Annotated in this window: 56 protein-coding genes and 1 pseudogene (1 of these 57 cut by a window edge); 24 read left to right on the top strand and 33 right to left on the bottom strand. The window is 70.3% G+C overall.

From position 1 onward, the window contains the following. Together IG63_RS0115390 and IG63_RS0115385 are read left to right on the top strand one after the other, a co-directional pair. Window positions 1-1,975, top strand: partial view of an SCO7613 C-terminal domain-containing membrane protein gene (locus IG63_RS0115390; protein WP_030485243.1) — the 3' portion only. It extends 641 nt beyond the left edge of the window; 1,975 of the gene's 2,616 nt are visible here — the last part of the coding sequence; the start codon falls outside the window, past its left edge; it ends in the stop codon at window positions 1,973-1,975. A gap of 47 nt (window positions 1,976-2,022) precedes the next feature. Next, the gene (locus tag IG63_RS0115385; RefSeq protein ID WP_030485242.1) at window positions 2,023-2,421 is read left to right on the top strand and encodes a globin; all 399 of its coding nucleotides are present in this window, start codon (window positions 2,023-2,025) and stop codon (window positions 2,419-2,421) included. Here the strand turns inward: IG63_RS0115385 and IG63_RS21680 are convergent. Continuing rightward, window positions 2,418-3,266 carry an acyl-CoA thioesterase gene (locus IG63_RS21680; RefSeq protein ID WP_051706955.1) on the bottom strand — a complete coding sequence of 283 codons (849 nt, stop codon included), beginning with the start codon at window positions 3,264-3,266 and terminating at the stop codon, window positions 2,418-2,420. The genes IG63_RS0115385 and IG63_RS21680 overlap by 4 nt on opposite strands. Window positions 3,267-3,341: 75 nt before the next feature. On the opposite strand from IG63_RS21680, the gene IG63_RS0115375 reads away from it, so the two are divergent. Continuing rightward, entirely contained in the window at window positions 3,342-4,559 is a 1,218-nt protein-coding gene (locus IG63_RS0115375) for an acetyl-CoA C-acetyltransferase (RefSeq protein WP_030485240.1), read from the top strand. 44 nt (window positions 4,560-4,603) lie between these two features. On the opposite strand, the gene IG63_RS0115370 is transcribed toward IG63_RS0115375, so the two are convergent. Continuing rightward, on the bottom strand, window positions 4,604-5,137 hold the full coding sequence (locus IG63_RS0115370) for a YceI family protein (RefSeq protein ID WP_030485239.1): 534 nt from the start codon (window positions 5,135-5,137) through the stop codon (window positions 4,604-4,606). Between the two features lie 117 nt (window positions 5,138-5,254). Between IG63_RS0115370 and IG63_RS0115365 the strand changes: the two genes are divergently transcribed. Continuing rightward, window positions 5,255-5,746, top strand: coding sequence for a MarR family winged helix-turn-helix transcriptional regulator (locus tag IG63_RS0115365; protein WP_030485238.1), 492 nt, complete (start codon window positions 5,255-5,257; stop codon window positions 5,744-5,746). A gap of 22 nt (window positions 5,747-5,768) precedes the next feature. On the opposite strand, the gene ettA is transcribed toward IG63_RS0115365, so the two are convergent. The 5 genes from ettA to IG63_RS0115340 all read right to left on the bottom strand — a co-directional run bounded on the left by ettA (window position 5,769) and on the right by IG63_RS0115340 (window position 12,516). Further along, window positions 5,769-7,451, bottom strand: a complete 1,683-nt coding sequence (gene ettA, locus IG63_RS0115360) for an energy-dependent translational throttle protein EttA (RefSeq protein ID WP_030485237.1) — start codon at window positions 7,449-7,451, stop codon at window positions 5,769-5,771. A gap of 34 nt (window positions 7,452-7,485) precedes the next feature. Continuing rightward, entirely contained in the window at window positions 7,486-7,866 is a 381-nt protein-coding gene (locus tag IG63_RS0115355) for a single-stranded DNA-binding protein (protein WP_051706953.1), read from the bottom strand. Between the two features lie 123 nt (window positions 7,867-7,989). After that, window positions 7,990-9,654: a GTPase gene (locus IG63_RS0115350; RefSeq protein ID WP_211249348.1), complete on the bottom strand. Its 1,665-nt coding sequence runs from the start codon at window positions 9,652-9,654 to the stop codon at window positions 7,990-7,992. Then, on the bottom strand, window positions 9,651-11,363 hold the full coding sequence (locus IG63_RS0115345; RefSeq protein WP_245604457.1) for a dynamin family protein: 1,713 nt from the start codon (window positions 11,361-11,363) through the stop codon (window positions 9,651-9,653). Before IG63_RS0115345 ends, IG63_RS0115350 begins: the two co-directional genes overlap by 4 nt. Then, window positions 11,356-12,516, bottom strand: a complete 1,161-nt coding sequence (locus IG63_RS0115340) for a PrsW family intramembrane metalloprotease (protein WP_051706950.1) — start codon at window positions 12,514-12,516, stop codon at window positions 11,356-11,358. Before IG63_RS0115340 ends, IG63_RS0115345 begins: the two co-directional genes overlap by 8 nt. A gap of 81 nt (window positions 12,517-12,597) precedes the next feature. Here IG63_RS0115340 and IG63_RS0115335 point away from each other — a divergent pair, with 81 nt between their 5' ends. Further along, entirely contained in the window at window positions 12,598-14,049 is a 1,452-nt protein-coding gene (locus IG63_RS0115335; RefSeq protein ID WP_245604456.1) for an aminopeptidase P family protein, read from the top strand. 334 nt (window positions 14,050-14,383) lie between these two features. Here the strand turns inward: IG63_RS0115335 and IG63_RS0115330 are convergent, their stop codons facing one another. Next, the gene (locus tag IG63_RS0115330) at window positions 14,384-14,602 is read right to left on the bottom strand and encodes a DUF2510 domain-containing protein (protein WP_030485231.1); all 219 of its coding nucleotides are present in this window, start codon (window positions 14,600-14,602) and stop codon (window positions 14,384-14,386) included. Between the two features lie 141 nt (window positions 14,603-14,743). On the opposite strand from IG63_RS0115330, the gene IG63_RS0115325 reads away from it, so the two are divergent. From IG63_RS0115325 to IG63_RS22240, 7 genes are all read left to right on the top strand, one after another. Next, window positions 14,744-15,298, top strand: a complete 555-nt coding sequence (locus IG63_RS0115325) for a hypothetical protein (RefSeq protein ID WP_030485230.1) — start codon at window positions 14,744-14,746, stop codon at window positions 15,296-15,298. Between the two features lie 82 nt (window positions 15,299-15,380). Beyond that, entirely contained in the window at window positions 15,381-16,181 is an 801-nt protein-coding gene (locus IG63_RS0115320; protein WP_030485229.1) for an MBL fold metallo-hydrolase, read from the top strand. A gap of 50 nt (window positions 16,182-16,231) precedes the next feature. Beyond that, on the top strand, window positions 16,232-16,882 hold the full coding sequence (locus IG63_RS23920; protein WP_157210232.1) for an ATP-binding protein: 651 nt from the start codon (window positions 16,232-16,234) through the stop codon (window positions 16,880-16,882). Next, on the top strand, window positions 16,807-16,983 hold the full coding sequence (locus IG63_RS23985; protein ID WP_281174303.1) for a helix-turn-helix domain-containing protein: 177 nt from the start codon (window positions 16,807-16,809) through the stop codon (window positions 16,981-16,983). Before IG63_RS23920 ends, IG63_RS23985 begins: the two co-directional genes overlap by 76 nt. A gap of 108 nt (window positions 16,984-17,091) precedes the next feature. Beyond that, on the top strand, window positions 17,092-17,916 hold the full coding sequence (locus IG63_RS0115310; protein ID WP_030485228.1) for an alpha/beta fold hydrolase: 825 nt from the start codon (window positions 17,092-17,094) through the stop codon (window positions 17,914-17,916). 52 nt (window positions 17,917-17,968) lie between these two features. Then, on the top strand, window positions 17,969-18,655 hold the full coding sequence (locus tag IG63_RS20890) for an alpha/beta hydrolase (RefSeq protein WP_084597233.1): 687 nt from the start codon (window positions 17,969-17,971) through the stop codon (window positions 18,653-18,655). After that, window positions 18,640-18,831 (top strand): hypothetical protein, encoded by a 192-nt coding sequence (locus IG63_RS22240; protein WP_084597232.1) that lies wholly within the window; start codon window positions 18,640-18,642, stop codon window positions 18,829-18,831. Before IG63_RS20890 ends, IG63_RS22240 begins: the two co-directional genes overlap by 16 nt. 41 nt (window positions 18,832-18,872) lie before the next feature. Here the strand turns inward: IG63_RS22240 and IG63_RS0115300 are convergent, their stop codons facing one another. Next, complete coding sequence (locus IG63_RS0115300) at window positions 18,873-19,307, bottom strand: hypothetical protein (RefSeq protein WP_157210222.1); 435 nt, start codon at window positions 19,305-19,307, stop codon at window positions 18,873-18,875. Between the two features lie 365 nt (window positions 19,308-19,672). Here IG63_RS0115300 and IG63_RS0115295 point away from each other — a divergent pair, with 365 nt between their 5' ends. Beyond that, entirely contained in the window at window positions 19,673-19,888 is a 216-nt protein-coding gene (locus IG63_RS0115295; protein WP_157210221.1) for a hypothetical protein, read from the top strand. A gap of 593 nt (window positions 19,889-20,481) precedes the next feature. Here the strand turns inward: IG63_RS0115295 and IG63_RS0115290 are convergent. Together IG63_RS0115290 and IG63_RS0115285 are read right to left on the bottom strand one after the other, a co-directional pair. Then, a complete protein-coding gene (locus IG63_RS0115290; protein ID WP_157210220.1) occupies window positions 20,482-21,198 on the bottom strand; it encodes a hypothetical protein in 717 nt (238 codons plus the stop codon). A gap of 20 nt (window positions 21,199-21,218) precedes the next feature. Continuing rightward, window positions 21,219-21,557: a hypothetical protein gene (locus IG63_RS0115285; RefSeq protein WP_030485224.1), complete on the bottom strand. Its 339-nt coding sequence runs from the start codon at window positions 21,555-21,557 to the stop codon at window positions 21,219-21,221. 188 nt (window positions 21,558-21,745) lie between these two features. On the opposite strand from IG63_RS0115285, the gene IG63_RS0115280 reads away from it, so the two are divergent. After that, window positions 21,746-22,357 carry a hypothetical protein gene (locus tag IG63_RS0115280; protein WP_030485223.1) on the top strand — a complete coding sequence of 204 codons (612 nt, stop codon included), beginning with the start codon at window positions 21,746-21,748 and terminating at the stop codon, window positions 22,355-22,357. 136 nt (window positions 22,358-22,493) lie between these two features. Here IG63_RS0115280 and IG63_RS0115275 read toward each other — a convergent pair whose 3' ends face one another. The 5 genes from IG63_RS0115275 to IG63_RS0115240 all read right to left on the bottom strand — a co-directional run bounded on the left by IG63_RS0115275 (window position 22,494) and on the right by IG63_RS0115240 (window position 26,691). Next, complete coding sequence (locus IG63_RS0115275; RefSeq protein ID WP_157210219.1) at window positions 22,494-23,303, bottom strand: hypothetical protein; 810 nt, start codon at window positions 23,301-23,303, stop codon at window positions 22,494-22,496. A gap of 525 nt (window positions 23,304-23,828) precedes the next feature. Next, window positions 23,829-24,122 (bottom strand): hypothetical protein, encoded by a 294-nt coding sequence (locus IG63_RS0115265; protein WP_157210218.1) that lies wholly within the window; start codon window positions 24,120-24,122, stop codon window positions 23,829-23,831. Between the two features lie 667 nt (window positions 24,123-24,789). After that, entirely contained in the window at window positions 24,790-25,419 is a 630-nt protein-coding gene (locus tag IG63_RS0115255) for a hypothetical protein (RefSeq protein WP_157210217.1), read from the bottom strand. A gap of 514 nt (window positions 25,420-25,933) precedes the next feature. After that, window positions 25,934-26,314: a hypothetical protein gene (locus IG63_RS0115245; RefSeq protein ID WP_030485219.1), complete on the bottom strand. Its 381-nt coding sequence runs from the start codon at window positions 26,312-26,314 to the stop codon at window positions 25,934-25,936. A gap of 17 nt (window positions 26,315-26,331) precedes the next feature. Further along, window positions 26,332-26,691: a hypothetical protein gene (locus IG63_RS0115240; protein WP_030485218.1), complete on the bottom strand. Its 360-nt coding sequence runs from the start codon at window positions 26,689-26,691 to the stop codon at window positions 26,332-26,334. A 289-nt stretch (window positions 26,692-26,980) separates the two neighbouring features. Between IG63_RS0115240 and IG63_RS0115235 the strand changes: the two genes are divergently transcribed. Then, complete coding sequence (locus tag IG63_RS0115235) at window positions 26,981-27,181, top strand: hypothetical protein (protein WP_157210216.1); 201 nt, start codon at window positions 26,981-26,983, stop codon at window positions 27,179-27,181. A 180-nt stretch (window positions 27,182-27,361) separates the two neighbouring features. Here the strand turns inward: IG63_RS0115235 and IG63_RS0115230 are convergent, their stop codons facing one another. Then, window positions 27,362-27,913 carry a hypothetical protein gene (locus IG63_RS0115230; protein ID WP_030485216.1) on the bottom strand — a complete coding sequence of 184 codons (552 nt, stop codon included), beginning with the start codon at window positions 27,911-27,913 and terminating at the stop codon, window positions 27,362-27,364. Between the two features lie 461 nt (window positions 27,914-28,374). Between IG63_RS0115230 and IG63_RS0115225 the strand changes: the two genes are divergently transcribed. After that, window positions 28,375-28,980, top strand: coding sequence for a hypothetical protein (locus tag IG63_RS0115225; protein WP_157210214.1), 606 nt, complete (start codon window positions 28,375-28,377; stop codon window positions 28,978-28,980). 164 nt (window positions 28,981-29,144) lie between these two features. Further along, window positions 29,145-30,008 (top strand): annotated as a pseudogene (locus IG63_RS21670) (DNA/RNA non-specific endonuclease). 144 nt (window positions 30,009-30,152) lie between these two features. On the opposite strand, the gene IG63_RS0115215 reads toward IG63_RS21670, so the two are convergent. From IG63_RS0115215 to IG63_RS0115200, 4 genes are all read right to left on the bottom strand, one after another. Further along, window positions 30,153-30,701, bottom strand: coding sequence for a hypothetical protein (locus tag IG63_RS0115215; protein ID WP_157210213.1), 549 nt, complete (start codon window positions 30,699-30,701; stop codon window positions 30,153-30,155). Window positions 30,702-30,787: 86 nt separating this feature from the next. After that, entirely contained in the window at window positions 30,788-32,047 is a 1,260-nt protein-coding gene (locus tag IG63_RS0115210) for a hypothetical protein (RefSeq protein ID WP_030485213.1), read from the bottom strand. Between the two features lie 3 nt (window positions 32,048-32,050). Beyond that, complete coding sequence (locus IG63_RS0115205; RefSeq protein WP_051706944.1) at window positions 32,051-32,821, bottom strand: ABC transporter ATP-binding protein; 771 nt, start codon at window positions 32,819-32,821, stop codon at window positions 32,051-32,053. Window positions 32,822-32,834: 13 nt separating this feature from the next. After that, window positions 32,835-33,194 (bottom strand): hypothetical protein, encoded by a 360-nt coding sequence (locus tag IG63_RS0115200; RefSeq protein WP_157210212.1) that lies wholly within the window; start codon window positions 33,192-33,194, stop codon window positions 32,835-32,837. Window positions 33,195-33,557: 363 nt separating this feature from the next. On the opposite strand from IG63_RS0115200, the gene IG63_RS0115195 reads away from it, so the two are divergent. Then, window positions 33,558-33,848 carry a hypothetical protein gene (locus tag IG63_RS0115195; RefSeq protein WP_030485210.1) on the top strand — a complete coding sequence of 97 codons (291 nt, stop codon included), beginning with the start codon at window positions 33,558-33,560 and terminating at the stop codon, window positions 33,846-33,848. Window positions 33,849-34,322: 474 nt separating this feature from the next. On the opposite strand, the gene IG63_RS0115190 is transcribed toward IG63_RS0115195, so the two are convergent. Beyond that, the gene (locus IG63_RS0115190; RefSeq protein ID WP_030485209.1) at window positions 34,323-34,805 is read right to left on the bottom strand and encodes a hypothetical protein; all 483 of its coding nucleotides are present in this window, start codon (window positions 34,803-34,805) and stop codon (window positions 34,323-34,325) included. Window positions 34,806-35,206: 401 nt separating this feature from the next. Further along, window positions 35,207-35,698, bottom strand: coding sequence for a hypothetical protein (locus IG63_RS0115185; RefSeq protein ID WP_157210211.1), 492 nt, complete (start codon window positions 35,696-35,698; stop codon window positions 35,207-35,209). Between the two features lie 256 nt (window positions 35,699-35,954). On the opposite strand from IG63_RS0115185, the gene IG63_RS22745 reads away from it, so the two are divergent. Together IG63_RS22745 and IG63_RS0115175 are read left to right on the top strand one after the other, a co-directional pair. After that, entirely contained in the window at window positions 35,955-36,407 is a 453-nt protein-coding gene (locus tag IG63_RS22745; RefSeq protein ID WP_157210210.1) for a hypothetical protein, read from the top strand. A 402-nt stretch (window positions 36,408-36,809) separates the two neighbouring features. Continuing rightward, entirely contained in the window at window positions 36,810-37,922 is a 1,113-nt protein-coding gene (locus IG63_RS0115175) for an SRPBCC family protein (protein WP_157210209.1), read from the top strand. Between the two features lie 740 nt (window positions 37,923-38,662). Here IG63_RS0115175 and IG63_RS0115170 read toward each other — a convergent pair. Then, a complete protein-coding gene (locus tag IG63_RS0115170; protein ID WP_030485205.1) occupies window positions 38,663-39,373 on the bottom strand; it encodes a hypothetical protein in 711 nt (236 codons plus the stop codon). Between the two features lie 332 nt (window positions 39,374-39,705). Here IG63_RS0115170 and IG63_RS0115165 point away from each other — a divergent pair, with 332 nt between their 5' ends. Next, window positions 39,706-40,311, top strand: a complete 606-nt coding sequence (locus IG63_RS0115165; RefSeq protein WP_030485204.1) for a hypothetical protein — start codon at window positions 39,706-39,708, stop codon at window positions 40,309-40,311. A gap of 531 nt (window positions 40,312-40,842) precedes the next feature. Here IG63_RS0115165 and IG63_RS0115160 read toward each other — a convergent pair. The 5 genes from IG63_RS0115160 to IG63_RS0115135 form a co-directional block, all read right to left on the bottom strand. Continuing rightward, window positions 40,843-42,285 carry an SNIPE associated domain-containing protein gene (locus tag IG63_RS0115160; protein ID WP_211249346.1) on the bottom strand — a complete coding sequence of 481 codons (1,443 nt, stop codon included), beginning with the start codon at window positions 42,283-42,285 and terminating at the stop codon, window positions 40,843-40,845. A gap of 419 nt (window positions 42,286-42,704) precedes the next feature. Next, window positions 42,705-43,967 (bottom strand): hypothetical protein, encoded by a 1,263-nt coding sequence (locus IG63_RS0115155; RefSeq protein WP_030485202.1) that lies wholly within the window; start codon window positions 43,965-43,967, stop codon window positions 42,705-42,707. 584 nt (window positions 43,968-44,551) lie between these two features. Beyond that, the gene (locus IG63_RS0115145) at window positions 44,552-45,343 is read right to left on the bottom strand and encodes a hypothetical protein (RefSeq protein WP_157210208.1); all 792 of its coding nucleotides are present in this window, start codon (window positions 45,341-45,343) and stop codon (window positions 44,552-44,554) included. Window positions 45,344-45,835: 492 nt separating this feature from the next. Further along, complete coding sequence (locus IG63_RS0115140) at window positions 45,836-47,350, bottom strand: hypothetical protein (protein WP_157210207.1); 1,515 nt, start codon at window positions 47,348-47,350, stop codon at window positions 45,836-45,838. Then, window positions 47,347-48,222, bottom strand: coding sequence for a tyrosine-type recombinase/integrase (locus tag IG63_RS0115135; protein ID WP_030485199.1), 876 nt, complete (start codon window positions 48,220-48,222; stop codon window positions 47,347-47,349). The genes IG63_RS0115140 and IG63_RS0115135 overlap by 4 nt, the downstream gene beginning before the upstream one ends. A gap of 383 nt (window positions 48,223-48,605) precedes the next feature. Here IG63_RS0115135 and IG63_RS0115130 point away from each other — a divergent pair, with 383 nt between their 5' ends. Next, window positions 48,606-49,085, top strand: a complete 480-nt coding sequence (locus IG63_RS0115130) for a DUF6188 family protein (protein WP_030485198.1) — start codon at window positions 48,606-48,608, stop codon at window positions 49,083-49,085. Window positions 49,086-49,240: 155 nt separating this feature from the next. On the opposite strand, the gene IG63_RS0115125 is transcribed toward IG63_RS0115130, so the two are convergent. Next, window positions 49,241-49,663: a hypothetical protein gene (locus IG63_RS0115125; RefSeq protein WP_030485197.1), complete on the bottom strand. Its 423-nt coding sequence runs from the start codon at window positions 49,661-49,663 to the stop codon at window positions 49,241-49,243. Between the two features lie 266 nt (window positions 49,664-49,929). Beyond that, a complete protein-coding gene (locus IG63_RS0115120) occupies window positions 49,930-50,196 on the bottom strand; it encodes a hypothetical protein (RefSeq protein WP_030485196.1) in 267 nt (88 codons plus the stop codon). Between the two features lie 1,127 nt (window positions 50,197-51,323). Here IG63_RS0115120 and IG63_RS0115110 point away from each other — a divergent pair. Further along, window positions 51,324-51,509: a hypothetical protein gene (locus IG63_RS0115110; RefSeq protein WP_030485194.1), complete on the top strand. Its 186-nt coding sequence runs from the start codon at window positions 51,324-51,326 to the stop codon at window positions 51,507-51,509. An 837-nt stretch (window positions 51,510-52,346) separates the two neighbouring features. Here IG63_RS0115110 and IG63_RS0115105 read toward each other — a convergent pair. Together IG63_RS0115105 and IG63_RS22740 are read right to left on the bottom strand one after the other, a co-directional pair. After that, window positions 52,347-52,628, bottom strand: a complete 282-nt coding sequence (locus tag IG63_RS0115105) for a hypothetical protein (RefSeq protein ID WP_030485193.1) — start codon at window positions 52,626-52,628, stop codon at window positions 52,347-52,349. Window positions 52,629-53,315: 687 nt separating this feature from the next. Beyond that, the gene (locus tag IG63_RS22740; protein WP_157210205.1) at window positions 53,316-53,942 is read right to left on the bottom strand and encodes a hypothetical protein; all 627 of its coding nucleotides are present in this window, start codon (window positions 53,940-53,942) and stop codon (window positions 53,316-53,318) included. Window positions 53,943-54,381: 439 nt separating this feature from the next. Between IG63_RS22740 and IG63_RS0115095 the strand changes: the two genes are divergently transcribed. Beyond that, window positions 54,382-56,142 (top strand): hypothetical protein, encoded by a 1,761-nt coding sequence (locus tag IG63_RS0115095; RefSeq protein ID WP_030485191.1) that lies wholly within the window; start codon window positions 54,382-54,384, stop codon window positions 56,140-56,142. Window positions 56,143-56,326 lie beyond the last annotated feature (184 nt).

Below are 56,326 nucleotides of genomic sequence, written 5' to 3'. Positions count from 1 at the left end.
CGTCGTGGGAGCGGCGCTGCTGGTGCTCGGGGCGGCCGCGGCGGCCTGGGCGCGGCGCACCCCGTGCCGCACGCTGGTCACCCCCCAGGTGGTGGCCGTGCTCGGGGTGGCCGCCCTGAGCGTGGCGCAGCTCCTCGGCCGTGACGACCCGGCGCCAGCGGCGGCGGTGCTCGTGGGCGTGCTCCTGGCCGTCGCCTGGGTGCTGGAGCGGCTGCGGCTGCCGTGGTCGGCCGCCGGGTCGCTGCTGCTGGCCGTGGGCGCCTGGCTGCTGCTCGTGGTCGTCGAGTCCGTCAGTGCCGGCGTCGACGACGACCCAGGCTGGCTGTGGTGGTGGGGCCTGGTCGTGGCAGCGGCGTACGCCGCGGCGGTCGCGCAGGCGCCGCGCCGCCTGCTGGCCGGTCGGTTCGCCGACGGCACCGTGGCCGTCGCGCGCAGCGTGGCCGCCACCGGCGCGCTCGTCGCCCTGCTGCTGCTCGTCACCTCGCCGGCGGTCACCGACTCCCCCGACCTGCGCGCCCTGCTCGCCGCGGCGGGCCAGCTGCTGCTGCTCGCCCTGCTCGTCCTCGCTGCCACCGTGTGGGCCCGGGCCGCGGCGCCGCTGGCCGTCCTCGGCTCCCTGGGGCTGGTCGGCGCGCTGCTGGGACAGGCCGGCGGGGTGGTCAGGGGCGCGCTGCTGGACGGGGCCGTGGAGCTGACGCCCGGGGCCCGGCTGGCTCCCGCGGGCGACGTGCACCCCCTCGTGTGGCTGGTCCACGGCGTCGTGGCCGCTCTCTCCGTGGCTGCCCTGGTCGGGGTGCGCGGGCCCGGCCTGCTCGGCGTCCACGCCGACGGCCGCGCACGCGGCGACGCCGGCCTGCGCCAGGACGTCGCGGTGTCCGCCGGCGTGGCCGCGCTCGCCCTCGGCGGCTGGGACGCCGTGCTCGCCACCGGGGTGCCGCTGTGGGCCGCGGTCCTCGCCGGGCTCCTCGCTGCCGGGGCGACCGGCTGGTCGGCCTGGTGGTTCCGCCAGCGTCCCGCCGCGGCCGTGCTCGCCTCCGGCGCGACCCTGTGGGTCGGCGGCTTGGTCACCTGGCTCGCCCTGGCCAGCGGCTCGGAGCTGCTGATCGCGATGGTGCTCACCGCGCTGGCGGTCCCGGTGGCCGCCGCCGGGGTGGCGCGCGACCGTGCCGGCGCCACGGTGTCGGGGGCCCTGCTGCTCGGCCTCGCCGTGCTCGTCGGCGCCGGGGCGCTGCACCAGTGGGGCACCTGGCTCGGGGCCGACAGCGGCGCCCGGGCGCTGGTGCTGGCGGCGTACGCCGCCGCGCTGCTGCTCGCCGCGCGCGTCGCCACCCGCCAGCCGGCCTCGCGGCTGACCCTCGAGCTCGCCGCCGTGCCGCTCACCCTGGCCGCCCTCGCCACGGTCGGCGACGCCGACGGCGCCCTCGTGCTCACGGTCGTCGGCACCGCGGTCGCCGTGTCGTCGGTGTGGCAGCGCGACCGGGCGACCCTCGGCTGGCTCGCCCTGGCGGTGGGCCTGCTCGCGCTGCTGTGGCGTGGCCTCGCGGGTCTCGAGGCACCCGAGCTCGCCTCGCTGCCGATCGGTGCCGTGCTCCTGGTCGGCGGTGCGCTCCGGCTCCGCCGCGACCCGGAGCTGGGCAGCGCCACGGCACTGGGGCCCGGTCTCGCCCTGTCCCTCGCCCCGAGCCTGCTGCTCTGCCTGCCCGACCCGGTGTCGGTCCGCGGCGCCCTGGTGGCCGCCGGCTCGCTGGCGGCGCTCGCCGTCGGCGTCCTGGGTCGGCTCTCCGCCCCCTTCGTCGTCGGTGCGCTGGCCACCGGGCTGCTGGTCCTGCGCCACCTCGGGCCGGTGGCCGACGCCGTGCCCCGCTGGATGGCCATCGGGCTGGTCGGCGCCGTGCTGCTCGTCGCCGGCATCACCTGGGAGGCGGGGCTCCGCAACCTCTCCCGGGCGCGGCGCTACGTCGTCTCGCTGCGCTGAGCAGGCTGCCCCACCCGCGCCCCCGCGCTCACGGGCCGCCCCCCACAATGGGACCCGTGAGCACGTTCTACGACGAGATCGGCGGCAGCGCCACCATCCGCGCGATCGTGCACCGCTTCTACGAGGGGGTCGCCGGCGACGAGGTGCTGCGACCGATGTACCCCGAGGAGGACCTCGGCCCGGCCGAGGACCGCTTCGCCTCGTTCCTCGAGCAGTACTGGGGCGGCCCCACGACGTACTCCGAGCGCCGTGGTCACCCGCGGCTGCGGATGCGCCACGCTCCCTTCGCGGTGACGCCGACGGCCGCCGAGCACTGGCTGCGCCACTTCCGCGCCGCCCTCGACGCGAGCGACCTGACGCCGGAGCAGGACCAGCAGTTCTGGGACTACGTCACCCACGCCGCCCAGTTCATGGTCAACACGATGGACGACCTCTCGGCCCGCTAGGAGTCCGCGAGCTCCTGCTCCAGGCGGGCCCGGTGGGCCGCGGCCAGCGGCGCCGGACGCTGGGTCGCGGGGTCGAAGCTGACCGCCACCGCCGTGGCGCGTGCCCGCACCTCGCCGGTGTCGTCGACCAGGTCGGCGTTCACGGTGAACGACGTGCGTCCGAGGTGGGCGACCCAGGTGCGCACGGCGACAGCGTCGTCACGGCGTACGTCGCGCAGCAGGTCGAGGTCGAGCCGGGCGACCACGACGGCACCCCACTCCTCGCCCAGGGTGTGCAGGTCCATGAAGTAGCGCACCCGCGCCTCCTGGAACCACTCCATGACCGCGTCGTCACGCGCGACGCCCGTGACGCCGAGGTCGCGGGAGCGCACGGTCACCGGCTGCTCGGCGCGGGGCGGACCGCCGGTGGTGACCACCTCGCGCCACTCGTGGGCGCGGGCGGGGTCGGCGTACGCCCGGAGCTCGCGCAGGGAGGCGGCGTCCGCCACCTCGAGCGTGCTCTCGGACCGCACGTGCACCAGCGGCGCGTCGCCGACGTGGCGCCGGGTGATCAGCACCTGCGCCAGCCGCACCTCGTCGCCGTCGACGGCGACGACGCTGGTCCGGACCTCCGCGTCGGCCCTGGCGAAGACCATGGGCGCCGCGAAGGCGATCCGGTGGGCACGACAACGCACCTGGTCCTCGGGCACGTCGTAGTCGCCCAGCCAGCTCTCACGTCCCTCGGTCAGGTAGTCGAGGTAGCGCACGTTGTTGACGTGGCCCAGGGCGTCCATGTCGCCGAAGCGTCGCTCGACGTCGACCGATCGGTCGTGGGGGTCGAAGGGAGCCGGCTGGGCGAAGCTCATGCGCCGATGGTCGCAGGTCTAGGCTGGCCGGCGACTACCGACCGGTAGTACGCCGCCGACCCGAGGAGTCCCCCCATGCCCGAGGCCGTCATCGTCTCCACCGCCCGCACCCCCATCGGTCGCGCCGGCAAGGGATCGCTGAAGGACTTCCGGCCCGACGACCTCACGGCGCTCGCGGTGCGCGCGGCGCTCGACAAGATCCCCGCGCTCGACCCCACGACCATCGACGACCTGCTGCTCGGGTGCGGCCTGCCCGGCGGCGAGTCGGGCTTCAACATGGCGCGGGTCGTGACGACGCTGCTCGGGCTCGACACCGTGCCGGGAGCCACCATCACCCGCTACTGCTCCTCCTCGGTGCAGACCACGCGCATGGCCTTCCACGCCATCAAGGCCGGCGAGGCCGACGTGGTCGTCTCCGCGGGCGTCGAGACGGTGTCGCGCTTCGCCAAGGGCACCTCCGACCACATCCCCGACACGGTTAACCACGCCTTCGACGACGCCCAGTCGCGCACCGCCGAGCAGGCGCAGGGCGGCTCGGTGTGGCACGACCCGCGCGAGGACGGCCTGCTGCCCGACGTCTACATCGCGATGGGCCAGACGGCCGAGAACCTCGCCTCGCTGCGCGGCCTGTCACGCCAGGAGCTCGACGAGTTCGGCGTGCGCAGCCAGAACCTCGCCGAGCAGGCGATCGCCTCCGGCTTCTGGGAGCGCGAGATCACGCCGGTCACCACGCCCGACGGCACCCTGGTGACCGCCGACGACGGCCCCCGAGCGGGCGTCACCTACGAGTCCGTCGCCGGGCTGAAGCCGGTCTTCCGCCCCGACGGCGTGGTCACCGCGGGCAACTGCTGCGCGCTCAACGACGGCGCCGCGGCCGTGGTGGTCATGAGCGACACCAAGGCGGCCGAGCTCGGCCTGACGCCGCTGGCGCGGGTGGTCTCGACCGGGGTGAGCGCGCTCTCGCCCGAGATCATGGGGCTGGGGCCGGTCGAGGCGAGCAAGCGCGCGCTGGCACTCGCGGGCATGAGCATCGGCGACATCGACCTCGTCGAGATCAACGAGGCCTTCGCGGCCCAGGTCGTGCCGTCCTACCAGGACCTCGGCGTCGACCTCGACCGGCTCAACGTCAACGGCGGCGCGATCGCCGTCGGTCACCCCTTCGGCATGACCGGCGCCCGGCTGCAGAACACGATGCTCAACTCGCTGGACTGGCACGACAAGTCCACCGGTCTGATCACGATGTGCGTCGGCGGCGGCCAGGGCATGGCGCTCGTGCTGGAGCGCCTCGCCTGACCGCCGCCGGACGACAGGTCTCGCGGGAGGTGGAGCGGGGCGGGTCAGCCCTGCTGCTGCACGGCCTCCACGGCGAGGTGGATGGTGACCTTGTCACCGATGAGGACCTTGCCACCGTCGAGCGGGATGTTGAAGTCCACGCCCCAGTCCTTGCGGTTGATGGTGGCGGTCGCCTCGAAGCCGACGCGCTGGTTGCCCCAGGGGTCGGTGTCCTGGCCGAGGAACTCGACGTCGAGCTCGACGGGCTTGGTGACGCCCTTGAGGGTGAGCTCGCCCGCGGCGGTCTCGCCGTCGAAGGACGTGGTCACGAAGGTCATCTGACCGTGGGTCTCGGTGTCGAAGAAGTCCGCCGAGCGCAGGTGGCCGTCGCGGGTCTCGTCACGGGTGTCGATGCTGTTGAGGTCGATGACGGCCTCGGCGCGGGTGTCGGCCACGCTCTCGCCGGTGGTGATGGTGCCCTCGAACTTGGTGAACTGGCCGCGCACCTTGCTCATCAGGTGGCGGACGGTGAAGCCCACCTCGGAGTGGCTGGCGTCGATGGTCCAGGTGCCGGCGGTCAGGGCGGTGTCGGTGGTCATGGGTGCTCCTCGTGGTGCGGTGGCGGGTTGTTGACGGCTCAACTACTGATGCCGGCACTCTATTCCCTCCGCGCGCCAGGAACTTCGCGACCCACAGGCTTCTCCTAGACTCCGCCCATGAACTCCCCTCGGGACGGCATGTGGCTGGACTCCTCCCAGCAACAGGCGTGGCGCGCCTACATCATGGGCACCGAGCTGCTGCTCTCCCGGCTCGACCGCGAGCTGCGCGAGGAGCACGGCATCTCGCTGAGCGAGTACGAGATCCTGGTCCGGCTCTCGGAGTCCGCCGACCACCGGATGCGCATGGCGCTGCTGGCCGACTCGCTCTCGCACTCGCGCAGCCGGGTCACCCACACGATCGCCCGGATGGAGCGCGACGGGCTGGTACGCCGCCAGGCGGCCGCCGCCGACGGGCGCGGCGTCGAGGCCGTGATGACCGAGGCGGGCTACCGGCGCCTGGTCGACGCCGCCCCGAGCCACGTGCGGGGCGTGCGCCAGCACCTGGTCGACCTCGCCACGCGCGAGGACTTCGCCGCGCTCGGCCGTGTCTTCGACGAGGTCAGCGACCGGCTGCTCGAGGGACTCCCGGCCGGCACCGACATCCGCTGACCGGCGCCACCCGGTCGGAGCCTCACTCGCGGGTGAGCCGCCGGTGGGTCACCCGGTGCGGACGCGCGGCCTCGACGCCGAGGCGCTCGACCTTGTTGGCCTCGTAGGCCGCGAAGTTGCCTTCGAACCAGAACCAGCGGCCGGGCTCGTCCTCGGTGCCCTCCCACGCCAGGATGTGGGTGGCGGTGCGGTCGAGGAACCACCGGTCGTGGGAGGTGACCACGGCGCAGCCGGGGAAGTCGAGCAGCGCGTCCTCGAGGGAGGAGAGCGTCTCGACGTCGAGGTCGTTGGTCGGCTCGTCGAGCAGCAGCATGTTGCCGCCCATCTTCAGCGTCAGCGCCAGGTTGAGCCGGTTGCGCTCCCCGCCCGACAGCACGCCGGCCTTCTTCTGCTGGTCCGGGCCCTTGAAGCCGAAGGAGGCGACGTAGGCGCGTGAGTTCATCTCGAAGTTGGCGACCTTGATGAAGTCGAGCCCGTCGGAGACGACCTCCCAGACGTTCTTCTGCGGGTCCAGGCCACCGCGGCTCTGGTCGACGTAGGAGATCTTCACCGTCTGGCCGACCTTGAGCTCGCCGCTGTCGGGCTGCTCGCTGCCGGTGATCATCCGGAAGAGCGTGGTCTTGCCGACGCCGTTGGGGCCGATGACGCCGACGATGCCGGCGCGGGGCAGCTTGAAGGACAGGTCGTCGATGAGGGTGCGGCCCTCGAAGCCCTTGCCGAGGTGGTCGGCCTCGAGCACGACGTCACCGAGGCGCGGCCCGGCGGGGATGTTGATCTCGGAGGTGTCGATCTTGCGGGCGCGCTCGGCCTCGGCGGCCATCTCCTCGTAGCGGGCGAGACGGGAGCGGCTCTTGGTCTGGCGGGCCTTGGCGTTGGAGCGGACCCACTCCAGCTCCTTCTCGAGCATCTTGGCGCGCTTGGCGTCCTTCTGCCCCTCGATCTTGAGCCGGTCCTTCTTGGTCTCCAGGTAGGTGGAGTAGTTGCCCTCGTAGCCGTGGATCTGGCCGCGGTCGACCTCGGCGATCCACTCCGCGACGTTGTCGAGGAAGTAGCGGTCGTGGGTCACGGCGAGCACGGCGCCGGGGTAGGACTTCAGGTGGCCCTCGAGCCACTGCACGGACTCGGCGTCGAGGTGGTTGGTGGGCTCGTCGAGGAGCAGCAGGTCAGGCTGCTGGAGCAGCAGCTTGCACAGCGCCACCCGACGGCGCTCGCCACCGGAGAGGTGGTCGACGATCTCGTCGGGCGGCGGGCAGCGCAGCGCGTCCATCGCCTGGTCGAGCCGCGAGTCGAGGTCCCACGCGTTGGCGTGGTCGAGGTCGGTCTGCAGCTCGCCCATCTCGGCCAGCAGCGCGTCGAAGTCGGCGTCGGGGTCGGCCATCGCCTCGGAGATCTCGTTGTAGCGGTCGAGCTTGCCCTTGATCTCGCCGACGGCCTCCTCGACGTTCTGCAGCACGGTGCGGCCCTCGCTGAGCGGAGGCTCCTGTTGCAGCATGCCGACGGTGGCGCCGGGGTCGAGGATGGCGTCGCCGTTGTTGGGCTGGTCGAGCCCGGCCATGATCTTGAGCAGCGAGGACTTGCCGGTGCCGTTGGGACCGACGACACCGATCTTGGCGCCGCGCAGGAAGGACAACGTGACGTTGTCGAGCACCACCTTGTCGCCGTGGGCCTTGCGGACGTTGCGCAGAGTGAGGACGTAGTCAGCCATGGTGCCGCCAGCCTAGAACGCCGCCGGCCCCGCCTCACGCGGCGGGCTGCTCCTCCACCGGGCGGGCCGGCCTGGCGAAGGCCGAGGTGCCGCGGTTGAGGTCGTGCCCGACGAAGCTGGCCTCGACCACCCAGGCCGCGCCGGTCGTGCCGTCCTGTCGCTGCCACCGCTCGACCCGCACCCGTCCGTGCACCACGACGGGGTCGCCCTTGCGCACGGACGCCGCGACGTTGGTCGCCAGCGTGCGCCAGCAAGTGACGGTGAACCACTGGGTCTCGCCGTCGACCCACTCGCCGTCGCGCCGTCGCCGCGGCGTCGAGCCCACCCGGAAGGTGGCCAGCGGGGCCTCCCCCGCCACCTTGCGCTCGACGTCGCCGCCGACCCATCCCTGCAGCGTCACGTAGCTGTCGTTCACCCTGGTCTCCTGTCGTCTCGGGGGCGGACGGAGTCAGTGCACCCCGTGCGGGCGCGTCCGGGCGGCCCCGAGCGAGGACTGTGGAGAAGTGGTCCGTACGCCGCCCCTGTGGACGGCAGCCGGTCAGCGGCCCAGGCCGCGGAGACCCTCGGTGACCAGGCGATGGGCCTCGAGCTCGGCGCGGACCGGCCCCACCACCAGCTCGTCGGCGACCTCGGTCACAGCGGCGCGCAGCCGGGCCTCGGCCCGGCGCGCCCGTCGCCGCGCCGCCATCCCGAGCGCCGCGCGGGCCAGCAGCGCGAGCAGCCAGCCGAGCAGCACCCCACCGACCAGGAGTCCGGTGGGCAGGGGGACGCCGCTCCAGTCGGGCGTAGAGGGAGCGGGGAGCTGCAGGAATCCCATCACCGCGAGCACGCCGAGCCAGACCGCCCCGACCACCGCGGCGGCGAGCAACACCCACTGCACGGCCTGCGCCGGACGGCACCACCAGGGCAACCCCGCGGTGCCCAGGTCGGTGCGCCCGACGGCGTCGTCGAGCCGGTCCTCCAGGTCGTCGAGCCGCGACGCGGCGGCAGCCCGGACCGCCCGGGACCACGCCGGGCCCAGCGCGTCGCCGACTCCCCCCACCTCGCGCACCGCCGACTCCAGCCTGACCCGGCCCACGTGGCCGGTCGCCGGCATCGAGGACCTGGCGGCGACGACCACGTCGCCGCCCGTGGTCCCGGAGTCGAGGCGCAGCCGCCGCAGCGGGTCCGGACGCAGCCGGCTCAGCCAGGCGGTCACCGGCCACCCGGTCGCCTGCCGTCCGCGAGCCGTCGTGGCGCGCTCCACCGCCCCGACGACGACGGGCACGCCCGCCGCCTCGGCCATGGCGTCGTGCAGCGCGCGCTGGTCGCGGGGCCGCAGCTCCCGGGGGTCGGCGTCGCTGTGCGCCTGCCGCAGCCGCGCGGCCACCGTGTCGACGTCGGCGGCGAGGCGGGCGCGTGACCCGGTGCGCCCCGCGACCCGTGCCGCGACCTCCGCACGGAGCGCGTCGAGGCCCTCCCCGGTGCGGGCGGAGGCGGCGAGCAGCGGCACGTCGGTGAGGCCGTCGGCGTCGAGCAGGCGTCGTACGTCGGCCAGCACCGCCTCGCGCTCGCCGGCGGGCACCTCGTCGATGCGGTTGAGCACCACCAGGAAGACGTCGCGGTGGGCCGCCATCGGCTCGAGGAAGCGCCGGTGCACCGCGGCATCGGCGTACTTCTGGGGGTCGAGCAGCCAGACCACCAGGTCGGTCATGCCCACGAGCCGCTCGACCTGCAGGTGGTGGCCGACCTCGGTGGAGTCGTGGTCGGGCAGGTCGACCAGCACCAGCCCGTCGAGCTCGGGGTCGGGAACCCGGTCGTCGTCGAGGCTCGAGCCGTGCAGCGCGCGGTGACGCGGCGGGACCTCGAGCCAGTCGAGCAGCTCGTCGGCCGGCTCCTCGCCCCAGACGCAGGCGGTGGGGTGCGAGGTCGTCGGACGCCGCACGCCCACGGTCGCGAGGTCGACCCCGGCGAGCGCGTTGAAGGTCGAGGACTTGCCCGAGCCGGTGGCGCCGGCCAGCGCGACCACCGTGTGCGACCCGGCGAGGTCGAGGCGCCGACGTGCCCGGGCGACGACTGCCGCACCGGCGCCGACCACGTCGTCGGGCAGGCGCCCGCGTCCGTGCTCGACCACCTGCTCGAGGCCAGCCACCCGCTGCTCCAGTCGGTCGGAGCGTCGCAGCAGCCGCTTGGCGCTCTCGACGAGACCCGTGCGGGGGCTCACGGCGACGCCTCCGCGGCGAAGCGGGTGTCGTCGAGCCGCCGGGCGAGGGTGCGCAGGTGCTCGGCGCCCTCGTCACCGACGGGCAGGGCGTCGAGCAGGTCGGTGAAGCGGGCGCGCTCGGCCGCCATCAGCTGCTCCACCCGGTCGCGCAGGTCGCGGCGCGCCGCCGCGGCGAGGCGGCGTACGGCCTGGTCGCCGAAGACGGCCTCGAGCAGCTTCTGCCCCACCACGGCCGAGCCGCCGGCGACGCCGACCTCGACGCCGGTCACCCCGCCGGTGGACGCGAAGACGACCACCATCAGGCACACCGCCAGGCCGTTGAAGCCGAAGGCGAGGAAACGGGCGGTGCCGCGCTTGTCGGCCCCCTCGCTGCGCACCAGCTCGAGCACGGCCTGCTGCCAGTCGCGCACCAGGCGCTCGGCCCGCTCGCGGCACTCCCGCGAGGCCCGGGACAGGTCGCCCGCCGGCTCGAGCAGCGACCGTCCGGCCGGGTCGCCGCGCCAGGCGGCGTCGGTGCGCTCGGCCGCGGCCTCGGCGTGCCCGACCAGGAGCGAGTGCAGCCCCGACTCGACGGCCACGGTGACCCGCTCGGCCTGCTGGGGCTTCCCGCGCAGGGCCCCGGTGAGGCGGTCGCGCAGCGCGCCGAGCCGCGACTCCAGCGCCCGCAGCAGCTCCCCCGTGCCCACGAAGTCCTGCCAACGGGCCAGCACCTCGCCGCGCAGCAGGGTGCCGTCGGCGGTGGCCTCGTCGACCTCGGTCACGGCACGGGCGTACGACGCCTCGGCCTCCCGGCGGAGCCGCGCCGCGGTCGTGGCCTGCTCGTCGGCGGCGTCGGCGAGGGCGAAGCTGCCGCGGGCCAGCGCACGCACCGCGCCGTCGAGCGTCTGTCGCACCACCCGCTGCCGCGCCTCGACGTCGGCCCCCAGGTCCTCGAGCCACGCGCGGACGTCGCCCACCACCGCTTCGGGCAGCAGGCCGTCGTCGCCCAGCGGCGACTCCGTGACCGTGAAGAGCGGTGAGTCCTTCAAGCCGCGGGCGACCAGCATCCGGGCAAGGTCGTGGGCGACGTCGTGGCGCGCCGCGTCGGGCGTCCGGTCGAGCACGATCGCGACCGCCGCGCTGCGCTCCACGGCCTGGCGCAGGAAGTCCCACGGCACCTGGTCGGCGTAGCGCGCGGCGGAGGTGACGAAGAGCCAGAGGTCGGCGGCGGCGAGCAGCTGCCCGGCGAGCACGCGGTTGCGCTCCTCGACGGAGTCGATGTCGGGCGCGTCGAGCAGCGCGAGGCCGCGGGGAAGCGTCGGCGAGGCGACCAGCCGCAGGGCGCCGGGGTCGTCGGTGGTGCGGGTGACCCGCTCGAGGTCGGGCAGCACCCGGCCCCGGTCGAACCACGCGACGTCACCGGGGTGGTGCACCAGCACCGGTGACCGGGTGGTCGGACGCAGCACCCCGGGCTCGGTGACCCGCTGGCGGACCAGCGAGTTGACCAGCGTCGACTTGCCGGCGCCGGTCGAGCCGCCCACGACGGCGAGCAGCGGCGCGTCGAGCTCGCGCAGCCGTGGCACGACGTAGTCGTCGAGCTGGTGGGTCATCTCGGCCTGCCGGGCGCGGTGCCCCGCGACGCCCGGCAGGTCCAGCGGCAGGGCGACCCGGTCGAGCGCCGTACGCAGCTCGCCCAGCGTCTCGAGCATCCGGCCGGCAGCCTCAGCCACGGGGCTCCCCCACCTGGGGCACCTGCGGCATCGCGGCGTACCTGCCCGGCGTCGGCTGCGGCCAGAGCACGCGCGGCCGGAGGGCATGCAGCGCCTCGACGTGCCCCTGGCCGATCCGGTCGAAGCCGTCGGGCGCGGTGCCGCGCAGGTAGCGGTGGTGCAGGAAGGCCAGCTCGACCGCCTCGCGCTGGTAGTCGGCCATCGCCGTGCGCGCGGCCCTGCCCCCGACCCGCTCGGCGTGGCGCCGGGCGGTGCGCCGGGCGGGGATCGAGGCAAGCCACGGGATCTCCGCGGGGTGCACGAAGCCGCGCCGGGCGCAGTCGTCGAGCGCCCGGGTGAGCAGGTGCCGCTCCCGGGAGCGCGCCCAGATCGCGAAGCCGCTGAGCAGCAGGAAGGCCGGCACCATCAAGAAGACGTAGGTCGACAGGGCGTTGCGCCCGTCGTCGAGGACCAGCGAGCCGTTCCAGGCCGCGTGGCTCCCCACCGCCAGGGCGTAGCCCAGCAGCGGTGCCACCACCCGCACGGCGGGACGGCGGCTGCTCACCGCGATCCCCACGCCGATGCCGAGGAAGGCGGTGAAGAAGGGGTGGGCGAAGGGGCTGAGCACGCAGCGCACGAGGAAGAGCACGACGGCGCCGCCGATCCCGCCGGCCTGCGTCCCGTCGCCCTGGTAGGCCGCGGAGAGGTAGAGGATGTTCTCGACGAAGGCGAAGCCGATCCCGACCATGCCGGCGTACACCAGGCCGTCGAGGACGCCGTCGAGCTCGTGCCGGCGGAACCACAGCAGGAGCAGGATGAAGAGCCCCTTCGTCGCCTCCTCCGTCACCGGCGCGACCACCGCGCTGCCGAAGACGTCGTCGGCGCCGATCAGCACCGACGAGCCGAGCTGGAGGACCAGGGCCACGGAGGTGGCCACGAAGGCGCCCCAGCCGAGCGCGAGCAGCAGCAGCGAGCGGGGCTCGGGCTCGTAGCGGTCGAGCCACATGAAGATCGCCACGAGCGGGCCCACCGGCAGCGCCGCGAGCACGGCGCCGACGACCAGCGCGGTCGGCGCTCCCGAGAGCAGCAGCACCAGCGCGATGACCAAAGCGCCGAGCACAAGGACCACCGACACCGACACGGTGAAGGCGACGGAGCTGCGGCGGGCGGGCATGGGCGAGAGCGTATCGAGCAGCGACCCCCCGCCCGTCGCTCGGAGGGGCGGCGACGGGTCGGCGCCTCCTAGGATGGCCGGGTGAGCGCAGAGCAGCCCGAGACCCCGGCCGACACCACCGCCACCCTGTCGTCCTCCACCGAGGAGCACGTCGAGAGCCACGACCCGGCGGTCCCGGCGGCGTACGCCGACTTCATGCGCACCGGGTGGGCCGAGACCGGGCTCGACCTGCCCGCCCACCCCGTGACGCCCTGGGCGGCGAGGCGCCGCGAGCGGTTGGCCCAGCAGTTCCCCGGCGAGCGGCTGGTGGTGCCGGCCGGCGGCTTCAAGGTGCGGGCCAACGACACCGACTACCGCTTCCGCGCCGAGACGGCCCACACCTACCTGTGCGGCAACCAGACCAGCGACGCCGTGCTGGTGCTCGAGGACGGCGAGGCCGTGCTCTACGCCCGCCCCCGCAGCTCGCGCGAGACCGACGAGTTCTTCCGCGACCGGCAGTACGGCGAGCTGTGGGCGGGGCGCCGTCCGTCACTCCGCGAGATCTCCGACTCCCTGGGGGTGACCACGCGTCACCTCGACGAGCTGCCGGCCGAGCTCGGGCGCGACGCCAAGACCCGCGTGCTCCGCGGTGCCGACCCCCGCGTCGACGCCCTCGCCGCCGGTGACCCCGGCCGCGACGCCGACCTCGCCCGGGTGCTCTCCGAGCTCCGCCTCGTCAAGGACGAGTGGGAGGTCGCCGAGCTCCAGGGCGCCTGCGACACCACCACTCTCGGCTTCGAGGACTCCGTGCGCGAGTGGGACCGCGTGCTCGAGCACGGCGAGCGCTGGATCGAGGGCACCTTCTTCCGGCGTGCCCGCACCCACGGCAACGACATCGGCTACGACTCCATCGTCGGCGGCGGTCGCCACGCCACGGTGCTGCACTGGACGCAGAACGACGGCCCGGTCACCGCGGGCGACCTGCTCCTGCTCGACATGGGCGCCGAGGCGACCTCGCTCTACACCGCCGACGTGACCCGCACCCTCCCCGTCGACGGACGCTTCTCCCCGCTCCAGCGCGACCTCTACTCGCTCGTGCTCGCGGCGCAGGAGGCGGGACTCGACGCCGTGCGCCCCGGCAACGCCTTCCGGGCGCCGCACGAGGCCGCGATGACCGTGCTGGCGCACGGCCTCGCGGAGCTGGGGCTGCTCCCCTGCTCGGCCGAGGAGGCGCTGAGCCCCGACAGCCGGGTCTACGCCCGCTGGACCCTCCACGGCACCAGCCACATGCTCGGCCTCGACGTGCACGACTGCGCGGCGTCCGACCCCGACACCTACCCCGGCGGCGACCTCGCCGAGGGCATGGTCCTCACCGTGGAGCCCGGCCTCTACTTCCAGGACAGCGACCTGCTCGTGCCCGAGGAGCTGCGCGGCATCGGCATCCGCATCGAGGACGACGTCGTCGTCACCGCAGACGGCCACCGCAACCTCTCCGCCGCCCTCCCCCGCGACCCCGACGAGATCGAGGCCTGGATGGACCGCCTGCGCTCCTAGCCCGGACGTGGGAAACGCGTCCGGCCCACGGCCGCGCCGCCGGTCGCTCCCCGACACCGCGCGTGCGTGACTCGTGGTGCCGGGGAGCCCCCTGCGGGAGCACTCCGGCTCCTGGTGCCGCGCCGGATACCCGCCCTCGTAGGAGACATTCCTCACGGGGAAGCACGCCTCATCCGCCTCGCAGCGGCAATGAGTTTCCACGCCCGGACAACGGGCACAGGGACGTGGCTCGGGTCAAGCAGTGCGCCGGGGTGAACGCCCATCCCCGTCAGCCGACCCGCTGCTCGTCGGGGGTGGGCGTTCCCTCGGGCTCCGCGCCCGGGTCATCGCCCCTTCACGTGCTCGGGTGCGCCGGCACCTGCCCCGTCCCGGCGACGTCCCACCGCTCACCGTCCCAGTAGCGGTGGCCGCGCGCGTCCTCGGGCGATCGGTACCAGCCGACCTGTCCCACGGGAGCGACGACCCAGAGCGCCGCCGAGGTGTCGGCGACCGACCCCTCGTTCTCCCCCACGCCGACCGCCCAGGACGGGCGGGTCACGGTGGCGGGTGGCACCGCACCCGGGTGCCCGACCAGGCGCCCGTCGTGCCATGTGCGCCCGACACCGGTCGCGCGGCCGGTCCGCCCAGGCAGGTGGCCGATTGGACGACCGGCGTGCGGGTAAGCCGACCCCTCGGCACACCGAAGGAGACACACATGTCAGAGAAGAGCACCGGCGTCCGCAGCATGCACGACCTGGGACTCGCCGCGTGGTTCGGCGGTTCGCTCATGGGCGCGGTCGGACTCAACGGGGCCAGCGCCCAGGCGCAGGACCCGACCGAGCGCGCCAAGCTGGCGGCGTACGGCTGGGCCAGGTGGACGCCCGTCAACGCGGCGGCCATCGGGCTGCACGCCCTGGGCGGCCTCGGTCTCATCGGCGCCAACAAGTCCCGCGTGGCCACCCAGCCCGGCGCCCGGGCCAACACCGTCGTCAAGGCCGCGCTCACGGTCGCCGCTGCCGGGCTGACGGCGTACGCCGGCTACCTGGGGCGCCAGGTCGACCAGCACGCCCACGAGGGTGCCGTCGGCGCCACCGAGCCCCAGGGCGACGCCAGCGAGACCCTCAAGAAGGCCCAGCAGCAGCTGAAGGTCACGCAGTGGGCGATCCCGGCCGTCACCGGCGCGCTGGTCGTGATGGGCGCCGTCCAGGGCGAGCAGCAGCGTCCCCAGTCGCTGGTCCGCAACCAGCTGGACCGGCTGCCCGGCCGCTGATCCGTCCGGACCCGGCGCCGACCACGGTGCCGGGTCCGCGGCGGCCGCGTCTGTCGCGCCCACGATCCCCGGGGAGGTCCCCGTGCCCGAGCTCGGCCGAGTGCGCTTCATCGGCACCGCCACCACGCTGATCCGGCTCGGTGGCTTCACTCTCCTCACCGACCCGAACTTCCTGCACCGCGGGCAGCGGGCCTACCTCGGCAAGGGGCTGTGGTCCCGTCGCCTCACCGAGCCGGCGATGTCGCCCGCCGAGCTGCCCGCGCTCGACGCCGTCGTCCTCTCCCACCTGCACGGGGACCACTTCGACCGCGTGGCGCGGCGCGAGCTCTCCCGTGAGCCACCGGTGCTCACCACGCCGGCCGCGGCCCGGCGCCTGCGACGCTGGCGCTTCGACGCCGAGGGCCTCGAGACCTGGCAGGAGCGCTGGCTGGTCAAGGACGACGAGCGCCTGCGCATCCGCGCGCTGCCCGGCCTGCACGCCCGTGGCGCGCTCCGCCCGCTGCTGCCACCGGTGATGGGGACGCTGCTGGAGTACCAGGCGAGCGGCGGAGCGCCGTACCGCGTCTACCTCAGCGGCGACACCCTCACCGGGGAGCACGTCGACGAGGTCGCGCGCCGCCACCCCGAGATCGACCTGCTCGTCCTGCACCTGGGTGGCACCCGGCTGCTCTGGCACACCGTCACCATGGACGCGCCGCAGGGCGTGGACTTCGCGCGCCGCATCGCCCCCCACGGCGTGCTGCCGGTGCACCACGACGACTACCGCGTCTTCCGCGACCCGCTCGAGCGCTTCCTGGTCCTGGCCGACGACACCCTCGGGTCGGGCACGGTGCACCGTCTCGAGCGCAGCGAGACGCTGTCGCTCCATCCCCGCCCGTCCTGAGCCGCCCCGCGCCCCCGGCGCGGAGGCCCGAGCGGTCCTAGCGTCGGAGCGTGGAGGGTCGGCCACTGCTCGGACGCGAGCGCGAGGTCCGCCGCGTGGCGGGGCTGCTGGGGAGCGCGCGCAACGGTCGCGGCGGAGCGATGTGGATCAGCGGCGAGCCGGGCATCGGCAAGACCACCCTGCTGCGCACGTGCACCGGCACCCTGACCGGCGTGCGGCTGCTGCGGGTCGACGGGTACGCCGCGGAGTCGACGATGCCCTTCGCGGCCCTGCAACGGCTGGTGCACCCCCCGGCGGGACCGGGTCACGCGACTGCCCGAGCGTCACCGTCAGGCGCTCCAGGTCGCGGCGGGGGTGGCGGAGGGACCCCCGCCCGACCGCTACCTCGTCGGACTGGGCGTGCTGGGGCTGCTCGCCGCCGCGAGCGCGGACCAGCCCGCCGTCTGCACGGTCGACGACGCCCACCTGGCGGCGACGGGGCGATGCGGCGACGCACCTGCGCCGAGCGGCCGAGCTCTTCGAGCAGTCCCAGGCCGTCTGGTTCACCCACCGCACCCTGCGCGAGCTCGAGGCCGCAGGCGAGCCACCCCAGGCAGCGCGCGACGCCCCCGGCCCAGACCTCACCGTGCAGGAGACGACCGTGGCGCGGCTGGCCGCCGCCGGGCACACCAACGCCGAGATCGCGGCCACCATGTTCCTGAGCCCGAACACGGTCGAGTACCACCTGCGCAAGGTCTTCGCCAAGCTCGGCGTCTCCTCGCGTCGCCAGCTGGCAGACCACCTGCCGCAGCAGCAGAACTAGGACCTCCCGGGCCGCGACGGCAGCGACTACGTGCTTCACGTGGTCCACGCGGTGCCCGGGGCGGCGAGGCTCGACCGAGGCCCGCGACCCCGACACCCGGAGGACCCCATGCCGTTCGTCACCGCCGAAGACGGAGCCCAGATCTTCTACGAGGACTGGGGCACGGAGGGGACGCCGGTGCTGCTGTCGCACGGGTGGCCGCTGAGCTCCGACGCCTGGGAGGCCGCTGCCCTGTTCCTGGCCCAGCACGGGCACCGGGCGATCGCCCACGACCGTCGCGGGCACGGTCGGTCGTCGCAGACCTGGAACGGCAACGAGATGGACACCTACGCCGACGACCTCGCCTGCCTCGTCGACCACCTCGACCTGCGTGACCTCACCCTCGTCGGTCACTCCACCGGCGGTGGCGAGGTCGTCCACTACGTCGGTCGACACGGCAGCGACCGCGTCGCCAAGGTCGTCCTCGTCTCCGCGGTCCCACCGCTGATGCTGCAGGCGGACGACAACCCCGAGGGCCTGCCCCTCGCGGTCTTCGACGGCATCCGCGCCGGCGAGGCCGCCGACCGGTCCCAGCTCTACCGCGACCTCGCCGACGGGCCGTTCTTCGGACACAACCGTCGTGGTGACGTCGACAAGGGCTTCCGCGACGCCTTCTGGCTGCAGTCCATGGCGTGCGGCCACCGGGCCGCCTACGAGTGCATCGCCGCCTTCTCCGCGACCGACTTCCGCCCGGACCTGGCCAAGCTCGACGTCCCCACCCTGGTCATCCACGGCGACGACGACCAGATCGTGCCCTTCGAGGTCGGTGGCAAGCGCTCCGCGCAGCTGGTCGCGGGCGCCGAGCTGCAGGTCTACCCGGGCAGCCCGCACGCGCTGCCCGACACCGACCGCGAGCGCCTGCACGCCGACCTGCTCGCCTTCGTCGAGCCCTGACCGCACCCCTGTCCTCTCGGGCCCACCCCTCGACCTCCCAGGAGGAAGCACCATGGACCGCACCGCCGACGCGACGACGAGTACGAGCACGAGCACCGAACCCGACACCGTGGTGCTCGTCCACGGGCTCTGGGTCACCCCCGCAGCTGGGAGCAGTGGGTGCCCCACCTCGAGGCGCAGGGACTCACGGTCCTCCCCCGCCTACCCGGGGTTCGACATCGAGGTCGAGGCACTGCGGGAGAAGCCCGACCTCATCGCCGAGCTGTCGGTCAACGACACCGTCGAGCACCTCGCCGACGTCGTCGCCGGCGTCCGGACCCCGCCGATCATCATGGGCCACTCCTTCGGCGGCACCCTGACCCAGCTGCTCCTGGCCCGGGGCCTGGGATCCGCCGGCGTCGTCATCGACTCCGCACCCATGGAGGGCGTGCGGGTCAATCCGATCTCCCAGGCCAGGTCGCTCTTCCCGGCCCTGAAGAACCCCGCGAACCGCAAGAAGGCGGTCGGCTTCACCGCCGAGGAGTGGCACTACGCCTTCGCCAACACGCTCTCGGCCGAGGACTCCCCCGCCAGCTGGGAGCGCTACGCCATCCCGGCGCCGGGCCACTGGGTCTTCGAGTACGGCCTCTTCGCCACTTCAAGCCCGGCCACCAGGACACCTGGGTCGACTACGCCGCCGACCGGGCGCCGCTGCTCTTCATCGCCGGCGAGAAGGACCACATCATGCCCCCGTCGGTGAACCGCTCCAACGCCAAGCACTACAAGAAGTCGCCCGCGCTCACCGACTACCACGAGTTCGAGGGCCGGGACCACTGGACCTGCGGGGCACCCGGCTGGGAGGCCGTGGCCGACTACCCCCTGACCTGGGCCCGACGCCACGCCTCGACCCGCCACCTGCACCCCACGGGCGCGTGACACGGCCCCGGTCCCTGGGCAGGCCCGGCGACGCGGCGCCGTCACTCGATGCGCAGCGCGTCCATCAGCAGGCGCAGCTCAGCCGAGGGTTGCAGCACCCCGGCCACGATCCCCTCGGTGGTGGCCTCCCCCGCCGGCACCTGGGCCGGATCGTCCGTCAGTCGCACCGAGCCGCACCCGAAGCGATCGGCCAGGACGCCGACGCGACCGGTGTCGTGCTCCAGCACCAGCAGCGTTCGCGGCCCCAGGTCGAGGGTGCAGACCTGGTCGGCCGGGGCCGGTCTGAGGTCCGTCAGAGCGGCGGCGTACCGCTCGAGGTCGCTGTCGGCGACGTCGCTGGCGGCCCCCAGACGCTCCCAGACCCAGCTCTCGTCCCGCCCGTCGTCCGTCTCGCTGCCCCGGTAGACGCACCGCCATGCCTGGGTGAAGGCTGGCAGTCGCGGCGCGGCCGCGGCCGGGTCCGTGTTGCCCAGCACGGCCGAGCCTGCCGACGGCCGCGGCAGCTCTCGCGGGCACGGCGGCCCGGACGGCGTCGTCGTCGACCCCGGCGAGGCCGTCTCCTGCGCGCCACCGGTCGGACGCTGCGAGGCATCCTCCGGCCCGGCACCGTCGCCCGAGCACGACGACGCCGCCAGCGCCATCGCGCCGACCAACACCGCCAGCCGAGCCTGCCGAGATCCCACAGAGGAGGGACGCAGCCGGTGCCGCGGCGGTTCCCTCATGCACGATCCCGGGACGGCGGCAGGACGCGGCTGCGACCCGGCAGTCTCACCCTGGCCCCACCACACGGTGCGCCCAGCAGGTCTGGACGGAGGCATGGCCTTCAGGCAGCATCCGAGTGATGGAGCGCGAGCATCGACGCGAGGAGCGAAGCGTCGTCATCGCGACAGGGCTCGCCCTCGCGGCGACACTGCTGCTTCTCGGGCTGGTGTCTCTGGGGCTGCTCGGGCGGGTCGTCGAGCCAGCCGAGGCTGTCATGCGCGGCCTCACGTTCGCGATGCAGGCGGGCTGCGTCGCTGTTCTCGTGGCGTACGTCGCCAAGCACCGCCGGCCCTAGGCCTGCGAGCTCTTCCGCTCGCAGGAGCCGCAGCCCAAGAGGAGCAGCCGCCCCGGCTGGCTGGTCAGATCACGTGCTGGCGGCGGGTCCCCGCGAGCTGCCGAGCGAGTCTCGAGGCGAAGCCGCACACATCACCCGGTCGAGGGTTGCGACATACTTGCGGCGGATCGATGAGTGCCGTCGGACGACACCGGTTCGTCCCCGTCGTCGGGATGGACTTTCGATCCCGGCCCCTGTGGTGGATAGGAAATACAGATCTGACCTGCGCATCAGCTCCCTGACCTGCGCGGAGTTGTGCGGATCCTGGAACGAGGCTTCTAGTTCCGAGGACGCGCTGTCTCGGTCCCGCTGTTTCCGGGACCCTTCGGCTTGTCCGCCCATGTGCCGGCGCAACCTCAAGTGGAGCTTGTGATCCCGTTGGCCGTCCCACGTTGCCGTAGCGCTGATCGCAGCCGAGGGTGCGGCATGGACGGGTGGCTCGCCCCACAAGGCGACCTACCACGCGAGCAGCGAGCCGATCTACTCCAAGGAGAAGCCTCGACTGCAGCCCATGGTCAACGACGCAGGTGTGCGAAGCCGCATCCCCAACTGAGTTATGGAAGCTCGACGCCCCGCGGGCCAAAGGCCCCGGCAGCCGAGTCTGGCCCCGTCTCGACACCCTCCTCATCCTCTGCGAGCCGTCGCTCAGTGCGATGACGCATCGGGTCCGTGAGCTCCCCGTTCACCAGCGCGAGCACCCTCGCATCGCCGAAGCCCCAGGTGAGCTCGTCGTCGGCCCACAGCGGTAGCGCCCCGGCCGCTGTGGGGGTGCCGACGGGGACGATCTCCCTGCCCCGGTCAGCGTCCGGCTCGTCATCCGCGCGGTTGTCGACCCTGTTCAGGTACGCGGCCCACGACTCCGGCGTCACTCCCCGCAACGTCAGGTTCAGACCCCGAACCTCATCGTCAGACACCGTCACCGGCGCGCCGCCCTGCCCCAGGTAGGCCAGCAGCGCCCGCCATGCCTCGTCGGGACGCCACTCCCGGCGCGTCGGTGCCATCCCAGGGGTCCAGTCGCTGTCGGTCATCATCTTGAAGGTCCACGCCGCGTCCAGCTGGACATCCAGCCACACCTGCCGCGCGGCATCACCGCGTACTGCGGTGACCCCGTCCACAACCGCGCCCTCAACACCGGGATCGTCGAAGGCCCAGCTCAGCCGGGGCGCTGCGCCCGGGGTGACGCACCAGTCCGTCACGCGCAGGGTCAGTGGTGTCCCCGGGACGGACACCGGGTCCAGCGCAGCCAGCAGGTCCTCGTAGGTCAACGCCACCGAGGCAGTGAACCACTCCCTCACCATCTACTCGAGCGCACTGACGGACGATGAGTGACGCTGGCCCAGGCGAGGGCGACGAGGCCCAGGACGCAGGCCCCGCTCACCGACAGAGCAACTGTCATCGCACGCTCCACCGTTGGGGAGACCGCACGCAACACGTCGGCGTCATCGAAGGCCAGCCCCCACAGGTACCAGTAGGCCACGGAGCAGACCGCCACCACCGCACCGAGGACGATCGCGCCCAGGGAGACCCAGCGGGGCTGACGGGTGTTCGCGAGGCCACCACAGATCACGAGCGCGACCAGCGGACCAACGAGAGCGGCAGCCACGTAGAGAAGACCGGCGACGAAGCTCACCGTTGGATCCTAGGTGGATCGCACCGCACCGTCCGCGGACCGAGTCAGCGTTGCCTCCTTCCCGCAGCGCCGATGCCAGGGCAGGCCCGAAACCCGGTCATGTCATGAAGTTCGCGAGGTGCTGGTCGCCTCTCGGGCACACTTCGTCTCCCCGTCGCCATGCGCCACAGGACCCACAGGGAGACGTCATGCACCAGACTCGGGCCACCGGCGTGGCCAGCTGCCTGACCGCGACCGTGCTCCTGCTCAGCGGCTGCGACGCACCCCTGGCCTCCGGGAGCGACGACGACGACGCGACGTCCGGCGCGCGCCCGAGCGTCCCGATACCCACCGGCGAACTGCGTCTGAGCACCGACTGGCAGAGCACCGACGACTCGGCCGAGATCCCCAGCAGCTGCGAAGAATCCGCCGACGACACCTGCGCCACCCTGCCCCAGACCATCAGGATCGGCGACGTCGACTACGTCGCCGCCACGGCCTACGAGGGCGGCAACGGCGAGCTGCGCGTCCTCGAGCTACCCGCCAGTCTCCGAGGTGACGCCGCCTCCGCCGAGCGCTGGATCCTTGTCGGCGTCATCGGCGAGGGCGCGGACTCCGACGTGCGCGTGATCGTCGACGACGCCTACGCCGCGAAGGTCCAGCCCGGTCAACCCCAGGTCGCCCGACTCCCCCAGACCCCGAAGGCCGCGGACCCGGCCAGTACACCGATCCAGATCCGCGAGCTCGCCACGCCCACCAAGGGCCAGGTCGCCGTGCTGGCCGTCTTCACCCGAGCCGACCGCAAGAACGACGCCGGCTGAGTCCCGCAAGCAACTGCATGCGGCGGCCCCACGAACCGGCCGGAGTCCATGGCCGGACCGCTGTCGACGGCCCGGCCAGTCCACCGCAGCGGCCGAGCACACGATCAGAGCCGCCGCTCCTAGCGCGGCCATTCGGTCAGCGGTCGCAAGCCGAGGGTCGGAGCACCGCGACCTGGCCGACGGTCCCAGACTCCGGGTCGTCTCCGACGAGACGCTTCAGGGCCTGCGCGTCCTCGGGCTCTATGCACAAGTCCAGCGGACCGCGGCCGGACACGATCGCTCCAGACAGCTCGAGTGGGACCTCGACCCGTTGGACCAGCCGCTGACGCGCGTCGGTGATGCGCTGGTCCTCGTTGCCGGCATCGCGTACGAGCGCGAAGCGACCGGAGGCGACCGAGACGCTCTCAAGGTCCTCGACGCTGCGGTAGCGGTCGGCGACCGCCACCACCTCATCGAATCCGCCACGGACGAGGTCCACCTCCACCAACGGCAGCACCGGATAGGCCTCCCGCCGGTACGTGGCGACGTTGCCGTCGGCCTGCGCGACCACCAGCTCCTGCGCCGCCTCCCGGGTGCCGTGGACGCCCTCGCCCGTCGACAGCACCGCCCTCTTCGGGCCGGCGAGGGTCACGTCGATCGAGATCAGGCCGCCGCCGTCGATGGCACTGTCGTAGGCCTCGAAAACCGCCAGCACCTCACCAGCGGTCGCGTCCTGGTCCATCGTGACCTCGACCCGCAGAGGCATCCGCTGGAAGGGGTAGTCGCTTGCTCCCCCGTAGGCGTCCAGGGCACGAACCTGGACCACGCCAGGCCTGTCGGCGACCTTCCCCTCCAAGCCCGTACGGGAAGGCACCCACGTGGCGGCCAGCAGCAACGCTGCGGTCAGCGCGAAGGCGGCCACGATCGCGCGCCTCTCCCACCGGGAGAGCCCTGCGGTGTGCGCCATGACCGCGATCGTGCCGGGAACCGAGCGGCAGCGCACTGCCATCACGAAACCTGTCGCAACTGATGGTGCGCCCGTGGCACGGTCCAGCGTCCGAACTCCCCACGGGCGTCACTCGAGGGGTTGCCCCTCCTTTCGCTGAGGCAGCAGCCGTGTTGGTGGGCGGCGCCTTGCTGGTTGTCACGGCGATAACCCGGAGCCGGCGTGCCGACAAGCGCGGTGCCCCGCCGCTGGATCCCGCCGATACCAGCAGTAAGGGCACGGAGAGTAGCCGCGACCAGTGCGAGCTCGGGCTGGTTCTGGTGGGGTTGGGCTAGCTGCTGCAGATGATGCGCGAACCGCGCTCGATCGTGGCGCAACAGCGCATTTCGTTGGGGGTGGTCCTGTTCACAGGCGGGCTGTTCACCTTCCTGGCCTCTGCGGTCCGCGATTGGAGCAGGTGGTGGGAGGCAGTCGGCGGGACTTCGGCAAGTCCGTGGACCTTCGAGGTCAGGGCGCAGGTCGGTCCGATCTGGCCCGAAGAGGCGCCTAGGTCCTGGGGCCCTGCAACCTGCCCCGGAGGAAGCCGTACACGGATAATCCGACAAAGATCAGGCTGAGAAGGAGCGGCCAGGCGAACTGACTTCTCTGTCCCGGCTCGGCAGCCAGCATCAGGACCAACATGACGAGACTGGCGATGCCGAAGAAGGCTCCCGCGATGCCGTTGGCCCACTTCCCCATGCCGGAGTACAGCGCCCGGGCGGCAGGGTCTTCCCGCCCATAGGCATCCCTGAGTCGACGTTGCCGCTTGTCGCCTGACTTGCGGCCACCTGACGCGGTCACGGCGCGATGCTACGCGCGGGTCGACTCGCAGCACGTCCGAGCGGTTGAAGTGGTGCGCGGTGGGGGCCGTCTCGGACTCCGCCGCGCAGGAGCACTTGTGGCCGTAGGAGTGGATGGTCAGGTCAGTGGCTGCGGTGAGGTCGAGGAACCGGGTGTTGTGGACGAAAGTCCTCCGGCATAGAAGCACCGACTGAGCGTCGCCCAAGAGATCCGCCCATGCCTGACCCGCTTGCGGCTGCTCCCACGCTGAGCTGCCAGCACGACCTCACGCTGCCCCGCGGTAGGTGGGACGGCAGGCAACCGGTGTTCAGCCCGGTCCAGCACGCCCGGCGTAGTGCCCGCTCGCCACTCATCTCGCCACGTCCTCCGCCGTCGGCCTGACACCACCCGCGGGACCCCGCCCATCCTTCCCGCGAGGGCGCTCACCGTCCGCGCTCACCGACCCACCGGAGCACGCCTCCAAGCGTCAGCGAGGCGATGCCCAACAAGAGGAGCTGCGAGTCACGCCGGTCGACTACCCGACTCTCGATCGGCAAGAAGTAGCCCGCACAGGCAACCACCGCCATCACCACCAAGACCGAACCGAGCACCCTGGCGCTCTTGCACGCCCCACCCCAACCTGCCCCGCCTGGCGCTCCAGGTGGTGGGTCAGAGCCGGCTCTGCGGATCACTTGACCACGATGGTGAGGTTGGCCGGGATCCGCTGGGTGCCGCGCTGGGCGAAGGTCCCCTTGCCCCGGTAGGTCAGGTCGACGCCGCGCAGCTTGTACCGAGCCGGACCTTCGGCGCGGAACCGGAGAAGCAGCTCTTCCTCGTCCTCACCGCCTCCCATCACGCCGCCGCTGCGCGATATCGGACGTACCGCAAGACAAGGATCCAGCCAGCCGTCAGCGACTGGGCCCGCCCCGACAGCGACGTCTGAGTCCGGGTCCATGGTGCACGTCATCACCTCCGTGTCGATGCCACTAACCGCACCCGTTCCGGACGATGCAGCCAGCACGACATCTACCTCGGCAGCGCTGAACGTGAGCTGCTCGCGACTCTCGGAGGGAGCGAGCTGTGCCACGCTCACGACGTACTCCTCGCCAGGTTCGACCACCATCCTGACCAGTCCCCCGGTTTCACCCAAGACGGGAGACACCAACTTTGAAGGGTGGGTCCACCACCAGCCACCCATTGCCGCAGCCGCCAACAACAGGCACACCAGCACCGCGACGACCGCGCACCGGACCCACGGCCGTCCCAGGCGGCCCTTCTGCCCATCCACCGGACCGGCGCTCACCATCCCCCCGCTCACGCCCACAGTGTGACGGCGATGCTCAGGATCCGTAACGGGAACGGCCCGACTCCAAACTGACGCTGCCGCTGTCCCTGGCATCGCGTGCCTGTTGCGCACTCGGACGTGGTCACGGGCTAGGTGGCGCGGATCGTGTACTCCACGGTGCCAACATCAGTCCCGCGCGGACCGCCCTCGATGCGGTAGTCGAAGGTGACCTGGTCAACCCTTGCGACCCCGGGCCGAGTCGGGATGATCACGAGGATCAGGTACTCGCGGACGTGTGCATCCCACCGCAGCCGCGTGCCCTCGGGTCTGCTGCATGGATGGGTGACATCGGATCTGTTTCGAGCGCTGGGTCGTCCACCTAGAAAGACCTAGAAAGCGGCCGGGTTCTAGGTCTTTCTAGGTGAGGCATGTGCTGACTGGTTGATTGCACTGTTCGAGCCCGCGGGTAAGGGAGAGACACGCGAGGTCTGACGCCCGCGCGTTTGCTGTCGTGGCCATCTCGCCACGACAGACGACCAGCGAGGCACTAGATCCGCGGCGATGACCAGACGTTGTCCCAGAACCACCTATCAGACTCGAGCTCCAGCAGGGCTGCCTCGTCAACGGCTGCAGGCTTCTGCACCTCGCCTGGGGCCAGGATTCGACCGCTTTCGAAGCCGGCGATGGTCGTGGCGAGGATGATCTTGAGCCGCGCGACCGGAAGAGTCTGCGACCAGTGGCCGTCCAGGACGGTCCACAGCTTGACCTCGCGGCCCTCGCGGTCGAGCTCGAGATCGATCAGGTTGTTCACGTACTCCGTGTCGCCATCTCGTCTGTTCAGCCATGCGATGAGGTGCTCCAGCGTGGGGCCGACCTCGTCGGCCCAGGCCTGTATGCACAGCAGCTTGTACACCCGCTCGTGCTCCATGGGCTGAGTGTCGCAGTTCAGCCGTCAGGGTGGCCTCGCGCGATCAAGGCGTTGCACAGCTCGACGAAGTCTTGAAGGCTCATGGACTTCTCTCCCCAGTCACGGTTCCAGCGTCCCGAGATCCTGACGGTTCCTGAGGTTGGGAACACTTCGAGCTTCGTCTCGTTCGAGACCAGCCTTCGCTTCCGCCTACCGGCGCCGCGCGCCGCGACCCAGTCCCTCAGCTGCCTGAGGTCGTCGACCTCGTCGAAGTCGCCCAGGAACATGTCGAGCAGCATGTCCTCGTCGTTCTCGAACCGGGATCCTTCGACCGCGTAGATCTCCGGATCCGGCTGGGATGCCGCCAGCTCCCCGCCGACTGAAGGTCCCTCAGACATCCGTCACCTCATCTCCCGATGCACCCGTACTCTAGATCCGCCGTGCAGCTGGCCTGTCGCTCAGCGCATGCGCCGACGCGGCCCGCTCGATCGCGGACATGACGATCGCAGCCGCGACGCCGAGGGCCACCAGCGAACACTTCTAGGGTGCCAGCGGTCAGCAGACGTACCGCCGCCACATCACCCACCTCAAGGAGGTCCTGACCGCTGCGACCGCTCAGCGGCGTCGGCGCAGCGACCTCGTCGAGGTCACCGAGCTCGACGGCACCCAAGGTCCGCAGGTCGAGTGGTGCTGCACGAGCGTGCGGTGATGCTCGAGGCGGTGAACGACCTGCGCGCCGCGGTCGGGCTGCCGCCGACCACCATGCGGGTCATCTACGACGCCGAGGTCGCAGCCTGTGGCCACGTCGACTACGTCGCGACTTTCGCGATCGGCTGCGCCCGAGCCGCCATGGACACCTCAGCAGCCTCCCCCGCGGCCAACGGCTGAGAAGCCGCACCACGACGCACTCAAGAGCGTCCTGCTGGGTTCTCGCCTAGCTGCGTTGTCTCGAGTAGCAGGCCCTGGAAGAAGCACGAGCGTCGCCGCAGCGGCTCGGCGTGTGATCGACCGGGCCGCTCGTGACTCGAAGGGGGGTATCGGATCGCCAGGTCGACAGTCACGCGGTGATCAGCGCGAGGCAGCCCTCGCCGCCACGTTCGACAACGCCATCAGGGCACCGACTACCACCGTCGCGACGCCGAGGAACAGATCAAACCCGCTGTCACTGGAGACCGCAGAGAACAGGCCAACGGCCATGAAGGCGAGACCGCACGCGACCAGCACCCGCACCTCACGAGTCCTCTCGATGCCGGCGCCGGCGCCGGCGATCAACCCGGCCGCCGCCATGGTCGCTCCCACAATCGCGGTGATGGGCTGCTTCGCCGCGAACGTCAGCAGACGGGCCGGTTCAAGAGCCAGCACGTCGAACGGTGTCGGGTCGACAGGCGTCTCCACAAGCCCGAACAAAACCAAGCCGACGACCGTCAACCCTGTACAAGTGGCGGCGGCCGGGAAGACTCGGCAGTAGGCGACCACGGCGACCCCCATGCCCGACGCAGCGGCGAGCGCCACCGCGTTCGTGCTGGCCAGTGCGTACGCCTCCCCGGTGCGCAGAGAAAGCCACATCAGTGCGAGAAGCAACGGGTAGGCCACCACCACGCCGACCGCGGCAGCGAGCACGCTGGGCCGCGCACGTTGCCGACCTAGCAACTCAGCAGCACTCGCACGTGTCATGGCCATGACGATAGTTGCTGAAACGGACAACCAAGCGGGTCCCACGAATGCCACGTTCGAGCGCATGACACCACCCCATGCCGTCTGACCCGCAGCTTGAGTACGTCGCGGCCGCGATCACCGACGTGCTCGACCAACACAGTCGCGGACTCGACGCCGACGACTACCGTGCCCTCGCCGAACGCTGCCCAGCCGCCCCCGGCTCGCGCAGAAGGTCTCACGATCGACATGTCTCAACCCCAACCAGAACGCACGCCTGCTTGGGCCAGACATCTACCGCCGGCACCGTCGGCGCTGCTGCTCTTGTCGACGTTCGGGCGTGGTGGCGCCCCGGACGCCGCATACTGGTGGCCCGCGGGGACGGCTCGTCGCCCGTCCTGAGCAAGGGGAATCGTTTGAGTGACGCGGTGGCCGACACCGACGTGTCACCTCCAGCGCGGCAGTGGGCCCGGCCGGCACTGGTCGCGGTGCTGGTGCTTGGCCTACTCAGCGGCGTGGTCGCTGTGGGCTACTGGTGGACCCATCCCCAGGCGCTGACCTCACAGTTCCTCGACGGGGCCGCATACAGGGGTCCTGGCGAGGAGACCTACATGGCGCTGGCCGACGTCGCCCCGCTGGCAGATGGAGAGGTGCTGAGGTTCTCAGAGGTTCGGATCGACCGTGGCGCGGTCACCATCGACGGCCGTGACGTGGACCTCGACCGACAGCTCAGAGCCGACGTCATCGTCTGCGTGGATGACCCGAACGAACCGCTCTCGCTCGGGGGCGGCGCTTCGGCGCTTGAGCTGCGGGAGTACTGCTCTGACGTGCGACCGCTGCTGCCCGGTGGGCGGCTGGACGGGCGGGATCAGGCGGAGTCGCTGCTACTCCGGCTCAGCGCCGAGGGCCGTGGCCTGTTCGAGCTCGACGGGGTGAGCCTGGACTACCGCCGCGCCGGCTTCCTCGGGCAGCGAGGCACCCAACGCATCAGCGTGAACTTCACCCTCAACACACGGGATCGCATGCCGAACTAGCTCCTCGGCTACTGCTCTAAATCGCAGCTCTGAGAAGTCAAGGCTCGCACCATGCCGGCCACGCGCATGAGTCTCGATTCAAGCACTCGTGACGCCTTTGCCACTGGGCCGATGCTGGCCTCACCGGCGATGCGACCCCCGGAGCCGGACACCCGCGCGAACTCATGGCGAACCTCCTCGCGGGAGGCGGGCACTCCTGCGCAAAGCTCCCTCGAAGAGTCCTGCGAGACTGCGCACATGGGCTACTAGACCGCGTTCCTCGGGCGGACCTCGGGATCGCGGCGCCCGTCGTCGCGGCCGCACTCGCCGACGAAGCGGTCCTGCTGGACGGCACACCCGTCATCGACTACACCCACTTCTCCTTGACGATGAGCCGATCCCGGCGCCGGGCCCGCTGGGTTGCCTGGAACATCGACGGTGCCGACTTCGAAATCGCCGACTCCATCAGCCGCGACGGCGTCGACTTCCGACCCGACCCCCGCCTGCCCGCAGACGTGCAGACCCTCGAGGACGTCTACGCCGACAACCCACTCGACCGCGGCCACCTCGCCCGCCGCGCAGACCTGCTGTGAGGGCCGCTGGCCGAGGCCCGGCAGGCCAACGAGGACTCGTTCTACTTCACCAACATCGCCTCGCAACGCGACACCTTCAACCAGTCCCGGGCATCTGGCGTGTGGGGTGAGCTCGAAGACGCGCTGCTGACCTCAACGAAGGCCGACCGGCAGCGCGTCAACGTGTTCGCTGGTCCCATCCTGGCCCCCGACGACCTCCCCTACCGCGGCGTCCTGGTACCCCGCTCGTACTGGAAACTCATCGTCTACAGCACAGACGCGCAACTGCGGGCGCACGCGTTCGTGCTGCGGCAGGACCTCGAGGGCCTGGAGCAGCTCGCACTTGAGGAGTTCGCGGTCTTCGAGGTGCCGGTCGATGACCTCGAGGAGGAGACGGACCTGCGGTTCGACTCAGCCCTCGCCATCGCGGTCCCCCGGGCGATCGAACCGCTTCCCCGTCGCATCCGGAGGCGGTAGGCCGTCGAGCGTTCGAGCCTCTAGGTGCCCCTCTCCCGGCAAGATCGCGCGTTGTTCGGTTCGGTTTGATCGGCGAGAACACGACAGGTCGACGGGACGCTGCCTCGCCGCCGGCCAGCGTGAGGCACCCGACGTCGGCGGCGCCTAGTCGAAGTCGCGTGAGGCCGGCGCGATGCGTCCCATCGTGAGCCCCAACGAAACGGTGGCGATCAGGAAGATCAGCAGGCTGAGAACCAGGATGAGCCCGGATGCCGCTTGTGCTGCGGGCAACGGGATCTGGAGGGTGAGAGCTTGACTGAGCACGCCCAGCAGATAGGCGCCGATGCCGACCATCGGGCCGATGTGCCGCCGTTGACGTAGCCCCACCAGGATGGACACCGAGCCGAAGAAGAGGCCGTTCGCCAAGCACGCAGCAGCAAGGCCGGGCGCGAGAGGAACGAGGCCAAGTTGCTGCAACATCAGCTCGGCCGCTGAGGTGAGGGCCACCAACGAAGGCACCAGGACCGCGGACACGATGCGCACCAGAGGTCGGCGCTGCATCCGCTCGATGGCCCACAACTGGGGGGCTGCGATGGCTGGAACGAGGCACGCGGCCACCACCGTCACCACATCTGCGACGTCCACAGGACGCACCGGCAGGCCGACGGAGACCCGCATCAGGTAGCCGTAGTCCGCAGCGACGAGCATGCCCACGACGGCGAGGAGGACAGCCGCTGCGGCGGCGCTGTACGACCTGGAGCGTAGACAGCTGAGGAGCATCAGAGACTTCGCTCGAGGTTCTAGTTGTCGAGGAGCGCTACCGCTCGGCACTGGGCGAGCTCGGGCAGGTTTGCTGCGATCACCGTGCGTGCCTGCTCGACGTCAAGGCTCAGGAGCTCCTCGAGCTCCGTCTGCGACTGCGGGGACTGGAACAGCAGGTTCGGGTCCGCGCCCACCTGCTCGAGAACCCATGCGCCCGCCGCCCCGCTCGTGTCCAGCGCCCTCTGGTCCGGCACCCCGGACTCGATGCACGCATCGACCCCGGTCAACCTGCTCACCACATCAACCACCGCCGACTCGAGCCATCGGTCACGGTCATGCCCCTGTAGCTGGATGGGGATCACGCCGTCGCTGCTGACGCCGAGTGTCGCATCGACGACACTCGGTGGGCTGATGTTCGTCGTGCCGAATGCCTCCCAGACCTTCGTCATCTCGGCGAACCAAGGCTGGAGCAGCGTGGCCCTGGCGGGATGGACGCAGACACGGAGCCCCTGCGCCTCTTCACACACAGGGGCCGCGTCGTCGAACTCGACGAGCGGCGTGTCATAGGAGCGAGCGCTCCACACCACGATGAGCAGCGGCAACACCAGCACGGCCACAGCTGCGACGGCTGACCTGCTCTCCGATGGAGACCGCCGACGCAGCCACGCGCAGGCCGCCCCCACGAAAAGGGCGGACGCTACCGAGAAGAAGAGGATGCGCACCAGGGTCGCACCTGGCGGTACTTGCTGCCCGCTGATCACGTCGAAGGTGAAAACGGGACTGAGGATTGGCGGCATGACGATCAGAAGCAGATAGGCCCCGAGCACAGTCATGGGAACAGCTACGTACTGCGGAAGAAGACACCCGACCAGGTATCCGGCCGAGAGGTAAAAAAGCAAGCCAGCGTAGCCCGAAATGATGGTGGCCCACCCCAGCGAGCCGTAGCTGCTCGACGACAGAACAGCCACCAAGGTCGGCATCAGCCCCGCGGTCATGCCTAGCGCCGCGGTGAGGAACAAGAAGCTGACGTGCGCCCGAACGAGTGGCCAACCCCGTCGCATCGAGCCGGCCGAGGCAAAGGCGAGAGTGGGACGGGAGATTCCGCCACCAACGAGGGCCGCCACACCTGCTACGAAAATGCCGGCCACGAGCAAAGCCTGGCGGAACTCTGCCGTCGCGGCCGCTAGATCGCCGTACGCCCACCCTGAAATCTGCCAACTGTGGAGGGCGGTGAGCGCAGCGGTGCCTACGAAATTGACCAGGCCGATGCGCCAACGGTTCGGGGGGAAGAACGGCACGGCTCAGTTCTGACCTTCGATGAGTCGCCGGTAGGCATTCTCGAGCGGAGACTCGTACTCCGACCGAGCATCGGTCGCCAAGGACGCCATGGCGTCCCTGGTTCCCTCGAACACGATGTCCCCTTGCCGCAGCACGACCACGCGGTCAGCCACCACTTGGACGTCCTCCAAGAGATGAGTCGCAAGGAGGACGGCCACCTGCTGCGAGATCCGGTCGAGGTACTCACGGAACCGAGATCGCTGCGCTGGATCCAGGCCGACCGTGGGCTCATCGAGGAGCAGGATTGCCGGCTGATGTGCGATGGCGCACGCCACTCCTAACCGTTGCCGCTCCCCTCCAGAGAGCGTCGAGACGCGGTGGTGGGCCTTGTCCTGCAGCTCGACCTGATCGAGAGCGTGGCGCGCGAAGATCTCGGAGTCCTTGCGCGCCGTGCCGTTGCACCAGGCGGCGTAGCTGACGGTTTCCAGCACGCGGAAGGTGGGCGCGAGGGTGAACTGTTGGGGAAGGTAACCGACGTTGCGCTGTGGTTTCCCCGCCGTCACCTTCGCGCCCGCGACGACAATGCTTCCCGAGAACTCCTTGAGCCCAACGGCGGCAGAGAGCATGGTGGTCTTCCCTGCCCCGTTGGGTCCCAGAATCGCGCAAACGCCGAAGGGGACTTGGAACGAGACTGCGTTGAGTGCAACCACTCCCCCGTAACCGGCACTGACCGCGTCAAACTCGATTTGGACGCCGTCAGCGGAAGCGCTGCTGCCAAGCGGCTGCGACGTCATCTCCGTGGCTCAGTCAGCAGTTCTCACCAGTGACCCGTTTGCGTCCCGACGCTGCGCTTCCAGCGGCTCCCCCGACCTGTGTGAAGTACTCGTGCGATCCGTCCCGGCAGCGCGCCTCGGGGCGCAGGGTGACATTGGTGTACGTCCCGCTCTTGTAGGCGAGTACCTTGTCCGGGTAGAGGACCTGGTTGAGCTTCAACTCGACCAGGATCTGCTTTGCCGAACCGCAGCCGCTACGGCCGCCGCTGGCGATCACGGTGTCGTAGGTCGAGTTCACAGTCGGTGTTCGCGCGAAGACCGCGCAGGCCGCGTGCGCTGGCATCTGGAGCGCGACGACGATTGGCGCCGCCAAGAGCGATGAGGCAGCCAGCATGGCGCAGAATCTTTTCATGGGCCCTCCCAAATGGTGACAGGGAGCTAGGGCAAAACGCCATTGTCTCTGCCTAGTGGTGCGCAGAAAATAGATCCCTTCACGACCACGGTCAATGGCGGATACCCGTCAAGACGTGCGTCGCTTGTCGTGGAAGCACCGGCGCGCGCAGGGGGCTTCGCGTGACGTCTCCCGGTCGAGTGCGAAGGCGTGCAAGCGCCGCACGGTATGGCGCATGAGCGGATGTGGTGGTTCCCAGTCGGGTGCGGACGGTGCGCCGTCGAAGGCATGCTGGCTTGGAGCAATGGAGATCGGAGCCTGGTGAGCACTGACGTTCAAACGTCTCCCGCAAGAACGGCGAGATCGGTGCTGCGCCGGCGCCGCCGTATCGGGTTCGGCGTGGCGTTCTTTGTCGCCGCGTTCGTGGTTCCATCGCCCTACGCGCTGTCGTTCTTGGTCCCCTTGACCTACGCGCTGTTCGAGGTGCGGAAGTCGAGCCTGTTGCGGGTGCCGCTCGCGACCCTCAGCGCGCTGCCCATGCTGCTCGCCTTGCTGTTCGACTTCACCTCCGACAGCGCCTCAGATGCCTGCATCTCCGACAGGAGCGCGGACGCCGTGGGACAGACCGGCTGTGTCGACGGGCAGTGGCAGGACTGAACCTTGGCCCGCCCGGCCCCCGGTCGATCGGCCGCGTCGCACCGAGTGCTTCGAGCGTGACTTGCGTGCATCTGGCTGCCGATGCCCATGAAAGGCGATGCTCCTCCTCGTGAGGTCCGAGGCGGGGCGGCGGCAACCTGGCTGGAGCGCGACCGGAGGTGTCTCCATCCCAGCGAGGATCTGGCGCGGGCCGGCTACCTGTGGCGATCCCCTGTCGGAAGGATCATCCAGAGGGCGTCACGGCTTCCACGGCTGCTACGGCTGCTACGGCTGCTACGGCTGCTACGGCTGCTACGGCTGCAGTGTGGTTCGCCGTCATCATCGTGGGCTTCCTCTGCAGACTCTTCGGACGCCACGATGCGAAACGAAGGGCCTAGGCGACACGTCGGCCCGTCGCCACCGGACTGGACAAGCGGCCGATGCCCCTGGGGCGGCTGCCGTGATCGAGCCGCGGGTCTACACGGCTGGTGTAGATCACCCAAGCGCCTTCGCCTCAGCGGTGGCCCTGTTCACCTCGGCCGGGTACTGGTCTGCAGCGAACGAGATCGTCGGCAGATGGAGGTCGTGCGCGAGGAACGCGTCGTCTCCGAGCAGGGCGACTGGGTCGGGCACCTGTTCGGAGTCCCCGTGCAAGGCGCTGCCGTACTCACCAGTCACAGACATGGCATTGCTCCACGAGACGGTGTTGCCCTGCTGCGAGATGAGCACCGCCACATTGGCGCAGCGGAAGATGCCACAACCGCATCCGTAGAGCGCGACTCGACGAGGAGGGTCGACAGGAAGCATCGCCCCGGTGGCGAGGATGTCGGACGCGACGTTTGGCTCGTCGTTCCCCGTCGCGGCCAGCACGTCCTTGCCGGCTACCAGCAGTCGCACCAGGGCACCGAATGGTGTCGGCTCAAGCCGAATCGACAGCGTCCGCAGAGGTGCCTGCTCCCCCTGGCTGTGTTGCATCACCACCCAAGCGTAGGCGGGATGACGTGGGTGAACCGGAAGACGTAGCCGGTCGTGCACGCGCGTGACCGGTCCTGAGGTACCTAGGCGCCTCGTCCGCCCCCGAGGGCTTGCAGGAGGTCGTGAAGAGCTCCTGGATCCGAGGAGTCCTGCCAGAGTCGGTCGCGAAGGCGCATCGGGCATGGCGGCACCACGGGCCGTACCAACGACCGTCGCGGTCGGCTGTCATGGTGCTCCGCCAGGTCAGCGCTGACCGCCCCCAGCTCACACACTCCGGAGTGACGGCAACGTCGGAGCCTCGTATCGCGAACGGCGCGACGGAGACCGGACCGCATCCACCAGACGCTTGCTACTGCCGTCGGCGTCGTGTCTGGGCTGGCTGCGCCGGCGCAGTCTCGACCGGCCTAGGTGGCGCGGATCGTGTACTCCACGGCGCCCACATCGGTCCCGCCTGGACCGCCCTCGATGCGGTAGTCGTAGGTGACCTGGTCAACCCGCGCGACCCCGGGCCGGGTCGGAATGATGATCAGGATCAGGTCTTCGCGGACGTCGGCGTCCCACCGCAGCCGCGTGCCCTCCTCGACGTCGCGCACCTGCGCGCAGGACTCGTCGAGGTCGCGGAGGTAGGCGGAGCCGACGGGAACCTGGTTGTCCGCGCGGACGCACACCGCCACACGGGCACTGGCCGCGGCGGTGTTCGTCTCGAACCGCACCGAGGGCACGCCACGAAAGGTCAGCGCCTCGTCCTTGACCTCGGAGCCGGGGATCGCGAGGCCGGCGAAGCCGGCGGCCTGGCTCACCGGCCGCGGAGCAGCCTCGAACCCCAGACCGGAGTCCTCGCCCAACAGCGTCGGCGATCCGAGTCTCGGCGCCGCCCACACCGCGACCGCGGCCACGAGGAGCACCACCAGCCCCGCGCCGAGAAGCGCACGCGCCCGACCGCCGGCACGGCCGGAGGTCACGGCCGACGTCCCGGGGTCGGTCGAGGCCTCGCTCATGGCAGCAGTGTCCCGGCCGCGGAACGGACGCGCCCACGATTCTGCGCAATCCGCGCGGGACTCCTCGAACGTCGAGGTCCGGCGGTGCGTCGTCGATCAACTCAGGTCCCGCACCGGCACCTCGGAGGGCACCTCAGAGGGCACCATGTGTCCTGTGCCGCCGATGCCGACACCTGCCACGACGTCGCCCCGCGCAGCCCGGCTCGGTGCGACCGGGCTCGGTGCGATTGCGGCTGGCGCGACCGTCGTACTGGTCGCGGTTGGCTTCGTCTGGTCCGCCCCCCGTGCCGACGTCCCCCTGCCCGGGCCGGACGCAACCCCGGAGCAGGTCGTGCGCACCTACGTCGAAGCCGTCAACGGGCGCGACTTCGAGACCGCCAACCAGATCGACGTCCGCCCCGGCACGGAACTCCACCGCTGGAGCCGCCCGCCGAAGACCCGGATCCTTGAGCTCGGAGAGACCACCCTCGACGGAGGGAGGGCCTACGTGCCCTTCACCGCTGACGTCGACGGCGGTGACGGCACGGTTGCCGACGGTGCGTGGGGCTACTACCTCCAGCGGGGCCACGACGGGTCGTGGCACATCATCGACGCCGGCGTCGCCTGAGGCAGCCCGACGGCACGCGGGTTCCAGGATCCGCTGAAGCGGTCGGTTCGTAGCGGAGTCAGGAATCTGCGTTGTTGACGGGTCGGCGCGCTCGTGACCGTCGAGGCGTTTCCGCCCTAGGCGGGGGTGGGTCAAAGCTCCCCGTCCGAGCACCAGTCAGAGCAAGACGGCCCGTTGGAGTCGGGCCGGGGACCACAGGGATGACGCCGGAGGGCACCGCTGCGGTTCCCCCTCGACGGGCTCACTGAGACGCGGCCGCACGGTTGAGCGGATTCGCCGTCCTAGAGGAAGCACGTCGTCCTAGGGTGACGCCTTACCGGCTTGGACGAGAGCCGCCGGCCACAGAGAGGACGGCGGATGACAGCGCAAGGCTCGGCGCGGGTCCTGCGCGAGGACCGCGGCGTGATCGCCGGGGAGCACAGCGTCTTCGTGGTCCGCGGTGAAGACGAGAGCCCGCTCGCCGCACCGTGGGACGGGAACACGCTGGTAACCGTCGACGACGATGCCACCAGAGGTTGGGACCTGTTCGTCAACACTGGCGACCAGTGGGGGCCCTACGACGTCACCACCCGATGGCTCGACGCAGAACCCGGCCCACCGGAGCCCCGGTGGGAGGACGTGGTCGAGGTCAGCATCCGCGCCACCGGCCCGCTGGTCGTGACCGAGATGATCGACAACACCCCGGCCATCGCGCTGCTCGACACCCCCGGGGACTACCGGCTCCGGGTCAGCGCCCGCGGCCGTGGCGCCGCTCGCGACGACGACGCACTCGACCGGGCCGAGCACCGCGGCGCCGACGACGACGGGCCGCCCATCGAGTGGTACCTGCTGGAGGTCTGGGCCGCACCCGCCGCAGATCCCGAAGTGCTGCGACTGGACAGCCCGCGCGCGCACGAGCTGCTGAACCCGGCACCGCCTCTGGTCATCCCCGAGGGTGAGGCCGGCCTGGCCACGGCACGGCGCATCGGGCGCGACGTCGACGGCAAGCCGGGCGCGCGCACGCTGTCCGGGGAGCTGGGCTCGGTTAGCACCGAACGCACGATCCGCGGCACTCGCCGCAAGCTCTTCTTCGGCTTCGCCCATCTCAACTCTTGGAGCCACTGCTGGGTGCCCGGACCGAGCTGGTCGTACTCCGACGAAGGGTCCGAGGACTACCAGATCGGTTCGTCGCAGTGGTCGTGGTCCCACGACCACCCCGACCAACTGACCGGTGAGCACGGGGCCGTCCGCACCTCGCTCGTGGAGGTGGCCAGGCCCCACCGCGCGGTTCGTCGTTGGGACTGGATGATCGACCCCGGCCCTCAGCAGGTGCCCTTCTGGGAGCAGGTCCCCTTGCTGGCGAGTCCCAGCATCATCACCGTGACCTTGACGCAGCATCGCGACGAGGCCCGCGACCCGTGGACGACCATCCGGATCGACCACGAGCACCTGCCGGTGGAGTGGCTTGAGGACATGGAGACGTACTGGGACTACCAGCTCTCCATCGCCGAGCACGCGGAGTTCGGGATCACGTAGGCGGCCACATGCCGATGGCTACCTGAACCACAACACGCAGACCAGCGTTCGACGCTCACCTTGACGATCCGGGGATAAGTCGTCCCTCTGTCGGTTGTGGTGTCGCTGCTGTTGTCGGTTCCGCGGCTTTGGCTGCCGCGTGGGGCGGCCGTGGGACCTGCCCGGCGACCACCGACGGGCCAGGTGACTGGGCGGTTGGCTGGGGGCGGGTTGGGCGGCGCTGTCGCCGGGTGCGCGTGAGCGGTTGGGTTTCACCTCCGTTCTGGCTCGGTGTGCGCACCCGGCGGCTGGCGCCGTCACGGCCGGTCTTGGGTGTCCGTCTTGTGGGGCAGTCTGCTGGGTTTGGTGTGGTGTTCCTCTGTTGAGTTGTTGGGAGCGGTGCCCCTGGTGGGCGGTGGCCGTCCGCCTCCCTTTCGTGAGGCTGCTGGGCATCGTCTGGAGCGGCGGGGTGCGCGCAGTCGCTGTGCCGGCCGCGACACACGAGCAGCGCAGGGCTGTGCTGGCGCGCCGGCGGCGCCGGGGGCGTTTCGGCGATGGCGCAGGCGAGCTCCGAGCAGTGTGCTGCGGCCGCGAATCCGCGGCTCGGGCTCCGCGAATCCGCGACTCTACTGTCGCGAATCCGCGACATCGCTATCGCGAATCCGCGACCAAGTCACCATCGTCGCAGGTCAGCGGAGTAGCCGTCCCTGTGGCGCATCGGACGGCGTGCACTGACAGCGCCAGCGCGAGCTTGGCCCGAGTCAGTGCACGAGGATGATGTCGCCGAGGACTCGGGTGAACTGCCTGGGGTTCTCCAGCTGGATCTGCGCTTGGGTGCGGTTCGTGCTGTTGGGGTCCTGGAGGAGCAGTTTGGCGAGGTCGAGCCGCTCGGGGTTGTGGACCAGGACGCTCCAGCGCACCGCGGCGGAACGGTCGCCGGCCAGTCGAGTGAGGGTCTCAGGGCTTGGTCGGCGTGACGCGGCAGCGCTGCCTCGGACCTGGGCGATCGGATCGCGCGCGAGCATCTCGACGTCGGGATCGGTCAGCGCTGGGTTGTGCACGATGGTGGCGCGCACCGTCTGGTGCGGGTCTCGCGCGAGGACGGCGGCAACCAGAGGGTCGGCGACAACGTCCGCGAGCCGCTCACGTACGTAGTGCTTGGGGTCGTTGAGGATGCGCTCGTAGCTGGCTGTGTCCAGGTCGCTGCGCTGCGCGGCGAGTCCCCGGATGTCCTTGTCGGGGTCCGCCAGAGCAATGTCGCGGGCCCGCGGGTGCGGGTTCTCCGTGACGCCGAACCGGACCTCCCACCGCGGGTCCTGAAGCAGAGAGCGCAGGACGTCCGCGGGAGTGGAGGGGTTGCGTGCGACAGCCTGACGGACCTCGACAGCCTCGTCTCTGGCGAGCTCCCCGAGCTCGTGCGGGGAGGTGGCACGCTGTGCGGCTGTGTCGATCCGCTTGTTGAGCCGCGTCATCGCGAAAGTGTGGCAGGTCCCGCTGCGGCACAGACCTCGGCTCGCACCTTCACCCCGGAGAGCGAGCAGACATCGGAAGGCACGATGGATCTACCTGCGACCCCACTACAGGGCCCGTCGATGGGCCCTGGAGTGGGGCGTGCCTATCGGCGAGGCGTGCCCTACAGGCTCAGGGCGACCTTCCAGTCCTGGCGTGCCAGGTATGTCAGAGCCGTAGGCGCTACGACGTTTGGGGGACACCCAAGATGGGGCCATTGGGCGACGACACGGGCAGGGCGGAAACGGAACCATTGAGCTCAACACCACCCGCCCCACAACACCAAGGACAACCGATGAACCCGCACACCTACCCCTTCCCCGCCGCGTTCCCCACCCGTCCCCTGCCGGGTGCCGCTCTGCTGGCCGAGGCCGACCGTGCGGCCGCCGAGCCCGGCGCCGCCGAGCTCGGCGCTGCCGGCGAGCGCGTGTCGTCGATGATGCTCGACTACACCGTGGAGATGCTCACGGAGCTGTTCGAGATCGGCGAGATGCCGACCCACTTCCCGCGCATCGTCAAGCAGCTGTCGTCCGCATCCCCGATCGTCCGTGCGGCGCTGATCGAACACGCCGCGCACCTCATCGACTTCGCGCTCTTGCGCCGCGACCAGGGGTGGCTCGGCCCCGGCTACGAGATGCTGATCGAGGGGGCCATCGCCCTGGAGTTCATCGCGCCGGAAGAGGCATGCAGCATCCGCACCCAGTTGTGTGGGGTCCTCTGGAACGGCGCCGTCGACGAAGTCGTCATCAGCCACCCCGACACCGCTTGTGCTGACGCCACCAGGATCATGCTGGCAACGCTCATCATGTGCCTCATCGGAACCCTCGACCCCCTCGACGAGGTCCTGGAGGAGTACCTGCACTACACGTACGGCGCACCCTGCCCGCAGCCCGCGGCCTGAGCCGCTCAACGGCACCTCGAACGCCACGCGAGGCGCATAGCCCGACGACAGCCCCGCGCAACCCCCGCGGTGGATGCAAGGAATTCCGCTGCGCCTTGAAGAGAGACCGTTCGCAGCGCGCGACAGCGCGTGGCAACCCGCCGGCCGGGCGAACCCGAGAGCATGAAGGAGGTGAGAACAACGCCCGCTCCCGGCGCCCAGGCCATGGGCCCTGCGTCGTCGGGAGGGTCGCGTCACCGTGTCCATTGCGACGCTGATCCGCGCCCGGACCGAACTAGCGGTTCGCCGGGTGACCACGCCTCGGCGGTGGCAGGTATGTGAGCCTCGGCGAATCCGGGTGGTGATGGTCGTGCTCGTGCTCGAGCGGCTCGATGATGCGGCCGATCTGCTCGACTGTCGGATCGTCGGATCCCTCCGAGATGTCGCACGTCAACTTCGGCGCGCGAGCAGACACCAGACAGTCACAGCCGTCGCGGGCCGTCGCCTGGCCCGAGGGCGTGTGCCAGCCCGCACCATCGTGATCCCGTTCGGCTAGAGGAGCCCTCCGGACCGTGCCCTCTGCTCACCAGCGGCGGTCTCGACCCACGGACTGACCGCGTCAAGCATCGCTGGTCTGGCGGGCCAGGTGGAGCGACTCTGGAAGAACTGGGGCGCCTCAGGGCTCTCGATGAAGTCCAGGAGGTTGCCCACCTTGGAAGTCAGAACGTCGCGGACCTGTGCGGGTGAGGCGAAGAAGAACTCCTTGCGGGGATTGACGCGATTCAGCCGGGCTTTGGCGAAGGCGGCGTGGAGTTCGTTCTCTACGGTGACGGCGTCGTCGGCGAAGAAGAGCGCGTGGACGTCGAAGGTGAAGGGGACTGAGGCGTCGCCAAGTTCCTTGACGCGGTCCATGGGGTCGAGTCGGCGAGTCATGCCGATCTTCACCACGTCGGGTCCGAAGGATCCGATGTTGGAGATGACGTAGACGTAGCCAGCGCGGATGTTCGCGGCCCGGTAGTCGTTCTGCTCAATGGCGCCGTCGATGGCCTCGAGGCGGGCGACGACGTCGGCGATCTCGGAGTCGTCCTTGCCTTGGGCTTGTAGGGCTGCCAGGGCGTTGGCGTAGTGCGCTCGTTCCTTGTCGAGTCGCTCGCGTTCGGCGGCGAGTTCGGCTTCGGCCCGCTTCTCCTCCCGGATGCGCTCGCGCTCCTCGCGGGCTGCTTCTCGCTCCTCTTGGACCTTGAAGAGGTAGTCGCTGGTCAACTCAAGCTCGGCCACTCGTAGGGCGTGGTAGTCGGCGGTGACGCGCATCTCCATCATGGCGCCGAGCTTGGCGATGGTGTCCTTGGCGGTCTCGAGTCTTTTGGTGGCGGCCGCGATGGAGCCGGCGCGCAGGGATCGGACGCAGTTGTCGGCCTCGGCGTTGTAGGCGCGCAGCATGAGCTTAGAGAAGTCGGCCGTCATGCGGCGGCCCTGGGCCAAGCTGTTGTTGTAGGCGAATCGCTCCGATGCCTCGATGGCGCTCTTGGCGCGAACGGTGTCCTTGATGCGGTCTCGAAGGTCGTCCAGCCGGGCCTTGAAGGCCGCGGCGTTCTCCAGCGGGTGGTGGCACTCGTAGATCCCAACCTGCTGCAGCATCACCGCGTCGTCTAGCTCGACGTACTCAGCGCGGATGGCGTCCAGTTCGGCGCGGGCAGAATCCAGCTCGACCTCGAACTCGGTCATCTCCGCGCGACTGTCGGCGCCCGTCGTGTCGGCGCCCGTCGTGTCGTCGCCGGACTCCGTGCTGGGGGCCTCAAGAGCCAGCTGTAGGTCGTTCTCTGCGGTCTCGGCACGCGTGAGTGCCGCCGCGAGCTCCTCTCGGAGGCGCTCGATCTGTTCGTGGGCATCGCGGAGCCGCGGCATCAAGTTCGGTGGACCGCCAGGCCCCGTGGCGTCCTCGAGCCTGGCCTGCTCAGACGGATGAACCTGATTGGCCGACGCGTCATCGCGCACGCCTTCCCGGCCGCCATCAGCGATGCCGCGCTCCAGGCCTGCGCCTTCGTCCTCAGCATCGCCGGTGGATTCCGAGGCGGGACCGGATTCTGGACCAGGATCGGCCGTCCGGGCCGAAGCAGCGCCGGCCGACCCACCGGTCTCGGAGCCCGCGTCGGGGGCTGTATCAGATGCGTCGGACGTGTAGTCGGAGGTGTTGGGAGCTGAGTCGTAGGTGCCCAGAACCGCGCTGGAAGCGTCAGGTCCGGTGTCGGAGGTAGCTGGCGTGGCGCGGACCCAGAAGCTCCACCCGGCGGGCGCCGGGGGCCAGGCCGGGTCGGGACTCCACCCCCCGGGCGGGGGCCGCCATCCCGGCGGTGGGGTCGGCCAGCCGGGTGGCGGGTTGAACTCCCATCCGTCTCCAGCCTCGTGTGAGGTGGTCATCCGCGGACGCCGTCGTTCATCACGATCGGGGTCAGCGCGAAGGGGTTCTTCGACACGACCGCGGCCAGGTGCTTGAGAGTCTCGGCCGGGGTGACGCGGGCGAGATCGATCTCGGTGAACGTGGCCCTGTCTGCCGCGACGGCGACCAGTGGCGTGGTGGTCTCCCGTCCGGTAGCTGGGTCGATGTGCCCGACGCCAGCCTTGAGGTTGATCGTCTCGACATGGCCATGTCGATCCGACTCCCACACCTCGTGCAGGGTGCGGAGCACGATCTCGTGCACCAGGTTGTTGTAGCGCTCTCGCTGCTCCTTCTGGGTCAGCGCGGTCTGGGTGATCTCATCCTTGGCCTTCGTGTACTTGTACGCCCGAACGGCGGGCACATCCGCAGGCGTCGGCAAGCTCAAGGCGATCTCTAGCTCCCTGTCCTCAGGCAGGTAGGTCTGGTCGATCTCGATGCTGAGGGTCTCTGGGTAGACGGAGTTGCCGAAGACGATGGAGAAGTACTCCTCGACCGCTGCCTGGTCCCCGGCGTCGTAGGCGGCGATGAGCGCATCCAAGCGCGCGTTACGGGCATCGACGTCGTCCTGCCGTGCTCGGCACTCCTCGTCGTAGACCTGGCGCGCTGCCGCGAGGCTCGCCATGCGCTCGGCCTCAGCACTGGCGTGCGCATCGTCGAGCTGTTGCTGCTGGCCGGGCAGAGCGTCGACCTCGCCCTGCCAGAGTTGAAGGGCACGTGCGTGCTCGGCGCGTGCCTCCTCTACGGCGACGGCGTGCTTCTTCTTGCCGAACAGGCCCCCGATCCCTGTTGGTGCCGCGGGCTCGTCCAGCTCCGGCGCCGGCGGTGGGGTCAGACGCGGTGGCGCCGGGATCGGTGCTTGGAATCTGGAGTTGAACGACGGGTGGACAGCCTCAATGCGCAGAGCCTCGAGATCAACGTGGTCATCGACCTCCAAGGTTGATTGCAGTACGGAGTCGATGTCGGCGAGGTCTGCTTCCACCTTGGCGTTGCGTGCCTCAACGATGAGTTGCTGTGCCTCTGCGTGCAGCCGCTTGGCCTCGCGTTCGGCCGCGGCCTTCTCCCGTCCCTGCAGCTTGATCGCGGCGACACGGGCGCGCTCCGCGCGGGCACGCCGCTGCTCGGCCTCGCGCACCTGTCGGTTCGCTTCTCGCTCCGCCGCGGCAAGGGCGCGCTGACGCTCTCGCTCGGCCACGGCGGCCTGATGCTGGATCTCGGCCCAAAAGCCACGCTTCTTGCCCACGACTCATCCCCCACGAGACATCACCGGTGAACGGGCTGTTGGCTCAACCCGAGTCCGCGACCGTGTCGATCTTCGCCGACACCGAGCGGCACGCCTTACCGAGCCGAGTCGCGATGCCCGACACCGTAGCTGCCCCCGACCACGCCGTCATGGAGTTGCAACACGGGCGGTGAGACAAACCTAGTGGGGCTGGGCCCAGCGGTGATCGGTCGCTGCGCGCAGGACCTGCAGCTTGCAGAGGTGGCGAAGCTGAGTCCGGCGCTTTGGCCGGCTCAGCGGGGCTCTGATGGCTCGGTTTGCGCCGTTGGGCGCTTCGGGCCACGTCCCAGCGGTCCGGCGAGGCATCGAGGGGCGGCTCGGACCGAAGCCGAGAGCAAGGTCCGCGTGACTCTTCGCAAGAACTACTCCGATGCACCGCGCTGATCGGCGGGTCGCACGCCGGGGTCACCGCGGTAGCTCTCATCCGCCCGAGCAGCGGCGCGGATCACTGCTCGCTCGGTGACACTGCGGTGAGCTCGGCACTGCTACCCAAGCAGCTGTCTGGCGCGCACGGATCGGTCGATTGGTTCCCTTCCTCGCCTGGCTCAACGACGCTCGATGCGAGTGATGGGGGTCGAGACGTAGTAGCCGCCGAGCGCCCCGTAGTGGGGCCCCAGCGCTACGAGGGCGTCGTCGATCCTGCATCGAAGGAGGTACTCCAGCTGTGCCCATCGGCCGTCGCTCTCCATCAGCGTGATTCGTGGCGAGGTGCCCGTTGAGCCCGGAGCTGCTGCGCTTGGGGCGCCGGGACGTCGTTGGATGCGGCGCCGGTCGAGGTCGAGGAGGTAGGTGGTGGTGCTGTGGGTGGTGACCCGCCAGCGGCCGCCGTCCTCGTCGCGCAGGATCTGTGGGGCGTCGGTCTCAGCACAGGTGGTCCACGTCGGGGCCGGCGCCAGCGGCCCGGGCTGGGTGTCGTTGAGGTGGTGGAGCGTGTGACCCAGGGGGCTGTGGCAGGTCCAGCCTGGAGTGAGGCGGTCGAGCTCCTCGAGGTGGTCGCGGGCCTCAGGCCCACTGATCAGGCTCTCGATGGCGGCGAGGATCTCCCAAGCGCGGGCCAGCTGCTTCCACTCCGCGGCGTGCTCGCTCAGGTAGCTCAGCACGTTCGAGCGGTAGCTGGAACTCATGTCGCCCAACGTGTGGCTCACGGTGTAACGGTCGACCCAAACGCGGCTCTGCAATAGGACTCGGCGGTCGATCCACTCCGGCAGTTGCGCCGCGGGATCACCGAAGGCGAGGTCCGTGGTCGGGGGCAGATCCCCGGTCACGATCCGTAGCGCGAGGCCGATGTCGTCGTGACAGCGCGCGGGCGCGGCCGGACCAGCAGATCGATCCTTCATCGTCGTTCCTTTCTGTCGGTTGTGGTGTCGCTGCTGTTGTCGCTTCCGCGGGCTTCGGCTGCCGTGTGGGCCGGCCGTGGGACCCGCCCGGAAACCACCACGGTCAGGTGGCTGGGCGGTTAGCTGGGGCCGGGTTCGGCGGCGCTGTCGCCGGGTGCGCGTGAGCGGCTGGGTTCCACCTCCGTTCTTGCTCGGTGTGCGCACCCGGCGGCTGCCGCCGCCACGGCCCGTCCTGAATGGCCGTCTTGAGTGGCCGTCTTGCGGGCCGTCTTGATGGCCGTCTGCTGTGTTCCTTGTCGTGTTCCTCTGTTGAGTTCTTGGGAGCGGTGCCCCTGGTGGGCGGTGGCCGTCCGCCTCCCCTTCGTGAGGCTGCTGGGCATCGTCCGGAGCGGCGGGGTGAGCGCAGTCGCCGCGCCGGCCGCGGCACAAACCAGCAGCGCGGGGCGAGAGGTCGGGGCCGGCCGGAAGGGTTCGGGGGCGGGTCGCTGTGGGTCAGGCGAGCCGGTTCGTGGAGGTGAGCCCGGTGGGGCCCAGGGCGCTGAGGCGTCGGGTGTTGGGTTGGGTCTGTTCGGCGTGGCGGTGTTCGGCGAGGGCGTTGTTGAGCACGGTGAAGCAGTAGAGGTCGATGAGGCCGCGTTGCCAGCCTTTGCTCATGGCGCGGTTGACGATCAGGGTGCGCTTGTAGTTGGAGTGGAAGCTCTCGGCATCGGAGCGGATCCCGGCGAGCCGGAGCGCGTCGGGGTCGCCGGTGGGCAGGATCCGCAGCTGTTCGGGGCGGCGGTGGTCACCGGGTGCGGCGTTCTTGTCGGGGTGGGGGCTGAGCCAGACCGTCACGGTCTCGTAGGGGCAGGCGAGCTGGTAGCCGACGTTGAAGTGGTAGTGGCCGTCGCGGCGTCGTTGTCGTTTGACGTGGCTCCGCGACAGGGTTGAGACGACCACCGGGTCACCGGAGTCGTCGAGGTCGATCTCGACGACCTGGCCCGCGGCGGCGGCGATGTGGTGGCGACAGGTGCGGTTGGGCAGGTCGTGGGCGATGGTGCCCAGCGGGATGCTGCGGGCGCGGTGACCGTTGGGGGTCTTGACCAGGCTGAGGCCCTCGCGGTCATCACCGGCGGCGTCGGCGTGCTGCTTGGCCAAGACGGCGTAGCCGTAGTTGCGCATGATCGTCTCGATGTGGGTGCCGCGCAGGGCGCCGTCGTAGACGACGAGCTGGATCCCGGTGCCCGCGGCGCGGTGGACGTCGCGCAGCAGCTCGACCGCGGTGGCGGCCTCGGCGCCGGGGGCAGGGATGTGGCCGGCGGCCAGGTCGATGCGTTCGTAGGGGTGGGGTCCGCGGGCGTGCCAGCAGACGTAGCCATGGGTCAGGACCGGGCCGGCGCGGCCGTGGTGCGCTTGGAGGTCGGGGTCGAAGCGGTGCGGGGGCGCCGCGAGCAGCTGGCCGGTGCGGGGGTCGGGGTAGGCGATCGAGGTGGTGCCGTCGTCGTTCTCGACCGTGACCGCGGCCGGCGGCCGGTACAGGGGACGCACCAGGGTGCCGTCGCCGTAGGTGACGCGGGTCTGGTCGGGGTGGGTCAGCGACCCCGGCCCGTGGGGGTCGAGCAGCCCGATGCGGCGGGCGGCGGCGACCGCGATCGGGGGGAACTCGCGGCCCAGCAGCCCGAGGCCGTCCTCGGTGGCCAGGTGGTGGTTGCGCAGGAACCGCCAGTGGTCCCACTTCGGTGGCCGGGCTCCGGGTGGCGGCAGGTCAAGGCCTCGCTCGGCGATGGTGCGGATCATCAGGTTGCGGGCCGCGGCCCAGGTGTGGCCCTCGGCCAGATCGAGCTCGACGCGGATCCCCGAGCGCAGAATCCGGGCCATCACCCCGTAGGCCAGCACCACGTAGGCCGGGTTCTCCGGGCGCCGCCCGACCAGATGCTCCGGCTCCAAGACCCGCCCCAGCTCATAGACGGTCGGGGAGGTCAGCACCGCCCGGATCCTCGTCCAGGTGTTGTAGTGCTCGCGGCTCATGGGCTGGCCCTCCACTCCAAGGCGATGTCGGCCGCGACGGTGTCCAGGCTGCGGGCGCCCATCCGGCGGGCGACCTGCTCGATCGGCAACCCCGCCTCATAGAGCCGGCGGCCGGCCGTGTTGCGCACCGAGGCCGGCCGCACATCGGGCTCGGCGGCGAGCCCCGAGAGCGTGAGCACCCCACCCAGGGCGTTGCAGACCGCGGACTGGGCGTGCGTGCCGCCGCCCACCTGCTGACCCCGGTAGCTCAGCAGCGTCGCCGGGGTGGCGCCACGTTGGGCGAGCAGCTCGAGCTGGCGCGCCACGATCCGGCTTCCCCAATCGCTCAGCTCACCCAGCCGCGGGTCGTGGCGACGGGTCCCGGGCAACCGCACCCACCGCGGCTGGCCCGGATGGTCCACATCACCGACCCGCACCGCGGAGATCTCACTGGAGACCGCCGTGGTCTCCCCCAACGCCCAACACACCGCACGATGCAGCGACCGACCGCCGGCCTCCCCCAACCGTGAGGAGGCCCGGCACAAGGTGACCTCGACCTCGCTCAACGGCCTAGCCGCCGCGTTGGTGCGCGAGGGCAGCCGTACATCTAGGGACGGGTCACCCACCTCGTAGCCGAGCTCGCGCAGCGTGCGGAAGAACATTCGGATCGCCGAACGACGCGAATGCCGTGTGGTCAACGAGGGTGTCGTCGCGTCCCTGGTCAGGGCGTCGATGAACCCCGCACAGTGCTCGGCGCTGATCTCGCTGACCGCGACCACGCCCTGACGGTCCAGCCGCCGCGTGAACCGCGCCACGGTCTCCCCGCACTTCTCCAACGTCGCCGGTGTGAAGTCCCCCTGCTGCGCCCAGTGACCAAGCACCAACTCAGCCACCCCCGGCAACCCCGGCCGCCCAGACGGGCCAGGCAGTCCAGGCGGCGCAGGCGGCGCAGGCGGCGCAGGCGGCGCAGGCGGCGCAGGCGGCGAGGGCACTGGCTGATCGACCACGCCGGCACCGGCCAGCGGAGCACCATCAGCAGCAGAAGCGTGAGCGGTGCCTGTGCCGGCAGGAGCGAGGGTGAAGTTGGACATGGAGTTAGGGGTGGGATCGGACATCGCGTCCTCCTAGCCCTTCGAGGCTAGGCACCCCTGAACCCGCTGTCACCGGCCGAACGACCGCAGAACGCTTCAGACGGCCTCCAGAACGCGCATGCCCCGACTGCTCGGCCGAGGCAACAGGCGGTGAGTGCTGAGGGTTGCGTGATGGAATCCGAAGCATGAGCGATCACCCGGTCATCCGGTCCACCCACGGCCAGGAACGACAGGGCGGCGTCGAAGGCCGGGACAACAGCGAGGCCGCGGGCGCCAACCGACTGCTCACCACCTTGCTCGGGCACCAACTTCTGCAGTTCCGCATGGGCCACGACGTCAGACTGGAAGTCGGTCCCCATCACGAGGTGGTCCTCGAGGCGCCCATCGAAGTGAGGGACCGCACCTCCCGGTGGTTTGGCGAACCGCTGTCGGCGGGGGCAGCAGGCGCGCTGCTGCCGCTCATCGATCAAGAGGTCAGCTCCGCTCACATCGCGACGAACGGTTCCCTCGTCCTCGGTGTGGGCTCGGCGACCCTGACGGTGCACTCCGCCCCGACATACGAGGCATGGCAAGTGCACGGACCCGAGGGCATGTTGATCGGCTGTTCCCCCGGCGGTGACTACGTGGCTTTCTGGGAGCCAGAAAGCCGAACGAAATGCCCGTGAAAGACGCCGGTCCCACGTCTCGAACTGCCGCTTCGATGGGCGAACGGACGACTGGTGGTATCGCGCGCCGGTAGAGGTCTCTTGCGAGAGTTCTCGGGCTGGACTTCCGGTCGCAGACGGCGCGCGCATGAGAATGGGGACGGCAGCGGACCGCGTCAGCCGATCTCGACGCGGACACCCTCACCGTGCTCAGGGACCAGCTTGGCCGGGCCAGGGATCGCGCCCACGGGAACCTCGAAGGTCCACGTGACCCATCCCAGCTGATTGTTCTCAGCCATGCCCGCGTCTGCGACAGCCAGGTCCCATGTCCGATCGGCCTGCACCAACCGCAGACTCACGTCCCGCAGAGGCACCTCAGGCGGCTCCTGCCACCTGCAGGCATCGCAACCCAGCCCAGTCGAGCACCCCATGCTGTCCCGACACCCCTCAACGAAAGCGCGCCCCTCAAGCGTGGTAGCCGCGCCGCGCTCGAGCACCAGCTTGCTGCTGCTCTTGATGTAGGGAGTGGGACAAGACGCGGCCGCGGGCAGCTGTGACAAGGGCACTGCCGTCAACACCACCAGAGCGATGATCAGCAACAGAGGTTGTCGTCGCACACGGAGTGGACGGCTACGCCGCGCGTTCGGTTCCTTCACGCGACCTCAAACGGCCGCGGCACACAGCAACCAGACGACGCACCATGCCGTGCGACATGCCTCTCCGCCTACGGGTTCCTAGCGCCAGAGGGAGCGCCCGCAGTCCCGTCCCTGACGGTGAGCTACGGCGCAGAACGCCGTGTCCCCTTCGCTCGGGACCGGGCTGACGCTTCTGGAGACCGCCGCGCCGAAGTCACCACTGCGCCCGATCAGGGTCGCTGTGGGGCTTCAGGGTTGAGCAGCACGACTCCTTTGGTCCTGGGGGTCGCCATCGCTTGGTAGCCCTCGCTGAGCTCCTCGTCGTCGGCATAGCCGCCGCCGCCAGAGACAGCACCACCGACGGGGATGAAGCCCTTGCCGGGGATGGTGATCCCAAGGGGATCTGTGCTGACCGCTGAGCCGTGCGGTGCGAGCAGGAGGTAGCCACCAACCTCGAAGCACCCACGCTCGTTGAGCCTCAAGGTGCCGCCGACCATGGCTTCAAGCCGAACCGTCTCCTCGTCCGGAGGGCCTTGAGTCAGCAGCGTGGGTTCGCTGCCCCCTGCCGCCTCAGAATCCCTCTCGGGACCACTGCCGGACGCTGCTCGGGAAGTTGTCACCCCACTGACCGTAGCGGCGCCGTCACACGCGCCGTCGAGTCCACTCCTTTGGCCGCGAACCTCCTTCGCACGCCGCTGCGTGTGCCGCAGTCGAACCAGGGATGCGGCCCCGCCCGGCCACCCCACCGCCACGTTGGGGTTTCGGAGCCAAGTCCCTGACCTCGGCGCGCGAGGCTCTCAGCTGCCCGGATCCTCGACGACCTTGATGCGGACGTCGGTGGTCGGCGCCTCCGCCTGGCGGGTGGCGTCAGCGGTTGCGGTGAACGTCCCAAAGCGATCCGCCTAGTTGAGGTCGCTCTCGCAGTAGAACTCCACGACGACCGCCCTCGGTACTGGACGTCCTCAAGGGTCTGTTAGAGCGCCTCTCGATACTGCATCTCGTTGATAGGGACGGTACGGACAACTTCTGAGGCTGCTGTGCCCAGTGCGATCTGTCGGATCGCGAAGGTGCCGGATCCGCAACGGCTCGGCGTGGTGAGGCGGGGAGCGAGCAGCCGGGCGCAGGGTCGTAGCGCGCCGCCGGAGATCTACTGCCGAACGGAGGTAGGGCTGGCACCATCAGGCGCATGAGCAGCCCTGGCGTGACCCACCATCGAGGTCCTGTTCGCCGTCACCTCGTTAGGGCCCTGCTCAGTCTGGGCGCGGGAGCCGTACTCGCTTGCTGGGTGCTGTTCTCGTTGGTCCTGTGGGCCCTGCGGTGTGGCGACAACTGCAGCGGCGACGACGCTCAGCACTGGCGATGGAGCGCTCAGCTCGTCCTCGCCGCGGTGGGGTCGCTCTGCGGAGCGCCTGCCCTCGTGCTCGGCTTCACCTCGTGGACCCGCACCTACCGTGTGCTGCTCTGGCTGTGCCTCGGCTGCGGGCTGGTGTGGGTTGCCTGGGTGATGGGCGGTCGAGGGGGCTTCTGACACCGCGACGCCGCACGGCGCCGGTCCGCAAGTCCCCCGCTCAGTAGAGCTGCGCAACTCGCTGATCCCGGCTCGCTGGAAGGGTGGGCGGCCCTCGTGGGCGGAGAGATACGCGACGCCTACGACGCCTACGACGCCTACGACGCCTACGACGCCTACGACGCCTACGACGCCTACGACGCCTACGACGCCTACGACGCCTACGACGGTGATGATGCGCCCGACTCGGCGCACGGTCCCTCTGCTCACAGGTCCAGTGTGGGGCCACGGCGTCGCAGTTGAAGTCGTCCCGTCGCCTCCCATCGATGGTCTCGCGACCACGTCTTTCGATGCGGGCCACTACCTGGCCGAGGTTGGTAGGGCCACCGCGGAGGCTGCGCGCGGGTGATGCTCGGCTCGCCGTCGCAGAAGTGGTCCGCGCCGTGGTCGAGCTCGCGGGTCGTCAGCGCGAGTGGCTCACACCTCGACGTGTCACCGCTATGGCTGTGAACTGTTGACCATGTCGTTTTGTGATTCTTGCTCTTCTCGGAGTCTGTCCGAGCACTCCACCGCAGTGGCCGTGACTGCCTCCGCGACGTCGTAAACACGGCACGCCAGACCAATGGCGGTCTTCCCCGCCTCCGGCGGAAAGAACGAGCCCGATTCCATCGCCTTGAAAACGCCGACTTCGATCTTGGTGCCACCGCGAGGGGTCGCATCCCAGGTGGAACCCTGAGTCTCTGCGACTGTCAGGTACGGGTCCGTGAACCATTGCAGGGTTGCGCGAACTCGCTCGTCCGGCGTGCTGGCGCCCGAGGACGCGATAGCACTACTGACGCCTTCTGGAACTGAATAGTTGGCGACTTGGGCGGCTCGGTCGTCTGCGTCTCGTTGCAGCGTGCCGCACCCAGCGAGGAAGACCGCTGCCAGCCCAATGATCCCGAGGCGCGCTACCTTCGCAGTCCGGCTGCGATGACCGGCAGGCGATCCATCGGCAGCGGAAGGGCGGAAACGGGTCTGCGCGGCAGCGCGCAGGCGTCGTCGGCGCGGGGCCTCCTGTGAGAACTCCCTCGGGAGGCTGACCAACGCTTGGGGTGCGTGATGCATCTGGTCGTTCCTCGTCTGTTGGCGCGGCGCTGCTCAGATGTTGGGCGCCACGAGTATGGCGATGCCGGAGATGACGATGGCGATGGTCGCGGCGGTACGAGCGCCATTGCCTGTGGGAGCGGCTGTGCGGGTTGCCCAGCCGAGGGCGTGGGCGAGTACTGCCAGGACGAACGACAGGAGGCCGAGGAAGTCTGAGAGCGCGAGCGCCAGACCAACAAGCGCCGCGGCGAGTGCGATGTAGGCGCGGGTCTTCATGTCAGGACGTGTCGGGACCACCTGTGAGTCGCGGTCGGCAAGCCCGCGGGTGGTGTCCATGCGGTCATGCTAGTTCTGCGGGAAGCGGGCTTCAGGCGTGCTCGCCACTCGATGTGAAGCCACGCTCCACGCCGTCGGCCGTCAGTCACATGCACTCGGCCCACTGACCGGCGAACCAGCGCTCATCGGTCGCCGGAGGACGTCGACCTGATGACCCTCCGCCTCGCTTGTTGAGCACATCAACGATGTCCACGCGGATGTCACGGTTCCCGGCGGGGTGGGCCGCGATCCTGGCTTCGTAGCCGTCCGCCGGGCACGCCCGGGACATGGTCTCGTTCTAGGGCACGGCGGCTCTCAGCGACCACGACATCCTCGTAGTGGCTCTCACACATGCCACCGTTCTGTCAGTGCTTCCACCGCAAGGGGCCCGGTTGCCCGCCGGACCTGTGTCCTCGCTCATGCAGGCGCTAGTCAGCGCGACCACGCTAGCCAGGACCAGGGAGCTCGAGGTGCTGCCTCATCGAATCCCCAACCCTGGTTTTCGGTCGCTTCGGTCCCGGTGGGACACAACCTCTAGGCGTCAGTTCCCGGGCCGAGGAACGCGCAAGTGGACCCGCGCGGGGCTGGCAGGCGGTGCGATTGAGTCCCTGCACGAACATGGAGCCGGCGTTAGCGAGGTGGCCGCCGCGACTGCGCACGTCGGCGGCAAACGACGCAGCCGTGCCGGATCCTTTGATGATGTCGGTGTCAGGCGAGGTAGCGCGGGTCTGCGGTGACGGGGCCACGGAAGTAGTCACCCCGCTCGAACTCGACAACGACAGGCACGTCCTGTTCGGCCGCCTGGGTCGCGGTCCACGCCACCTGCTGCTCCTGCATCCGGAGACTCTCCATGGACAGGTCGCACACCATGGGAGTCGAGGTCACGGTGATCGTGATGCGCTGCCGAGTGACCTCGACATCGCGGACACCATCAGCCGGTGCACAGTCCCCGCGCCACAGAGACTTCAAGTGGTTCGGCGGGTCAGTCTCAATGAGTTCCTGCACTGCGTCCTTGACCCGCGCGTCGGGTGGCAGCGGCAAGTCCCGGCTGGGTGAGGGTCTGCTGGCCGGTCCTTGGAGACCCTTTGCGCTGGGGATGGGGACCAGCCTGGCCGGACCCCTTTCATTTGTGATCACGTACACCTGAGTGCACTCCGGAGCGGGACAGGATGCGTCCACGATGATTTCCGTCTCCGGCGTGTCGGTGGCAGAAGGCTCAGACACCGGCGCCGGGCGTTCGGCGTCGTCGCTCCCGGTACACCCCGACATGGCAAGCACGGCCGTCGTAGCCAGCACTGACGGCAGCCAACGCGCGTTCACCCGTCGATACTTCATGCAGGTCTCTCCCTTCGCGGGCTCCTGTTGGTGGCACCTGTGAGACGGCCACGCACCGGCCCTGGTTCCAGCAGAGACGCCCGCCCCTCGCCCATGGTCACGCGACGACGCTCTCAAGACTTTCGTCCGACAGATCGAGACTTCTTCCGAAGTCCGCTGCGAGCGGGTTCCGCTTGAAGTCCCGGGTTCCGGCGTCACCCAAGGCGCTCCACGTCGCTGACTGGTCCCTCGGCGGTCGCGACCCCACCGCGTTCGCCCACGGTCTCAGCTGGCATCCACGATGCTGCGCAGCGTCTCGCTCAGCGCTCCCGGGGGCGGAACAGCACGATCCTGGACTCTCGGCCAGCCGTCGTAACCGGCGATTGCGCTCCCCGACTTCGTCTTGACGGTGCCCCTTGCACGGCTCAACCAGAGCCCAGCCAGGACGGACACCAAGCTCATGCCAGCTCTGCGCAAGGCCCCCACCAAGACTCAGCAAGCGCACGCGATGCTCAGCGACCCTCACCTCTACGAACTCTTCGACGTCTTCGCCCGCCACCGACCCGGCGCCAACCGTCCGGTCCGTCCTGCCGACCTCGCCTGCTTCATCCTCGACGTCGAGAGCCGGATCTACGGCAACCGCCAGCAGGTCGAGGCCGCCAACGCGGCCCCGACGGTGTGGGCGAAGAAGCGCAAGCTGGTCCGCGAGTTCTCCGGACGCACGCTGCCGTCGGTCCCACCCGGCCCGGACACCGTCCGTAAGTGGCGCTCCCGGTGGCTGCCCCCGCTGGACCGCACCGAGGACGTCTCGGTGCCCGAGGTCCTGACCGACCTGCTCGATGCCGCGACCAAGCTCGGCGCGAAGCGCGCTCGCAAGCTCGGTCAGTTCAAGGCCCACCAGCCCCGCAACTTCGCCGACCCCTCCCCCAGGCACAACGTCTCGATGGACGGCACCTGGCTCAGCCCGTTCAGCCACGCCAAGTCCTGGACCGACCCCCAGGGAGTGGAGCGTCTGCTGCGTTCCAAGGCGAAGTCGAAGGCCACCATCCGCGAGCAGCAAGTGGTGCACTCCACGACCAAGGACGGGCGCAAGGTCATGGGCGTCAACCACGTCGTCGGCGTCACCCGCACCAAGTACGGCCGCGTCTTCCTCGGCGTCCAACGTGCCCTGCGCGGGGAGAACCTCGCCGCACTTGAGCTTACCGAGCGCATCGTCGAGCACACCGAGGACGGCATGCACTCCCTGACCTACGACAAGGGCTTCCACGGCTGGACCACCGACTACCTCGCCGCCAAGCACGGCATCCAGACCGTGATCCCCGCGAAGGTCGCGACCGCGGGGCGTACCGAGGAGGAGCAGCTGGACCACATGCTCGCCGAGCAGGCGCTGCGTGTCCCCCAGTTCGACGCCCAGGAGACCCTGCGACGCACCGGCAACGACACCACCACCCGCAACGCGCGCTCACAAACGACGAAGAAGAAGGCCAAGGCCCGGGCGAAGAAGTCCATCCGGCCCAACAACACACTCATCGAGGCGATGGCCCACGACCGCCAAGCCGAGCGGCACGACCTCGCCGGCTTGATCGCCAAGACCCAGAAGGGCATTCCCACCGGCCACGGCCTGCCCCTGGGCACCAGCCACTACGTCAGCTCGCAGAACAAGCTCATCACGGTGCGCAGCCAGCACGACTTCTACCGCGACATCAAGCACACCCACCCCCGCGGCAGCGTGTGCACCCACTCCGTCCACGTCGACGACGGCGCCTTCTGGGTCGTCGACTGGTACGACGGCGCCTGGCACAAGACCCAGCGCGTCACCTGCAGCCACTCCGCCCCCGTCGCCGACCCCGTCACCGGCCACCACACCATCGTCTCCACCCACCAGCTCTACTGCCGCCAGACCCGATCCTTCCTGGACTTCGACACCATCTACGAGCCCCGCCACAAGCCAGGCAAGCCCACCCCGGCCGAGTCCGCCGCACGCTCCAAGCAGCAGAAGGCACTGGCCCTCATGCAGCCGATCGCGCGCTGCGACGAGCGGTTCCGCCGCGCCTATGGCCTGCGCAACGACATCGAGTCGTGGTTCTCGGACATGAAGAACCGACTCCTCGCAGACCGCCGCGCGGCCAGCCTCGACCTCAACCACCAGATGCTCGACGTCCTCTACGCCGGCATGGTCACCAACGCCCTCGCCCTGCGCATCTACCGCTACGAGCACTGAGCCCCAACGACGGCCCGAGTCGCGACGCCCTCTCACGACTCACGACCAGCGACCCAGCACTCCGCATCGGGCTCGACCAGTCGTTTGAACCGCCCCGGCATGTCCGGAGAGCTGATTCGTTGGAAGGATCACTCTCATGGCACGTCCCTCGAGGTACCCGACCGAGCTGCGTGAGCGCGCGGTG

Origin of the sequence: Nocardioides aequoreus (assembly GCF_000720335.1) — a bacterium.
In the GTDB taxonomy this organism is placed as follows: Bacteria; Actinomycetota; Actinomycetes; order Propionibacteriales; family Nocardioidaceae; genus Marmoricola; species Marmoricola aequoreus.
This window is presented reverse-complemented; position numbering and strand designations above follow the sequence as displayed.

What these genes read in the sequence shown, in the direction of transcription:
- IG63_RS0115385 (WP_030485242.1), top strand. Translation starts at nt 2,023, where the DNA reads ATGGGACCCGTGAGCACGTTCTACGACGAGATCGGCGGCAGCGCCACC.
- IG63_RS21680 (WP_051706955.1), bottom strand. Translation starts at nt 3,266, where the DNA reads ATGAGCTTCGCCCAGCCGGCTCCCTTCGACCCCCACGACCGATCGGTC.
- IG63_RS0115375 (WP_030485240.1), top strand. Translation starts at nt 3,342, where the DNA reads ATGCCCGAGGCCGTCATCGTCTCCACCGCCCGCACCCCCATCGGTCGC.
- IG63_RS0115370 (WP_030485239.1), bottom strand. Translation starts at nt 5,137, where the DNA reads ATGACCACCGACACCGCCCTGACCGCCGGCACCTGGACCATCGACGCC.
- IG63_RS0115365 (WP_030485238.1), top strand. Translation starts at nt 5,255, where the DNA reads ATGAACTCCCCTCGGGACGGCATGTGGCTGGACTCCTCCCAGCAACAG.
- ettA (WP_030485237.1), bottom strand. Translation starts at nt 7,451, where the DNA reads ATGGCTGACTACGTCCTCACTCTGCGCAACGTCCGCAAGGCCCACGGC.
- IG63_RS0115340 (WP_051706950.1), bottom strand. Translation starts at nt 12,516, where the DNA reads ATGCCCGCCCGCCGCAGCTCCGTCGCCTTCACCGTGTCGGTGTCGGTG.
- IG63_RS0115325 (WP_030485230.1), top strand. Translation starts at nt 14,744, where the DNA reads ATGTCAGAGAAGAGCACCGGCGTCCGCAGCATGCACGACCTGGGACTC.
- IG63_RS0115310 (WP_030485228.1), top strand. Translation starts at nt 17,092, where the DNA reads ATGCCGTTCGTCACCGCCGAAGACGGAGCCCAGATCTTCTACGAGGAC.
- IG63_RS20890 (WP_084597233.1), top strand. Translation starts at nt 17,969, where the DNA reads ATGGACCGCACCGCCGACGCGACGACGAGTACGAGCACGAGCACCGAA.
- IG63_RS22240 (WP_084597232.1), top strand. Translation starts at nt 18,640, where the DNA reads ATGCCCCCGTCGGTGAACCGCTCCAACGCCAAGCACTACAAGAAGTCG.
- IG63_RS0115295 (WP_157210221.1), top strand. Translation starts at nt 19,673, where the DNA reads ATGGAGCGCGAGCATCGACGCGAGGAGCGAAGCGTCGTCATCGCGACA.
- IG63_RS0115280 (WP_030485223.1), top strand. Translation starts at nt 21,746, where the DNA reads ATGCACCAGACTCGGGCCACCGGCGTGGCCAGCTGCCTGACCGCGACC.
- IG63_RS0115275 (WP_157210219.1), bottom strand. Translation starts at nt 23,303, where the DNA reads ATGGCGCACACCGCAGGGCTCTCCCGGTGGGAGAGGCGCGCGATCGTG.
- IG63_RS0115245 (WP_030485219.1), bottom strand. Translation starts at nt 26,314, where the DNA reads ATGGAGCACGAGCGGGTGTACAAGCTGCTGTGCATACAGGCCTGGGCC.
- IG63_RS0115240 (WP_030485218.1), bottom strand. Translation starts at nt 26,691, where the DNA reads ATGTCTGAGGGACCTTCAGTCGGCGGGGAGCTGGCGGCATCCCAGCCG.
- IG63_RS0115205 (WP_051706944.1), bottom strand. Translation starts at nt 32,821, where the DNA reads ATGACGTCGCAGCCGCTTGGCAGCAGCGCTTCCGCTGACGGCGTCCAA.
- IG63_RS0115200 (WP_157210212.1), bottom strand. Translation starts at nt 33,194, where the DNA reads ATGCTGGCTGCCTCATCGCTCTTGGCGGCGCCAATCGTCGTCGCGCTC.
- IG63_RS0115170 (WP_030485205.1), bottom strand. Translation starts at nt 39,373, where the DNA reads ATGACGCGGCTCAACAAGCGGATCGACACAGCCGCACAGCGTGCCACC.
- IG63_RS0115165 (WP_030485204.1), top strand. Translation starts at nt 39,706, where the DNA reads ATGAACCCGCACACCTACCCCTTCCCCGCCGCGTTCCCCACCCGTCCC.
- IG63_RS0115145 (WP_157210208.1), bottom strand. Translation starts at nt 45,343, where the DNA reads ATGAAGGATCGATCTGCTGGTCCGGCCGCGCCCGCGCGCTGTCACGAC.
- IG63_RS0115140 (WP_157210207.1), bottom strand. Translation starts at nt 47,350, where the DNA reads ATGAGCCGCGAGCACTACAACACCTGGACGAGGATCCGGGCGGTGCTG.
- IG63_RS0115130 (WP_030485198.1), top strand. Translation starts at nt 48,606, where the DNA reads ATGAGCGATCACCCGGTCATCCGGTCCACCCACGGCCAGGAACGACAG.
- IG63_RS0115120 (WP_030485196.1), bottom strand. Translation starts at nt 50,196, where the DNA reads ATGGTCGGCGGCACCTTGAGGCTCAACGAGCGTGGGTGCTTCGAGGTT.
- IG63_RS0115105 (WP_030485193.1), bottom strand. Translation starts at nt 52,628, where the DNA reads ATGGACACCACCCGCGGGCTTGCCGACCGCGACTCACAGGTGGTCCCG.
- IG63_RS22740 (WP_157210205.1), bottom strand. Translation starts at nt 53,942, where the DNA reads ATGAAGTATCGACGGGTGAACGCGCGTTGGCTGCCGTCAGTGCTGGCT.
- IG63_RS0115095 (WP_030485191.1), top strand. Translation starts at nt 54,382, where the DNA reads ATGCCAGCTCTGCGCAAGGCCCCCACCAAGACTCAGCAAGCGCACGCG.